Source organism: Deltaproteobacteria bacterium, from assembly GCA_016709225.1.
GTDB lineage: Bacteria > Myxococcota_A > Polyangia > Nannocystales > Nannocystaceae > Xiheibacterium > Xiheibacterium phototrophicum.
Genome location: JADJEE010000002.1, coordinates 115,343 through 173,013, shown reverse-complemented (window position 1 = coordinate 173,013; position 57,671 = coordinate 115,343). Strand labels below are relative to the sequence as shown.

The window sequence follows — 57,671 nt, the reverse complement described above, 5'->3', positions numbered from 1 at the left end:
GACTTCAGCTCGGGGAAGCGCTGCAGGACCTTGCCGACGTACTTGCCGTTGGGGTAGCGCGCCAGGTACTTGCGACCGCGATCGAGCGCCTCGGTAATGCGACCGTTCTCGGTGCTGGCGAGCCACATGCGGAAGAGCGCCAGCTCGGCCGAGGGATGGTTGGGCGCGCGGCGAAGGAAGGTCTGGAAGGCGACCTCGGCGGCCTCGTAGTCGAGCGCATAGTCCATGCGCAGGATGCCGACCAGGAGGTAGCCTTCGACGGCGAGCGGGTCGCTGCCGTACTTGTCGATGAAGGTCGACAGGCACTTGGCGGCGAGGTAGCGGGTGTCGACCGCCTCGTAGAGGCCGCGGCAGGTCTCGAGCGATGCCCGAAGCTCCTTGCGCCGGGTGAGCTCCGCGTCGCGCATGAGGCTCTCGATGAGGTCCTCGCCATCGTCGTCCATCGGACGTCGCTCGGCGGCCGGCGGATTCGCAGCCGCTACCGCCCCGCCGTTGCGCGGTGTGCGGGGCGTCGCGCCGATCGCCACCGGGGCGGTCGCAGGCCGGGCCGGCACGTAGGCCATGGTCCGGAAGCGCGGGTCCTGCGGGAGGCCGGGCACGTTCCACGCCGGCGGGATGCGGCCGTCGGCGAGCGCGAGGGTCTCGCTGCCGTCGCCGTCCTCGTCACCGGGGTCGTTCGACAGCGGCAGTGCGGCCTCGACCTCGGTGAGACCGGGGTCGTCGAAGGTCGAGCGACCCACGTCGTAGCGGAAGCCCGACTCGACCTCGGCCAGCAGGCGGTTGGTCTTCGGGTGCAGCACCTCGACCTGCCCGCGCAGCACCGACACGATGGTGTTGTCGTTGGGCTCGACCTGCACGGTGAAGACGGTGCCGATCACCCGCACGACTGCCGTCGGGGTACGGATCTGCAGCACCGGATCCGACGGGCGTCGGTCGTAGCGCACCGCGGCGATGCCCCGCTCGACCTCGAGCTCGAGCAGGCTGGGCGAGGCGGCGGTCCACTCGATGCGCGAGCTCGGCGTGAAGTTGGCGACGATCTTGCCGACCAAGCCGACCTGCAGCGGATGCTCGGCGTTCACCTCGAAGTGGGTGCCGACCGGGAAGGTGTTGGTGTTCGAGGACTGACCGCCGGGGGTGACGAGATCGGCGAGCCCGCCGACGATGCGGCCATAGCTCTGCGCGGGATGTTCGATGCCGCCACCGGTGGTCGCATCGCTGCCGTCGTCGCCCGAGGCACCGGTCACCAGCGCGACCGGCTCGGGACCTTCGTCCTCGAACTTGGGCAGCGAGAGCACCTCGGGCGCCACGTCGAAGAGGGTCAAGGTCAGCACGGCGGCCGCGGTCGCGAGGCCACCCACGGTCGCGCCCACCGCCCACTTGCGGTACCACGGCTCGCGTCGCTCCGTCTTCATGCGGCGGAGGATCGCGTGGAACTCCTTCTCTTCGCGCAGCCCCGCGGGTGCGGTCGGCACCACGGGGCCTTCGTAAATGGCGTACAGCGCCCGGTGCATGCGCCGGCAATCTCGGCACGCCCGCAGGTGCTCGTCGTAGAGCTCGCGCACCGCCTGGGTCGCCCGATCGCTCAACACGAGCTCGGAGTCCTCGTGGGCCTCCTGACAGCTGTATCGCGGGCGCGGCTGGGGTTCGCGGGGTTGCATGGCGGATTCCTAGGCGACCACGAGGTCGCGCAGCTGCTTGCGTGCGCGGGTGAGGCGGTCGCCGATGGTGCTGATCGGCTTGTCGAGGATCTCGCTGATCTCCTGCAGCGTCAGACCTTCATAGTGATACAGCACGAAGACTTCACGGAGATCGGGTCGCAGCTGCTGCAGGATGCGGTGTGCCTCGTCACGCGCCTCGACGCGGGTGGAGCCGACCTTGGTCGCGCCGCTCGAGTTGAACCAGTTGAGCGCCGACTTCACGCGCTCGCGTCGAAACCGCTGGCGCAGGAGGTTGTGCGTGGTGTTGGCGGTGATGCGGTAGAGCCACGTGCCGAGCGTGGAGTTGCCCTGGAACCGATCGAGCGCGTTGAAGGCCCGAGCGAACACGATCTGCGTGAGGTCGTCGATCTCGCCGTCGTGGCCGAGCAGACGGTAGAAGTGCGCGCGGACCTGGGCCTGGTAGGTCGAGTAGATTTGGCGCAGCGCACGGTGCTCACCGACGCGGGCACGTGCGACGAGCTGGCGCTCCTCCGGGCTGAGGAACGTGCCGGACTCCGACGCAGCTGCGTCCGCAGTCTGCGTATGCGCAATCGCAAGATTCTCGACGTGTTCGAGCATCGAGGATTCGGAGCGGCCCTTTCGCACTGTGGGACAACCCTTTCGGAAACTTTTCCGGGACCTCGTCAGCTTATCGGGGGATGGGGCGCGGGAAAAGCCCCGACCGGCCCCTGGCTCGCCCGCACGAAGGTGCCCAGGCGGCGCGGGTGATCGTGGGATGATGCGCTGGGGGTCCGATCGCGCGCCCCCGCCCGCCGCGATGCCGCGCCCGCCGCCGAATCCCCTGCCACGCCTGGCCTGTCGCGGGTGGCCGAGCGTCTCGGCCTATTGGGCCGAGCCGATCGCACGCGCCGAGCTGGTGGCCAAGTACGAGGGATTGTTGGCGTTGGTCGATGCGGCGGCGGGCGAGCCGGTGGCCGGGGTGGCGCGCGGGCTCGCGGCGCGTTGGCCCGGCGCGCTGCGGGAGGCCCAGCTGGTACCGCGGGCAATCCTCGTGCGGCGAGCATCGGCGAGCGCGGGCGCCCCGTGCCCCCGCGCCGAGCTGGCGGCGGCGGGCGAGGCGGCGGTCGTGCTTTGGGCCGACCTCCACCGCCTGCTCGGCGATCTGCAGGCGATGCGGGGAGCGGGCGATCCCTGGCGCGGGTTCGCGCGGTTGGAGGGCGCCGCCCGTGGGCGCTGGCCGGCCGCGGTCCCCGACGACCCGGCCGCCGCGGGGGCGTGGGCGGAGGTCGGCCTCGACGCTCGCCTGCCGCGGGCGTGGTTGGCGGCGGTCGCCGGACTCACCCCTGCCGAGCTCGACGGCTGGCTGCGGCGATGAGGCCGCGCTTTCGGGCATGCTTGCGTCGACATGGCCACGAGCCTCCAGCGGGTACTCGCCGCGATCGGTCTGGTCGGCGTGGTGCTGGTCGGCGTGTGGCTGTCGAACAAGTTCCCGCGCGAGTCGTCGGCCCGCACCCGCGTCATCCGCAGCGGTGAGCGCGACGTCGCCACCGTGCGCGCGTCGGTGGCGGAGCAACGCACCGAGCTCGAGCAGGGCAAAAGTCAGCGGCTGCAGCACCTCGAATCGCTGGCACAGGCGTGGCAGGTGCCGATGTCGGCGGCGCACATGGCTGCGCCGCTGGTGCACGCGATCGAGCTCGAGGACGCGATCGTGCTGGCGCCGGGCAAGCAGTGGAGCTCCGCGCACCTGCGGGTGACGGCGGTGGTCGAGCGCGTCACGTACCGCCAGCACGGCGTGAGCGTCGCGGCCAACCACACCATCGCGCGCATCGAGAACATCGGCACGCAGCCGGTCGCCTATCTGGTGCGGGCGAGCTCGGCGGAGCGCGGGCGCTGCGAGGTCCATGGCTCGCGCATGCACAACGCCATCGCCCTGCGGCCGCGCGAGGCCGCCGACGTGGTGCTCTGCGCGGGCAGTGGCTCGGTGCGCCTCGAGCATGTCGAGGTGCTGGAGATCGACGAGTTCCAGCAGCGCCTGCTGAGCCAGCTGTCACCGCGCGCGCTCGGGTCCGACGACATGACCGCGCTGGCCCACCAACCGTTCGAGGCGGTCGAGTCGTGTGGCGCCCTCGCGGCGCCGTCGCTGGCCGGGCTCATCCACGACGGCACGGCGACCTGGGCCGACCTGGTCGACTACTACGCGCGGCACGACTGTCACGTGGATGCGTTCGTGCCGGGCTACCATCGCCTGCGCCCGCGCGACGGCTGAACACCGCCCCGAAATCCCCGCGGCTCGCCCCCGTCGCACACGCGCCCGGACGGGGGCAACGGCGCGCCCGTGGGGGCCCCGCGCGGCCTCGCGGGGCGGCGGCGGACCGAACCCCTTGCCCGTCGCGGTCGGCCGCGCCGTGGGGTCGTCGCCCGCGACCTCCAGGGGCCTCCAACCTTGCAGCTTGATATCGCAGGGTTTTCCCACCTACGATGGGGCTTGCCCGGGGCGGTTTGCCTGGGGCCGTCGAGGTCGCAGTCGTGACGAAGTCCGAACTCATCGAGGTGGTCGCGCAGGAAGCCAATCTCACCAAGGGGCGGGCTGAGCTGGTCATCAATACGATCTTCGAGGCGATGGTCGACGCGTTGCGACGCGACGAGGGCATCGAGATCCGCGGGTTCGGCAGCTTCACCGTGCGGCAGTACAAGCCGTACGAAGGCCGCAACCCACGCACCGGCGACACCGTCCACGTGGCGCCGAAGCGTCTGCCATTCTTCAAGGTCGGCAAGGACTTGCGCAAGCGCATCAACGGCGAGCGCCCCGAGGGGGCCCCACCGCCGCGCCGTCGGGAGCCGCCGAAGGCCGCGCAGAGTGCTCAACAGGCCGCGAAGTCCCCGGCGCGACCGGGCCCGGGCGTCTCCGAGGACGTCATCTAGTCAGTGCGTCGACGGCCGGCGCGGGTGCGCGAGCCCGTCGTGATCGTCATCGCCATCGGACGCCGCGCGACGCAGCGCGCCGCTGCGGACATCGATCCGCACCCGCGTGCCCTCGGCGATCGCCATGCAGCCGCGCGCGCCGAGCAACGCCGACAAGCCCAGCTCGCGGGCCATCAAGGCCCCGTGCCCGAGGGCACCGCCGTGCTCGCACACGACCGCGCGGACCTCGAGGCGCGCGAGCACGACCGCGGCCTGGGCGGTCAGCGCGGGCAGGGCAACCACCGCACCGGTCGGCGGCGGCGAGGCCAGCAACGCCGCGAGGTCGGGGCGCGGCGCGAGCGGCCCGGTGAAGTCGGAGCCGAGCGCGAAGCCCCGCAGCCACCGCGTCGGGACCCCCGCCGGCGCGCCGTCGACGATGCGGCTGGGCACGCGCAGCGCCGCCGCGCGTCGCTGCCGTTCGCGGCGCGCGGCGACGCGTTGCGCGACGTCGGGCAGCCCGTGTTGCGCGAGCGCGGCGAGCTCGTCGGGGGCCAGCGCGAAGACGTCGTCGCCGAGCCCGAGCGCAGCACCGGCGGCTCGCCATGCGGATCGAGCCGCGCGCAGTCCGAGCGCGAAGAGGTGGTCGTCCCACTCCGTCAACAGCGTGGCCGCGCCGCGCTCGTCGGTGGGCAGGGGCAGCCCGCGCTCGGGCGCCTCGAGCCCCACGGGTGCCTTCGGTTCGCCGGCCAGCGACGGCGACGCGACGTCCCACGCGACCGGTAGCACGTCGAGTACCGCCTCGCGACCGCGGAGGCAGAACGGATCCGCGGGGTCGATCGCCGGTGCATGCGCGGCGGCGCGCGCGGGGATGAGCTCGCCGGTGTACACGTCGATCATCGCGAGGAAGGCCGCGAGGCCGCGCGCGAAGATCGCGTCGATCGCCGCGGCGGTGGTCGGCACCGGCTCGCGCTCGAGCGCGGCCAGGCGGGCACGCGCGGCCGGTAGCACCTCGTCGCGCAGGCGCGCGAGCACCTGCATCGTCGACGTCACGGGCGCGGCGGTGGCCGCGAGCTCTCGCACGAGCGTGCGAGTGTAGAGCCAGCCGCCCAGCGGTCGCAGGCCGCCGGTGCGCGGGCGCTGGCTCGCGAGCCAGCGCACCAACCACGCGTGGGCGAACGACAGCGGCTGTGGGTTGTGCTCGGCGTCGAGCTGCCAGGTGCCGTCGCCGGGGATCACGTCGCCGTCCTCGGCGACGAGCGCAACGAACGACTCCCAGTCGGGGAAGAGCGGTGCGGTCAGCGGCCGCGCCTGCACCACGAACACGGTGTCGTCGCGATCGATCGCCAGCTCGAGGTCGAGCCCGAAGCCCGCGCCGGGCAGCGCCGTGCTCGCGGCCGCCGCGATCGTCATCGTGGACGCCCGGGCGCGGTGGGGCCACCCGGCCAGCGGCCCCGAGTAGCGCGGGCTCGCGCCGCTAGCGAAGGCGTCGAGTCGGCCGTCGAACTCTTCGAGATAGGCGCGCCCGTGCTCACTGGCCAGCACCGCGCGGGCGCACGCGTCGACCTGCCGCTGCACGATGATTCCGTCGCGCGGGTGGGTGGGCATGCCAGCGCGCGCGCGCGCGGCCGCGATCTGCGAGACCGCCGCGCGGTAGCTCGCGAGGTCGTCCACGTCGCCCACGCTCTCGCCCAGGCCAGCGCCGCTGTGTCGTTCGCCGTCCTCGAGGACGAGCGCCGAGCGCACGATCACCTTGCCCTGCGCCACGAGCTCCGACGCGGCGGCGAGCGGCGCCGCTGCGCCGGCCTCGGCGAGCGCGCACGCAAAGCCCCGCGGCACCGGCAGCGCGGCTGCGGCCGCGCGCGCAAGGCCGTCTGCCTTCGGCGGCAGCTCGGGGTGCTCGCCGTCGTGCAGCCATCGCAGCGACATGGTCGGCGTCGATGGTAGACCATCGATGCCGCATGTCGAGCTGGGTCGACGATCACCTCTCGTGCGCACCGCTGCCGCGGTGGTTGCCCGCGTGGTCGAGCACATCGACGACCAGGACCGTGGTGGTCGGGCGGCCACCGGGGCGACTCGCAGGCCTGCTCGCGGCGCTCGACGGCGCCGGGACGACGCACGTCGGGTTGCTGGTGTGCGCCGCGGCGCTGTCCGATCGCGGCGACGTGCTGGCGACCGAGCTGCGTGCGCGCGCGACCACGGGCGCGTCGCCGGGCGACGTGCAGGTCGTGGACCTCGCGTGGCTGTCGAGCTGGCGCGCACGCGTGGGGCTGTGGGGCTGGCGACGCGAGCCGGTGCGACGTGCGATGGCGCAGCGGCTCGCGCGACTCGCCGACGGCGGACTCGATCGACTGCAGCAGTGGGTCTGCCTCGCGCCCGCGCCGTGCGTGGTCACGCTGGGGCGGCTGCGCGCCGATGCATCCGACCGCTAGGCGCACGCGATCGCGTCGCGCCATCCCCGGCGCAGCTGGGCGAGCGCAGCCGCATCGCCGGCGGGCTCGAAGCGACGCTCGCGTTGCCACGTGCGCTCGAGGGTGGGCAGGTCGGGCCACAGTCCCACGCCGAGGCCGGCGAGCGCGGCCGCGCCGAGGCCGGTGGCCTCGAGCACGCGCGGTCGATCGAGCGCGACGCCGAGTAGATCGCACTGGATCTGCATCAACAGGTCGTTGGCCGCGGCGCCGCCATCCACCCGCAACACGTCGAGGCCGCGTCCGAGGTCGGCCGCCATCGCGGTCGCGAGGTCGGCGATCTGCAGCGCGATGCCCTCGAGGGCCGCACGTGCGATGTGGGCCTTGGTCGAGCCGCGGGTGAGCCCGCGAATGAGGCCACGCGCGTCGGCCCGCCAGTGCGGCGCGCCGAGGCCTGCGTGGCCGGGCACCACCACGACGCCGCCGGAGTCCGGCACGCTGGCGGCGAGCGCCTCGACGTCAGCCGAGCGCGCGATGATGCCGAGCCCGTCGCGGAGCCACTGCACCACCGCACCGGCCATGAACGACGAGCCCTCGAGGCAGTAGGTGGTCGTGTCGCCGAGCTGCCACGCGACCGAGGTCAGCAGGCCGTGCGACGACGGCACCGGCTTGGCGCCGGTGTTGAGCAACATGAACGCACCGGTGCCGTAGGTGCACTTGGCCTGGGCCACGTGGAAGCAGGCCTGCCCGAACAGCGCCGCCTGCTGATCACCGGCGATGCCGTGGATCGGGATGCCGTCGGGCAATCCCGGGACCCCGCGGGTGGTGCCGAAGCTGGCGTTGCACGGGCGCACCTCGGGCAGCAGGTTGCGCGGCACCGCCAGCAGCTCGCACAGCTCGTCGCTCCAGCCGCCGCCGGTCAGTGGCCACAGCAGCGTGCGCGAGGCGTTGCTGGGCTCGGTGGCATGCACCGCGCCGGCGGTCATGCGCCACAGCAGGTAGCTGTCGATGGTGCCCGCAGCCAGCTCGCCCCGGGCCGCCGCGGCGCGGGCCCCCTCGACGTGGTCGAGGGTCCAAGCCAGCTTCGTGGCCGAGAAGTAGGGATCGAGCACCAACCCGGTCAGCTCGCGCAGGCGCGGCTGCAGCCCGCGCTCGCGCAGCGCCGCGCAGTGATCGGCGGTGCGACGGTCCTGCCACACGATGGCGCGGTGTAGCGCGCGGCCGTCGTCGCGGCGCCACACCAGCGAGGTCTCGCGTTGGTTGGTGATGCCGATCGCCGCGATGCGCGAGGTGTCGATGCGGCCACCACCCACCGCGCCGTCGATCGCCGCCAGCACCGAGCCCCACACCTGCTCGGGGTCGTGCTCGACGAGGCCGGGGCTGGGGAAGTGCTGCGGGAACTCGACGGTGTGGCGCGCGATCACCTGCGCGCTGGCGTCGACGACCAGGCACGTGCTGCCAGTGGTGCCTTGGTCGATGGCGAGGACGAGGTCGGTCGTGGGCATGGTGCGCTCCGGCCGTCGCACGCGAGCAACGGCGGCGCGACGACGAGCGCACCGTAGCATCCCCGGCGGGCCGCAGCTGCAGCCCACGACGTGGCGCGGCCCGCTTGCTATGCTCGCGACCGAAGGGCCCGCAGGTTGGTGACGCAGACGAGCGACGCAGCCGCACCGACCCCGGGAGAGCCGCGCGGGTTCGTCCGCGTGCTGGTGGTCGACGACGAGGCCCCGCTGCGGCAGATGCTCGAGCTGCTGTTGCGGCGCGAGCACTACCAGGTCGTCCACGCCGACAGCGGCGAAGCGGCCATCGAGCTGCTGGGGCGCGAGGACGTCGACGTGGTGCTGACCGATGTGCGCATGCCCGGCATGGGCGGCCTCGCGCTGGTCGAGTGGCTCAAGCGCGAGCGCCCGGGGCTGACCGCGATCGTGATGAGCGCCTTCGGGACCATCGAGCTCGCGCTCGAGGCCATGCACGCGGGCGCGTACGACTACATCGCCAAGCCCTTCAAGCAGGACGAGGTCGTGCTCACGCTGCGCAAGGCCGAGGAGCGCGAGCGATTGCGGCGCGAGAACCACGCGCTGCGCCAGCAGCTGCGCGACTCCGGGGCCACCACCGAGTGGCTCGGCGACATGCTGATCCGCAGCGCGGCGATGCAGCAGGTCGCTCGCACCGTCCGCAAGGTCGCGCCGTTCAAGACCGGCGTGCTGGTGCTGGGCGAGTCGGGCGTGGGCAAGGAGCTGGTCAGTCGCGCGATCCATGCCGCGAGCCCGCGTGCGAGCGGGCCGTTCGTGGCGGTCAACTGCGGCGCGATCCCCGAGTCACTGCTCGAGTCGGAGCTGTTCGGCCACGTGCGCGGCGCCTTCACCGACGCGACCGCGGACAAGCGGGGTCTGTTCGAGGAGGCCAAGGGCGGCACGCTCTTCCTCGACGAGATCGGCGAGCTGCCGCTGGCGCTGCAGGTCAAGCTGCTGCGCGCGCTGCAGGAGGAGGAGGTGCGGCGTGTCGGCGACGTCCGCTCGATCAAGATCGACGCCCGGGTGCTCGCCGCGACCTCGCGCGAGCTGCATCAGATGGTCGAGGACGGCAGCTTCCGCCAGGACCTCTACTATCGCCTCGACGTGATGCCGATCGCGGTGCCACCGCTGCGGGAGCGCAGGGACGACATCCCACCGCTGGTCGAGCACTTCATCGCGCGGGTCAACGCGCGCCTGGGCACGAAGGTCCGTGGGCTCAGCGAAGAGGCGCTCGCGCGACTGCTCGCGTATCACTGGCCGGGCAACGTCCGCGAGCTCGAGAACACCATCGAGCACGCGGCGGTCATGTGCGAGGGCGGCATCCTGCAGCTCGGCGACCTGCCCGAGCGCGTGCACAAGACCGCGAGCCCGAGCGCCGGCTTCACGCTCGCGCTGCCCGAGGGTGACCTCTCGGTGAAGCGGGCCCAGCGGGCGCTCGAGCGGGAGTTCATCCTGCGGGCCCTGGCGCAGACCGACGGCAACCGCACCCATGCGGCCAAGCTGCTCGACCTCAGCCACCGGGCGCTGCTCTACAAGATCAAAGAGTTCGGCCTGGGCTGACCGCGTCGGCCTTGCGCGCGGTGCCCGCGGTTTCGGTGCATCCTCTTTGGAAGCGGCCGCGCCGGAGGGTCGCGATCCCCGCGGGCCCGGCTCGGGGGTCGGCGTCGGGTTCGCGAGGGTTTCTTGGGCCAAGGGGCCCGGCCGTGGAATGCTGGCGCGTCCCCCGGCCCGCGTGTGCCTTCGCCCGCGCCGCCCCGCCGCCGCCCCATGCCCGCCTTCGCCAACGATCTCGTGGACTTGCTCCACCTCGGCCGGTTCGACAGGCGGAGTTCGCGCGCTCGGATCACTACAATGACCTATCAATGGCCTATCACTGTCATTCAACTACATATCACTGAAGGGCAACGAACGCGTTGACGGATCAGCGATCGGGACCGATGATGTACGGGCTTCTTCAGGATGGATCCGGAACCAACGCAAGGCGCGAAGGCGGCCCCCTCGGGGCATGCGAGCGCGTCCGTGCCCGAGCACGACGATCCGCCCCGCACGGCGGAGGCGCCCTCGCGCGGCGGCGACGCGCCGACACGCAAGGAGCCCGCACGCAGCGAGGCGGCCGTGGAGCCGGCGGTGCCGACGAAGCGACGCCGTGCCAAGCAGCCGGCGGTGCGCGAGAACGCGGGCCTCGTGCCCAACAACGTCAAGCGCCTGCGTCAGGCCGCCATGATGAGCAAGGCCGAGCTCGCCCGCCGCGCGGGGGTCAGTCCCTTGACCATCGACCGCGTCGAAGCCGGCTGCCCCTGCCGGATGGACACCAAGCGCAAGATCCTCGAAGCCCTCGGCCTGCAGCCCTCTGCGGCCAAGGAAGTCTTCCCGGACGAAGACCTCGGCTGAGCTCGGCCGGGTGCTTCGAGCTTGAACACAATTTCCGCCACGCGCTCGCGCATGGCAGGCTGACGCTGGGATAGGCCTCGTCGTGGCGAAGCAGTGCATCGGTCTGGACATCGGCTCGAGCGCGATCAAGCTCGTGCAGCTCAAGCCGTCGGGGCGGAGCATGAGTCTGCAGAACTTCGGGATCGAGCCCGTTGCGCCCCAGACCATCGTCGACGGCGTGATCCTGAACCACGGCGCCCTGGTCGACGCGATCAAGAGCCTGACCAAGCGCGTGCACCTCAAGGGCAAGCACATCGCGCTCGCGGTCTCGGGCAACGCCGTGATCATCAAGCGGCTGACCATCCCGGCCATGGACGGGCCCGCGCTCGACGAGCAGATGGAGTGGGAGGTTCGCCAGAACATCCCCTTCGCCCGTGAGGACGTGCTCGTCGACTACGAGGTGCTGGTCAAGCAGACCCCCACCGGCCAGATGGAGGTGCTGCTGGTCGCGGCGAAGCGCGAAATCGTCGCGCAGTACCAGCAGGTCGTCCGCGACGCCGGCTTCCAGCCCGTGATCGTCGACGCGGCCGCACTCGCGCTACAGAACGCGATCGAGCTCGGCATCGGCTTCGCGCCCGGCGACACCGTGGCGATCATCAATGTCGGCGCGACCTACTCGACGCTCTCGATCATCTCGAGCGGCCAGCCCTCGTTCAACCGCGACCTGGGCACCGGCGGCAACACCTACACCGAGGCCATCCAACGGCAGCTGGGCGTGAGCCTCGACGGTGCCGAGGCCTACAAGGTCGGCGGTGCGTTCGCGGCCGCAGGCGCAGCCGCCGACGTGGTGCCGCAGGAGGTCCACCGCATCCTCTGGCAGGTGTCCGAGCAGGTCGCCGAGGAATTCCAACGTTCGTTGGATTTCTACATGAACGACGCCATCGACGCCCGCCTGAGCCGCATTTACCTGAGCGGCGGCTCGTGCCTGGTACCGCAGCTGCCCAAGGCGATCCAAGATCGCTCTCGCATCCCGGTGGAGATCATCAACCCATTCGCGCGCGTCGTGGTCGACACGCGGCGCTTCGACGTCGAGTACTTGCGCGTGAACGCCCCGGTTGCGACCGTGGCATTCGGCCTGGCCGCACGCCGTCCGGGGGACTCCGAATGATTCGCATCAACCTCGCGCCGACCAAGCGCAAGCGCAGCTCCGCCGGCACGGTCGTGGCGGCGGCGCCCGGGCGCAACAACACTGCGGTGGCGTCGGGCGGGGGCGGCTCGGGCGCGGCCTCGCTGCTGCTCATGGTCATCGCCTGGGCCGCGCTGGGCGGCGCGGGCTGGTATCTGCTCGGCATCGAAGAAGACGCGACCCTCGCGGTGCGAGGCCAGGCCGCGACGATCGGCAACGAGGTCAACGAGATCAAGGGCGTGATCGACGAGGCCGGCCTCAAGGCTCGCGAAGACGACATCGCGCGCCAGAAGCTGGCGATCGACAAGCTGAAGGCCAAGCAGCGCACGCCGGTCTACGTGATGTACGAGATCGCGAGCATCCTGACCGATGCGCAGCTCGGCGGCTCCGTCACCATCGACCAAGAGAAGTACAAGAAGAACAAGGCCGACGATCCGCAGAGCGAGATCAACGAGCGCTGGGATCCTTCGGGCCTGTGGCTGACCAGCATCGAGGAGAACGGCTCGAAGCTCACCATCTCGGGCGCGGCGCGGGACGCCGCCGATCTCTCCGAGTTCACCCGCCGGCTGCGCGCGAGCGTGTGGTTCGGCGACATCACCCACCCCGACTACGAACGCGTCGACGACCAGCGCAGCTCGACCGACGCCGTGCGGCACCTGACGTGGAAGCTCGACGTCGAAGTGCGGCGCTGGAACTGAAGGACGGCAGTGGAAGGCTTCGGACGCATCCCGATCTGGCAGCGACTGCTGCTGTTCCTGCTGGTGGCCGGCGTGATCGTCGGTGGCTGGTACTTCTTCTTCTACGTCGACGCCGTCGACGGGCGCGCCAACGCTGAGGCAGCGCTGACCGCAGCGCAGACGGAGCTCGCCGAGGTCAAGACCAAGCGCGACAACTTCGACGCCGAGAAGCGCAAGATCGAGGCCGCCGAGGCCGCGCTGGAGGAGCAGCGCGAGGTGCTGCCGCTGACCGCGTCGACCGTCGACAACTTGATGCAGACCTTCCAGCAGCAGTCGCGGCTGGTGGGCATGACGGTGGAGAGCTGGACCAACGAGCCCGAGGAGTTCCAGGACTTCTACGCCCGCATGCCCATCAAGGTGCGCGCGACGGGTACGTGGACGCAGGTCGGCGAGTTCTTCCGCCGGGTGTCTGAGCTCAAGCGCATCGTCAGCGTCGATCGGCTGTCGCTCCAGGCCGGCAAGGACAAGCGCACGCCGGGTTCGAAGGAAGCCGCCGAGCGCGCGCCGCTCGAGATCGAGTTCGAGGCTGCGACCTATCGCTTCCTCACCGATGAAGAGCGCAACGCCGCCGCCGAGAAGGGCGCGGCCAAGAAGGGCAGGCGCAAGAAGTGAGACGGACCGCTGCACCCATCTCCGTGGCGCGTACGTGCGCGCTGGCGCTGCTGCTCACCGCCGCATGCGTCGACGACGGCGGCGCCGAGGTCTCGAAACAGCGCGGCTCACCCGGCCTCAAGGCCGGTGGCGGTGGTTCGGGCGCCAAGGCGGCCCCGGCCAAGGCCAGCGGGGGCGGCAGCGGCACCAAGCTGAGCGGTCCGGCGCCGCGCAAGAGCGCCGAGGGCGACGAAGAGGACGCGCTGCCCAGCGAGCTGCCGGCGCGCCCGCCCATCGCGCTCGACGCGAAGTCGTTCCAGCGCCGCCGCGATCCGTTCTTGAGCTTCGTGGCCAACGAGATCGTCGTGCCCGAGCCGGACCGCCCGCGTGCCGATCGCAAGGTCGAGATGCAGCAGTACGCGTTCGAGGACCTCAAGCTGGTCGCGATCGTGAACGCCGGTCGCAACCTGCGGCCGCGGGCGCTGTTCGTCGCCAGCGACGGCCGCAGTCGCTCGATCATGCAGGGCCAGTACTTCTCGAGCGCCGAACTTTTGCTTGCCGCGGTGAATCGAGACTATGTGGAGGTCGAGGTCGTAGATGATGACCTGGCCAGCAGTCTCAATCTCCAGCGGGGCGAACGCCGCGCCATTTATTTGCGCAACGATTGACAGTGGAGCGACCCTCCGATGATGCGCTTCGGTTCTGCACCCCGTACCGGAGTGCGTCGTGCGACGCCCCTGGGTTTTCTGACCGCGCCGATGGCCTTGTTGCTGGCCCTGCGGCCTGACCTCGCCACCGCCGCCACCCTCGACGCGCCCGGCGGCCTGCCGCTGGCCGAGCTGGCGCAGACCGTCGGCATGCCGCCGCTGGTGCCGCTGTGGGCGGCGCCCGGCAACCGCATCGACGGCCTCACGGTCGACGAGCAGGACGAGGGCACCACCACGCTGCGCCTGCGTGGGAGCGCGAAGCCGACCTTCAGCGTCTATCGCATGCAGGACCCGGATCGGCTGGTGGTCGACATCGCGGCCAGCGAGCGCGGCAAGGTCGTGCCGCACCTGCCGCTCGACAACTGGGCCTGTGGGCGTCTGTCGATCGACGACGTGCAGGAGCAGGACGCCCAGCTGGTGCGGCTGGTGGTCGAGCTCAAGCGCGACGTCAGCTACATCGTGGTGCCCGACGGCGACGAGCTGGTGGTGACCATCACGCCACGACAGGTCCCGCCCGAGGCCTACTTCGCGCGCAAGAGCGCGAGCGCTCGCAGGGCCGAGCTCGAGGCCCAGGCCGCGGCGGTCGAGCGCCTGCGCGCCGATGCCAGCGCGCGATCGAAGGCCGCCGACGGCAAGAGCCGCAAGGCCCAGCAGGAGCTCGCCGACGCCGAGTCGCGGCTGGATGCGGCGCGCGCCGCCGAGGCCCGCGCGAAGGCGGCCGAGGCCGAGGCCCGCAGCGCCAAGCTGCAGGCACGTCGCGGGGTCGATGCCGGCGACGGCAACCGCCGCAAGGCGAGGCGCGCCCTGAAGGATGCCGAGCAGCAGCTCGCCAAGGCCGAGCAGGTGCGTGCCGCCGCCGAGGCCTCGTCGCACAAGGCCGATCGCGCGCTCGCGAAGATGCGTGCCGAGCTCGAGGGCGAGCGCAAGGCGATGCTGGCCGCGCGCCGACGCGCCGAGCAACACGAGGCGGATGCCCATCGCACGCTCGCCGACGCCGAGCAGCAGGCCAGCCACAAGCTCGCCGACGCCGACGCCCAGGCCACCCACAAGCTCGCCGCTGCCGACGCCCAGGCCAAGGCGCTCGCCGGCGCGGCGCAGCGCAAGCTCGCCGACGCCTCGAAGCAGGCGCTCGCCACCGAGAGCGCGGCCCGCCGCAAGCTCGCCGACGCCAAGCGCAGCCACGACGAGGCCGCCAAGGTCGAGGGCGCCGCACGGGCACGACTCGCCGCTGCCGCAGCCGCTGCGAAGGTCGCCGAGCGCGACGCCGAGGCGCTGCGCAGCAAGGCCAGCGCGGCCGACTCGCGTGCGCAGAGCAAGCTCAGCGAGGCCGAGGCCAAGCTTGCCGAGGCCGAGCGCAAGCGGGCCACCGCCAAGCACGAGCTCGCGAGTGCCGAGCAGGCCTCGCAGCAGGCGCAGCAGCGCCTCGACGCGGCCGAGCAGGCTGCCGCCCAGAAGCTCGCGGCGGCCGAGCAGGTCCGTGCGCAGGCCGAGCGTGACGGACTCGCCGCCGCGGCGGCGCGCGCCGAGGCCGATCGCAGCCGCGAGAAGGCCAAGGCCGATCTCGCGTCGGCCGATCGCACCAAGGCCGATGCCGATCGGACCATGGCCGCGGCCGCCAGCGTGAAGGCCGAGGCCGCGCGCACCAAGGCCGAGGCCGACGAGGCCAAGGCCGAGGCCGACCGCGTGCTGGCGTCGGCCAAGGCCGCCGCGAAGGCGCGCCTCGAGGCCGCCGAGCGCATGGCCGACGCGACGCTCGCCGACGCGGAGCGCAAGGCCGCAAAGGCAGCCGCCGCCAAGCTCGAGAGCGCCACGAAGGACGCCGACGCTGTGGTCGCCGCGGCGCGCAAGAAGTCCGACGCGCTCATCGCCGAGCGCATGAAGTCGGCCGAGTCGACCGCCGCCGCCAAGATCGCGGCCGCCGAGCGCAAGGCCCGGGAGCTCGCGGCGCAGCAGCTCGCCGACGCCGAGGCCCAGGCCGAGCGCAAGCTCGCGGCCGCCCGCAAGGAGGCCAAGCGTCGCGCCGAGGACGAGGTCGCCCAGGCCCGCAAGGCGGCGGTCGCGGCCGCCGAGCGTGAGCTCGCCAGCCTGCGTGCGCGGGCCGAGAAGGAGACCGCCGCGCAGGTTGCCGCCGCCCGCGAGAAGGCCGAGCGCGAGGCCTCCGCCGACCTGCTCGCCGCCCGCACCAAGGCCGAGCGCGAGGCCGCGACCCAGCTCGACGGTGCCAAGCAGCGCGCCAGCGAGATCGAGCGCACGGCCGCACGCAAGCTCGCCGCCGCCGACGAGACGCTCGCGCGTCTGACCCGCGAGCGCGAGGGCATCGAGGCCGATCGCGAGGCCGCGCGCAAGGCCAAGGCCGAGGCGCTGGCGCTGCGCGAGCAGGCCGACGCCGCGCTCGTCAAGGCGCGCGCGGCGATGGACGATGCGACCCGCGAGAAGCAGACCGCGATCGACGATCGCAAGCTCGCCGATCGCGAGCTCACGGCCGCCAAGGCCGAGGCCTCGCGCGCACGCAAGCGCGGCGAGCTCACCGAACAGATGTCTCAGCGGGTCGCCGAGGCCGAGCGCGCCCGCGATGCCGCGCGTGCGCGGCAGAAGCAAGCCGAGCAAGACCTCGCCAAGCTCGCAGACGATCGCGAGAAGCTGCAGGCGAAGCTGGTCGCGGAGCGCCGCACCGCCGAGACCATGGCGGCGACGATCACCAAGCGCGAGCAGGAGCTGGCCAAGGCTGCCGACGCGGTCGCGCAGGCCCGCGCGCAGGTCGACGCGCTCGGCAAGCACGTCAGCCCCGAGATGCTGGCGGCCGCGCAGGGCGAGACCCGCAAGGTGCAGGCCACCGCGACGGTGCTGGAGAAGCAGGTCGCGCGCCTGCGCGGCGAATCCGACGAGGCCCGCACGCGTGCGGCCGCGGCCGAGCGCAAGCTCGCGGAGCTCGAGGAGCAGGGCGCCCGTCGCCGCAAGCTCGATGCCGCCCGCGACGAGGCCGAGGCTGCCAAGCGCGAGGCCGCCAGCAGCAAGGCCGAGTTCGCCCGCATGCACGAGCGGCTGGCCGGGGTGCAGAAGGATCTCGCCACCCGCAAGGCCGAGGTCGACCAGCTGGTCGCCCGTCGCGCGGAGCTCGAGAGCCAGGGCGAGGCGCTGCGGAGCAAGAACGCCGCTGCCAGCCAGGAGCTGGCGCAGGCCGAGCAGAAGCTCGCCGCGGTCAACGACGCGCTGGCGGCCGAGCGCGCCAAGCTCGGCGGTGTCGAGGACGAGGTGCGCAAGGCCCAGGCCAAGCTCGATGCGCGCGTCGAGGCGATCGCCGCCCGCGATCGCGCGCCGGCGCCCCCTGCAGCCCCCGCACGCCTGGTCGAGTCGTCCGCGCCGCGTGAGCCCGCGGTCGCGACCGCGACGCCCAAGCGCAGCGAGGCCGCCGGCGCGTCGGCCAAGGTTCGCGACGTCCGCTTCGAGGACGACCGCGACGAGTCGCGGGTGATCATCTCGTTCGAGGGGCCGCTGGCCTACGCGGGCAACTCGCTCACGCCGACCATCCAGGTGCTGCAGCTGCAGCACGCCAAGATCCCCAAGGCGCTCGAGCGCAGCCTCGACGCCACCGCCTACGACGGGCCCATCAAGCTGGTGACCTCGTTCGCGGAGGGCGACGGTGCCAAGGTGGTGGTCTCGACCGGCAAGGCCAGCAAGGCGCGCCTGGAGGAGCAGCCCGGCGCGCTGGTGTGGCACTTCCCGCGGGCGCGACGCGGCAAGGCCACCGAGGCCGTGAGTCTCGCGGGGACCAAGGTCGCCGCCGCGAGTGCGGGGGCCCAGGCCGCCACGCTCGCCACCACCACCACCAGCGCGATCGCACCGAGCGCGCGGCCACCGGTCGCCGCGATGGCGCCGGCCGGCAACAACGGCGCGCCGTCGTTCAGCGACGACGAGGTGATGGACAGCCGACCGACCCGCAGTCGCGGTCGTTGGCGCGGCGAGCGGATCACCATCGAGCTGCAGGACGCGCCCATCAAGGACGTGCTGCTGCTGTTCTCCGACATCGGCCACGTGAACATCATCGCGGGCAAGGGGGTCGAGGGCAGCGTCACGATGAAGCTGAACTCGGTGCCGTGGGACCAGGCGCTCGACATCATCCTGCGCTCGCTGACCTTGGGTTCGACCCGCGACGGCAACGTCATCCGCGTCGCGACCGTGGAGGACCTCGAGAACGAGCGTCGCGCCGCGATCGAGCGCGCCGCCGCCCGCGTGCAGCAGAAGCCGCTCGAGACCAAGCTGGTGCCGGTCTCCTACGCGACCGTCGACGAGATGGTGCCCAAGGTCCAGAGCGTGTTGTCGCCCCGCGGCACCGTCACGCCCGACACCCGCACCAACACGCTCATCATCATGGACGTGGCAGAGAACATCGCGCTGGCCGAGAACCTGGTCGGACAGCTCGATACCCAGACCCCGCAGGTGCTCATCGAGGCCCGCATCGTGGAGGCGCGCACCACCTTCGCGCGCAACCTCGGCGTGCAGTGGGGCTTCGATTTCATCGCCAGCCCCGGCACCGGCAACCCGACCGGGTTGTTGTTCCCGAACTCGGTCGGCGTCGGCGGTGGCGCCACCGGTCGACCGGTCGACTCGCGCGGCCTGATCCTGCCCGGCGCGGCTGCCAACCCCAACTATGCGGTCGATCTGCCGATCCCGGTCGGTACCGGCACCGGTGGTGCGATCGGCTTCTCGTTCGGCAGCATCAGCGGCAACCTCAACACCAACCTGCGGTTGTCCGCGTCCGAGAGCACCGGCGAGATCCGCATCATCAGCGCGCCCAAGATCGTCACGCTCGACAACAGCGAGGCGCAGATCGAGCAAGGTGTGCAGATCCCGATCTCGCAGGTCAGCGCGCAGGGCGTCAACACCCGCTTCGTGCGCGCCACGCTAGGCCTGAAGGTCACGCCGCACGTGACCAACGAGGGCGCAGTCTTGCTCGACGTCGTGGTCGAGAAGAACGAGGCCGACTTCGTCAACACCGGTGCCCGCGGCGACCCGACGATCCTCACCAAGCAGGCGCAGAGCCGCATGCTGATCAACGACAACGACACCGCGGTGATCGGCGGCATCTACACCCGCTCCAAGGCGGTCAACTTCGACAAGATCCCGTGGATCGCGGACGTGCCGATCATCGGGTGGTTCTTCAAGCAGAAGGCCGAGGCCGATCAGCGCTCCGAGGTGCTGATCTTCCTGACCCCGAAGATCGTCAACCGCGCGAGCAGCATCGGCGGGTGATGCCGGCGATGCGACCGGTGTTCCTGGTCGGCATGATGGGCAGCGGCAAGAGCACGGTCGGCGCATCGGTGGCGCGCCGGCTGGGCCGCGAGTTCTGCGATCTCGATCGCCGGATCGAGCTGCTGTTCGGCGCTTCGATCGCGTCGATGTGGCAAGACGGCGAGCCGGGCCTGCGCGCGCGCGAGGCCGCCGCCCTGCGATCGCTGCTGGACGAGCCGGGCTTCGTCGCGCGAGGGGCCGTGGTCGCCTGCGGTGGCGGCACCGTGCTCGACCACGGCTCGCTGGCGGCGATGGCCAGCACCGGCAGCGTGGTGTTCCTGTCGGTGCCGATCGAGCGGCTGGTCGCGCGCCTGCAAGGGCACGACGGCGCGCGCCCGCTGCTGGGCGAAGCGCCGCTGCTGCCCACGCTCGCGGGGCTGTGGCGGGCCCGCGAGCCCAGCTACCGGCGTGCGCAGTTCACCGTCGATGCCGACGCCGCGGTCGATGAGGTTGCCGCGCGGGTGATCGCCGCATTGCCGAGCGATGGGGGCGCACCGTGAGCGACGTCTTCACGCTGCAGGTGCCGGTGCCACCCTCGGGCGCGCGCGGCTACGGTGTGCAGGTCGGCGAGGGCGTGCTGGAGGCGGTGGCGCCGAGCGTGCGCGCGGCCGCGTCGGCGGCGACCCGCGTGGGCGTGCTGTCCGACGAGAACGTGTTCGCGCTGCACGGGGCGCCGTTGCTCGCGCGCCTGCGGGCCGCCGGGCTCGAGCCGGTCGTGCACGTCATCGCCCCTGGCGAAGCCAGCAAGCACATCGAGTCCGTGCTCGCGTGCGTCGACGCGTGGGCGGCCGCGGGGCTGTCGCGGCGCGACGCAGTGGTCGCGTTGGGCGGCGGCGTGGTGACCGATCTCGCCGGTCTGGTCGCGCACCTCTACATGCGTGGTGTGCCGTGGATCGCCGCGCCGAGCTCCTTGCTGGCGCAGGTCGACGCGTCGGTCGGGGGCAAGGTCGCCGTCGATCGGCCGGGCGCGAAGAACCTGCTGGGTGCGTTCCACTTCCCTGCGGCGGTGCTGGTCGATCCGCAGCTGCTCACCACGCTGCCGCGTCGCGAGCTCGCCTGCAGTGCCGCCGAGATGATCAAGCACGCACTGCTGTTCGCGCCCGAGGAACTGCCGCTGCTCGAGGCCGCCGCGCCGGCGCTGCTGGCCGGTGACGCCGTGGCCGCGATGCCGAGGGTGGCGACCTCGATCGCGCTCAAGGCCGCCTGCGTCGCGGGCGATCCCTTCGAGAACGCCCCCGCCGGCCGCGTGCTGCTGAACCTCGGGCACACCGTCGGCCACGCCATCGAGCACGCGTCGGGCTGGGCCGTGGGGCACGGTGAGGCGGTCGCGTTGGGCCTGGTCGCGGCCGCGCGAGTGTCCCACCACCGGGGGCTCGCGACCGCGGAGCTGCAGTCGCGGGTGGTCGAGGCCCTGGCGGCGTTCGAGCTGCCGCACGTCTTGGCGCCGTGGCTGACGCCGACGGCTCGCCCGCTGCTGGCGGCCGCGATCGCGCTCGACAAGAAGCGCGGCACGCAAGCGGTCGGCACGGTCACCTACATCGCGCTGCGCGACATCGGTGCACCCGAGGTGGTTGCGATGTCGATCGACGAGCTGATGGCGGCGCTGTAGGCGGGTCCGGTTCGGGGCGCCATTCTTGCTGCGCTACGCGACCGGGTGCTAGCGTAGTGAGAGCGTCCGCGATCGGCCTGCCGTGGTCGTTGGTGGCGCGCCCCCGTCTGCACGAGAGTCTCCGCCATGGCCAGAACCCCGCTCGTCCTCGCTTCGCTGCTGTCCTGGCTGCCCATGGGCTGCGCCGACAATCAGGAGTCGCTCATCGTCCTGATGGCGCCGGCGTGGGACGAGGACGGCGCGTGCGCGGTCACCGACTCCAACGACGCGCTGCCGCTGGGCCTGCTGGATGCCGCGCTGCCGAGCGCGTACATGATGCCGGCGCTGCTCTTCAACAACACCACGCTGCAGAACGCGACCAAGAAGAACGCGGGCGTGCAGACCAACGAGATGCAGCTGAAGAGCGCCAGCGTGAGCCTGTCGGTGCCGCAGAACAAGGACGCGGCGGCGGCGGTGCGCAAGCAGGAGCCGTCGCTCATGGACTTCGAGGTCTCGTTGCCGACGCAGTCCATCGCACCGCAGCAGACCATCGGCGTGTTGGTCCAGGTGATCCCGCAGCAGACTGCGGCGGCGCTGGCGGGCGAGCTCTTCCTCACCGACGCGCAGAAGGAGTCCCGCGTCACGGTGGTGGCCGACGTGGTCTTCCACGCGACTCGCAGCGGCAACGTCAAGGGGCGGGTGGGGGAGATCGATGCGCGCGAGTTCTCGTTCCCGATCACGTTCTGCTACGACTGTCTGATCGACTGCCACACCTGCGAGAACGCGATGTGCCCTGCGCAGTCCAGCACCTTCGTGGGCGGCGTCTGCGGCAACGCCCAGGACCTCCCGCTGGTACCGGCGGCCTGCGCGAGCGACAACGGCTGAGGCTTGGGCGAACCGGCTCCGGCCCCGCGCGGGACTTGACCGCGGGGCCCTCGGCGCGCGAGCATGACGTTCGGAAGCCCCCGCATGCTCGGTGATCAGCTCAAGACGATCGTGGACAACACGCCTGGCGCTGCCGGTGCGATCCTCATGGGCTTCGATGGCATCGCGGTGATGCAGCACGTTGCCGACGGGGCCCAGGGCGAGGTCGACCTCGAGTCGACGGCCATGGAGTTCTCGTTCCGCTTCATGGAGCTGCGCCGCGCGGCGCAGTCCCTCGACATGGGGGACGTGCAGGACATCACCGTCAAGGGCGATCGCCAGACGCTGGTCTGCCGTGTGCTCTCGGACGAGTACTTCGTCGCGGTGCTGCTGACCGAGTCGGCGTTCCTCGGCAAGGGGCGCTTCCTGCTGCGGGCGTCGGCCCCGGGGCTGCTCGCGGATCTCTGAGGTCCGCCCGCGCAGGGGCCTGCACGCCCGAGAGGGCTCGCGAACCCCGCGAAGGCCCGTTCGCGCGGTGATCCGCAGCGAACGAACCCCCTGGCGCGATCGCCCCTGTCGGCCCCACAATACGCCCGCCATGGCCCCGGCAGACCCGACCGATGCGGCACGCTCACGCGCCGCGGGTACGCAGCGACGCGCGCGCGTGATGGTGGTCCACGGGCCGAATCTCGATCTGCTCGGTGAGCGCGAGCCGGGCATCTACGGCGACACCTCGCTAGCGGAGCTCGATGCGCGCTTGGTCGCGCTGGGCCACGAGCTCGGGGTCGCGGTCGAGTGCGCGCAGAGCAACGCCGAGGGCACGCTCATCGATCTCCTGCATCGCGCCCGTCGCGAGTGCGACGCCGTCGTGATCAACCCGGGCGGCTACACCCACACCAGCGTCGCGCTCCACGATGCCCTGCGCGCGCTGGCGATCCCGGCAGTCGAGGTCCACCTCAGCAACCTCTACGTCCGCGAGCCCATGCGGCAGCGGTCCGTGACTGCCGCCGCCTGTCGCGGCGTGATCATGGGCCTCGGGCTCGATTCCTACCTGCTCGCGCTACGCCACGTCGTCGCGCTCGCGGCCGAGCACGCCGCGCGCGCGCCCGAACCCGCCATCTCCCGCGGCGCTGCTCCTTCGACGACGCACGCCACGACCACGGAGCCTGCATGAACGATCCAGCGGATCCCAAGTTCCCCGACCTCCGATACATCCGCGAACTCGCAAAGGTGTTTCGCCAGTACGAGCTCGACGAGCTCGAGATCGAGAGCGGTGACGCCCGCATCCTGCTGCGCCAGGCCGACTACGCCCAGCCCGGGCAGGTCGCGGTCGCGATGTCGCCAGCGCCCGCGGCGATGCCGGTCGCCGCGCCTGCGCCGGCCGCCGCGCCCGCGGCTGCGCGCCCCGCCGAGGCGGCGGGGGTGTTCATCACTTCGCCGTTCGTCGGCACCTTCTACCGCACGCCGCGGCCGGATCAGCCGGCGTTCGTCGAGGTCGGCAAGAACGTCGCCTCGGGCGCCACGGTCTGCATCATCGAGGCGATGAAGCTGTTCAACGAGATCGAGGCCGACTTCGCCTGCCGCATCGACGAGGTGCTGGTCGAGAACGGCGCACCGGTCGAGTACGGCACCAAGCTGTTCCGGGTGACGAAGCAGTGACCGCGCCGATCCGCAAGGTGCTCATCGCCAACCGTGGCGAGATCGCGTTGCGCGTGATTCGGGCGTGCCGCGAGATGGGCATCCGTACCGTCGCGGTCCACTCGACCGTCGACGAGTCCGATCTCCACGTGCGCTTCGCCGACGAGTCGGTGTGCGTGGGCCCGGGCCCCGCGACCCAGAGCTACCTCAACATCCCCAACCTCATCTCGGCGGCCGAGCTGACCGGCGCCGACGCGGTGCATCCCGGCTACGGCTTCTTGTCGGAGCGCGCCGACTTCGCGCGCGTGTGTGGCAAGTGCGGCCTCAACTTCATCGGCCCACGCGCAGAGCACATGGCGATGATGGGCGACAAGGTCCGCGCGCGGCAGACCATGGCCGAGGCCGGCGTGCCGATCCTGCCCGGTACCGGCGTCATCACCAGCACGCAGGAGGCCATCGACGCGGTGGCCCGCATCGGCGTGCCCGTCATCATCAAGGCCTCGGCCGGTGGTGGCGGTCGCGGCATGAAGATCGTGCGCGATGCGGACAAGCTGGCCGAGACCCTCGCGACCGCCCAGGCCGAGGCCCAGGCCGCGTTCGGCAACGGCGACGTCTACATCGAGCGCTACGTGACGAGCCCGCGTCACATCGAGATCCAGGTGATCGCCGACCAGTTCGGCAACGCGGTCGACCTGCTCGAGCGCGAGTGTTCGATCCAGCGCCGCCACCAGAAGATCATCGAAGAGGCCCCGTCGGCGGCGCTGACCGAAGAGGTCCGCGCCGCGATGCGCAAGGCCGCCGTGGCAGCCGTGAAGGCGATCGGCTACCAGTCCGTCGGCACGCTGGAGTTCCTGCTCGACGGCGACGACAAGTTCTACTTCATGGAGATGAACACCCGCATCCAGGTCGAGCACTGCGTGACCGAGATGATCACGGGCGTCGATCTCGTGCAGGAGCAGATCCGCATCGCCAACGGCGAGCCGCTCGCCCACCTCGACCGCGTGCACCAGGCGCGCGGCCACGCCATCGAGTGCCGCATCAACGCCGAGGACCCGGTCACGTTCGCGCCGCAGCCCGGCGTCATCTCGGCGCTGCACTTCCCCGGCGGCTACGGCGTGCGGGTCGACAGTCACGTCTACCAGGGCTACCGCGTGTCGCCCTACTACGACTCGATGATCGCGAAGATCGTCGCGTGGGGAAAGGACCGCGAGCACGCGCTGCGTCGCATCCGACGCGCGCTCGACGAGACCGTGGTCGAGGGCATCCGCACCAATGTGCCGCTCCACCGGTGGATCCTCGAGCAAGAGGCGTTCACCACGGGGCGCTACGACACGCACTTCCTCGAGAAGAACCTCGACGCCGCGGCCGTCGCGGCGCGGGCCGAGGGCCAGGGTTAGCGCGGGGGCTGGGGAAGGGGCGAGCGGGTCTTGGCGTTCAGCAAGGAAAAGGCGCACGAGCGAGCCGAGAAGTTCGCGGCGAAGGGCCAGCACGACAAGGCTGCGCGCGAGTACCAGACGATCGTCGAGAACGATCCCAAGGACATCCGCGCGTGGCTGATGCTGGCCGATTGCCTGGTGCGTTGCGGCGATCGCAAGGGCGCCATCGAGCGCTACCTGCAGGTCGCTGGCTACTATGCCGCGCAGCAGCAGCAGCAGAAGGCGATGGCGGTGTACCGCCAGGTCGTCAACCTCGATCCCCGGCGCTTCGACATCCACCAGAAGATCGCGCAGATCAACCTCGAGCTGGGACGCGTGCCCGACGCGGTCGCGATCTACGAACAGCTGGCCCAGGCGCAGCTGCAGGCCGGCAACACCGCCGACGCGATTGCGACCTTCGAGCTGGTCGCCAACGCCGAGCCGGCCGCGATCCCCAAGCGTCTGCGCCTGGCCGAGCTGTACTCGCGCGAGCGCAACATCGACAAGGCGGTCGAGCACTTCCGCATCGCCGGTGACCAGCTGCTGGCGACCGGCCGCCGACAGGACTACGTCCGCGTCGCCGAACGGCTCATCTATCACAAGCCCGACGACCCGGACTCGATCCGCAAGCTCGCGCGGGTCTACCTCGAGCTCGGCGATGCGCGGCGCGCGTTGATGAAGCTGAACGCCCTGTTGCACGCCGACGCCAACGATCACGTCGGGCTCGAGCTGCTGGCCGAGACCTTCCTCGCGCTCGAGAAGCCCGACAAGGCCACCAGCGTCGCGCTCGAGCTGGTGCGGCAGTGCAAGGCGCAGGGCGAGTCGGGCGCCAAGGAGGCCGCGCGCGTCGCCCGTCGCGCGCTGCAGTGGGACCCCGACAACCTCGAGCTGCAGGCCGCCGCGAGCGGACACACCGGGCCCGCGGTGCAGCGGCCGCGGACGATTCCACCCGAGCCGCAGCCGCGGATCCCACCGCCGGTGTCGTTCGACGAGGACGACGACGATGTGGTCGAGGCCGACGACGTGCTCGAGCTCGACGAAGACGACGTCATCGCCAGTGACTCGACCTCGGTGCCGCTGCCCAACCGTGCAGCCGCACGCCCGGCCCGCGAGCGCGGTCGCGAGGAGCCGGCGCCGGCGCAGTCGATGACGCACCGCGTGCTCTCCGACGTCGAGCACACCGCGGCCGAGGGCGCCGACGCGGGCGTCGACCTCGACAAGATCCTGTTCGAGGCCCGCGTCTACGTGAAGTACCGCCTCTTCGAGCACGCGATCGAGCACGTCGGCGAGCTGCTCACGCTGCAGCCCGATCACGTCGGTGCGCTGGCGCTGCGGGCCCGCGCGCTGGGTGAGCTCGGCCGCGGTGCCGAGGCGGCGGTGACCCACGTCCGCGTGGCTCGCCTGGTGGTCGATCGCGATCCCAAGCTCGCGCGCGAGCACCTCGGTGCGGCGCTCGACGCCGACGCCAACAGCCCCGCGGCGATGGAGCTGCTGGCCGACCTCGACGCGGCCGCGGCCGCCAGCGAGCGCCCCGGAGGCACGCAGCGCGGCACCGCGACCTTCGCGGCGGTCGGTGACAGCGGCGCCTTCGACGTCGTCGGCGACGACGACTCCGGGCTCGACCTCGCCGCCGGCGATCCCAGCGCGTTGCCCGGCGGCGACGACGACGACTTCGCGATCGATGTCAGCGACGGCGAGCCCGAGGCCCAGCCGACCCAGCCGATCCCGGTCGAGAACCGCTTCGGACTCTCCGACGCGCGTCCGCTGCCGGGCCCCGATCCCGAGCGCGAGGAGCATCGACCGACCGAGGATCTGAGCGAGGCGCTGGCGGGCATGCGGGGCTTCGACGACAGCTCCCGCGGCGCCGACAAGACCCCGCCGTTCGGCTTCGAGCCGCGGCCGCCGGTCGCGTCCGCGAGCACCGCGAACGCGCCGACCCAGGCCTTCGACGCCGAAGCGCACCCCGATGGGAGCACCCAGCGTTTCGCGCCGATGCGGCCGCCCCGGCGCGCGACGCCGGAGCTCGGCGAGCCCACGGTCGACCTCGACGATCCGACCGACGTCGCGTCGGGCGGCGACAGCGATCACATCACCCAGCCGGTCGAGTCGATCGCCACCGCAGCGGCGGCGACGAGTGACAGCCAGGAGACGTCGATGGCGAACCCACCCCGCCTTCCGCCACCGCGTCGACCCTCGACGCCGGCGGCCAAGCCTGCGTGGCCCGACCTCAGCGACGAGGTCGCCGAGGTGCGCTTCTTCCTCGATCAGGGACTCGACGACGACGCCCATGCGGCGCTGGCCGAGCTCGAGCGCAAGCACCCAGGGCATCCCGATGTCGCGACGCTCGCCGGCGAGTTCGCCAAGGACACCGCGGGCCCCTCGCAGAACTCGGGTGCCACGCCGTTGGTCAACGTCTCCCCCGCGCCGGCCCCGACCGTCGCCGCAGCTGCGTCGCCGGCGGCCGCGGTCGCCGACGACGAAGAAGAGGTCTTGCTCGAGGACGAGAACGAGGACGAGGACGCCTACCTCTCGGCGATCTTCGGCGACGGCGGCAAGCCCAAGGGCAGCCGCAAGAAGGCCCGCACGCCCGAGATCCGCGCGACCGGCAGCGACCCCGGCGACGCCGCTTCGGCGTATGACCTCGGCATGGCCTACCGCGACATGGGCCTGGTCGACGACGCCATCACGCAGTTCGAGCTCGCCGCCCGCGACGCCAGCTGGGAGGCGCGGGCGCTGGTGATGTCGGGCACGCTGCGGGTCCATCGCGGCGAGACCGACCGCGCGGTCGCGGACCTGCAGCGCGCGATCCAGGTCGCGAGCAACGAGGACGAGCTGTTCGAGGCCAAGTACGAGCTGGCTGGCGTGTTCGAGAAGGTCGGCGACAACGATGCCGCGCTGCAGGAGCTGCAGGGCATCCCGGCCGGCTATCGCGAGCGTGACGACAAGCTCGTCGCGCTCGGGGGCTGACGATGCCGCCGCGTCGACTCGGGCCCTCGACGCAGGCCGTGCACGGCGGTGAGCCGCGCGTCCGCGACGGTCGCTCGATCACGGCGCCGGTGGTGCTGTCGTCGACCTATCCGTTCGACGACACCGCCGAGCTGTCGTCGTACATGGAAGGCCGGCTCGAGCGCGCGCCGGAGTACGGGCGCTACGGCAACCCTACGGTCGCCGCGGCCGAGGCCAAGCTCGCGGCGCTGGAAGGCGGCGAGGCTGCGGTGTTGCTGGCCTCGGGCATGGCCGCGATCACGACCACCTGCTTCGCGATGCTGCGCCAGGGCGCGCACGCGGTGTTCACCGCCGACGTCTACCGCAAGACCCGCGCGTTCGCGACCGACACGCTGTCGCGCTTCGGTGTCGAGGTCGACGTGGTCGCACCGACCGCGTCGGCGATCGAGGCTGCGCTGCGCCCCACCACCAAGCTGCTCTTCACCGAGCTGCCGACGAACCCCTACCTGCGCGTGGTCGACCTGCCGGCGGTGGTGGCGTGCGCGCGCGCGCATCGGGTGAAGACCATCGTCGACGCCACCTTCGCCACTCCGGTCAACCTGCAGCCGCTCGCGCTCGGGGCCGATCTCGTCATCCACTCCACCACGAAGTACCTGGCGGGGCACAACGACCTGCTGGGCGGGGTCGTGATCGGCAAGCGCGGCATCATCGACGCGATCCGCGAGCAGCTGGGGACGCTGGGCGGCATCGCGGATCCGCTGTCGGCGTTCCTGCTCTTGCGTGGGGTCAAGACGCTCGCGCTGCGGTTGGCGCGACAGAACGCGTCGGCGTTGGCGCTGGCGGAGGCGCTCGAGCGGCATCCGAAGGTCAGGCAGGTCTGGTACCCGCTGCTCGCCAGTCACCCCGATCACGCCGTTGCCGTGCGCGACCTGCAGGGCGGCGGTGCGGTGGTCTCGTTCGAGGTCCACGGCGGCCTGGCGGCTGGCACCGCGCTGGTCGACGCGGTGCGGATCCCCAAGCTCGCGCCGAGCCTCGGCGGGGTCGAGAGCCTCATCGAGCAGCCTGCGCTCATGAGCCACTACGAGCTCGCACCGGAGCAACGCGCCGCGATCGGCATCCGCGAGGGCCTCGTGCGGCTGTCGGTCGGCATCGAGGATCTCGGGGACCTCCACGACGACCTCCTGCAGGCGCTCGATCGCGTCTGACGGGTCCGCGCGCCGACCCGGCTGGGCACCGCGCGAGGACGTACGAGGTCCCTCACGTGTCGAGCGCGGCGCCTCGCGGGGGGCCGCTGGCGGGCGCCGCCGTTTCACGGGCGGGCGTGCGTGCGGGGCATGGCCGTCGCGCGGCGTGCGGCCCCCTGGAGCGCCCGCGGACCAGAGATCGGCACCGCCCTCGCCAAGAGCGTGGTCGCGACCGCCGATGCCTGATAGAAGCCAACTCCGCGCGCGACGGGCAGTCCGATTCGCCCGCGCCGCTTTCAGTCCCACGACTCGCGCCCGGCCAAGCGGCTCGGACGCCATCTGCCCAAAGGTTCGCATCATGCAGTCGTCTGTCGAGCGCATCAGTCCCGTCGAGTGTCGCGTCAAGGTCGAGATCCCCTGGGCCGACATCGCCACCCGTCTGCAGGACAAGCTGCGCGACCTCGGTCGCCGCGCGAGGGTGCCGGGCTTCCGCCCCGGCAAGGTGCCGCAGCCGGTGCTCGAGCGCATGTTCGGCAAGAGCGTGCGACAGGAGCTCGCGCGTGATCTGGTGCAGGAGACCTTCCAGACCGCGGTGACGCAGAACTCGATCGTGCCGCTCACGCAGCCGGTGCTGGAGTCGTCGTCGCTCGAGAGCGGCGCGCCGTTCACCTACGCCGCGCGCTTCGAGGTGCCGCCGGCGATCGAGCCCAAGAACTACACCGGCGTGGCCGTGCGCCGTCGCCCCGCCGTGGTCGACGAGGCCAAGGTCACCGCCGAGCTCGAGCGTCGCCGCGAGCAGCTCACCGAGCTGCGCCCGCTGCCCGAGCCCGCCGAGGGCGAGACGCCGCGCAAGACCACCGCCGCGGGCGACGTGTGGACCGTCGACGTCGAGGGCAACATCGGCGACACCCGCGTGACCCGCAAGGACGTCCGCGTCGACATCGTCGAGGAGGGCGCCGAGCCCAAGAACGAGTTCATCCCCGGGCTGGCCGCTGCGATGGCCAACCTCGAGGTCGGCGACGTCGGGCAGCTGCGCACGGTGCGGTTCGTGCCGACCGCCGAGCGCATGCGCCCCGAGCTGCGGGGCAAGGAAGCGGTGCTCGGGCTCGGCCTGCGCGAGGTCCGGGTCAAGCACGTGCCGGCACTCGACGACGACTTCGCGCGCGACACCGGCGAGGCCGAGTCGCTCGACGAGCTGCGCACCAAGATCAGCGACAAGATTCGGCAGGACGACGCCGACGAGGCCGAGCGCGACGCCCGGCGCCGCCTGGTGGTCTCGCTGCTCGAGACCAACCCGTTCGACGCGGCGCCCTCGATGATCGCCCGCGAGGTCTCGGCGCAGGTCGACGCGACCAAGCGGCAGCTCGCGCAGCAGGGGCTCAAGCTCGCCAACGTCGGCACCACCGAGTCCGATCTCGCGCGCCGCATCCGCCCGCAGGCGCTGTTCAACGTGAAGGCCTACCTGCTGCTCGACGCGATCGGGAAGGCCGAGTCGCTCGACGTCAGCGACGACGAGTTCGAGGCCGAGCTGACCAAGATGGCCGAGGAGAGCGGCCAGAACCTCCCGCGCATGCGCGCGCAGATGGAGAAGAACGGCCAGCTCGTGCTCGTGCGCGCGCAGATGCGCGAGGAGAAGATCCTCGACTTCTTGATGTCGAAGTCCGAGGTCACCGAGGCGCCGGATCCCGAGCCCGAGCCGGGCGAGGGCGACGACGACAGCTCGATCGGCTAGTCGCCGACCTGCCCGATTGGCGCCCGCGCGGGCGTGTGCACGGCGGCACCTGCGGTCGCCGTGCCACGGCTCGGTGCGGGCGTCTGCACGTGTGCAGCCGGGTTTACGCCGCGGGCTCGCGCGGTGCGGCACACATCGGGACGACCGCCGGCACGCGTGCCGGTGGCGCCGCATCGGAACGCATCGCACATCGTTGCGTTCCGCCGCGGCACGCGTGGCCCACAACATGCGCTCCAGCGGCCGGAATTGCCGCCGATGGCAGCACTTGCATCGGGGGGCATGGCCGTACAACATAGCCAAGTGATGCTCGACAACGCGACCCACCCGCTGGCACGACCTCGGGGGCAGCGTGTGATGCAGGTGCGAGAACGAGGAGATTCATGAACGATCGCGACGGCCGCGCCGGCATGCCGGACCTCTACTGGGGAGAGCCACAGGCGAGCATCCCCTTCGTCATCGAGCAGACCCATCGGGGCGAACGCTCGTGGGACATCTACAGCCGGCTGCTGAAGGACCGCATCGTGTTCCTCGGCACCCCCATCAACGATCAGGTGGCGAACGTCATCATCGCCCAGCTGCTGTACCTCGAGTCGGAAGACCCCGAGAAGGACATCCGTCTGTACATCAACTCGCCCGGTGGTGTGGTCACTGCGGGCCTGGCGATCTACGACACGATGCAGCACGTCAAGGCACCGGTCGCGACCTACTGCCTCGGCCAGGCCGCCTCGATGGGCGCCGTGATCCTCGCCGCCGGTGCGCCGAAGAAGCGCTTCGCGCTGCCCAACGCCCGCATCATGATCCACCAGCCCCACGGCGGTGCGCAGGGCCAGGCGACCGACATCGAGATCCAGGCCCGCGAGGTGCTGCGACTCAAGGCCCGCCTCAACGAGATCCTCGCGCAGCACTGCGGGCGCGACATCGAAGAGATCCTGCGGGACACCGACCGCGACAAGTTCATGGATGCCGACACGGCGAAGCGCTACGGCTTGGTCGACGAGGTCGTCACCCGACCGCAGACCCCCGCCTGATGCGGGTGAAGACGAGAGTGGGAAGGAAGACCAGATGAGCTCCTCCAAGCGCGACACCGGTCACGGCAACCTCAGCTGCTCCTTCTGTGGCAAGAGCCAGAAGGAAGTGAAGAAGCTCATCGCTGGCCCTTCGGTCTACATCTGCGACGAGTGCATCTCGCTCTGCAACGACATCCTCGCGGAGGAAGTGCAGAAGGAAGAGCGCCAGCAGGGGCACGGACGCGTGCCCAAGCCGAAGGAGATCCGCGCCATCCTCGACGACTACGTGGTCGGGCAGGAGATGGCGAAGAAGATCATCTCGGTCGCGGTGTACAACCACTACAAGCGCATCAACGCCAAGCGGAAGCCCGACGAGGCCGAGCTGCAGAAGAGCAACATCTTGCTCATCGGGCCCACCGGCTCGGGCAAGACCCTGCTCGCACAGACGCTGGCGCGCATTCTCGATGTGCCGTTCGCGATCGCGGACGCCACCAGCCTCACCGAGGCCGGCTACGTCGGCGAGGACGTCGAGAACATCATCGTGAGCCTGCTGCAGAACGCCGACCACGACGTCGAGCGGGCCCAGCGGGGCATCATCTACATCGACGAGATCGACAAGATCGCCCGCAAGGGTGACAACCCGTCGATCACCCGCGACGTCTCCGGCGAGGGCGTGCAGCAGGCGCTGCTCAAGATCCTCGAGGGTACGGTCGCGTCGGTGCCGCCCAAGGGTGGCCGCAAGCACCCGCAGCAGGACTTCCTGCAGGTCGACACCACCAACATCCTCTTCATCTGTGGCGGCGCGTTCGCGGGCATCGAGGACATCATCGAGCACCGCATCAGCGCCAAGAGCATGGGCTTCGGCGCCACGGTCGAGAAGAAGAAGGAGCTGCGGCAGTGGGACCTGCTGCAGCGCATCCAGAACGAGGACCTCATGAAGTTCGGGCTCATCCCCGAGTTCATCGGTCGCCTGCCGGTCATCGCGCCGCTGCAGGAGCTCGACGAGGACGCGCTGATGCAGATCCTCACCGAGCCCAAGAACGCGCTGGTCAAGCAGTACCGCCGCCTGCTCGAGATGGACGGCGTGGAGCTGACCTTCACCGGCGACTCGCTGCGCGCCGTGGCCCGCAAGGCCAAGACCATGCGCTCCGGTGCCCGCGGTCTGCGGTCGATCCTCGAGCGCGCGATGTTGGATGTGATGTACGACATCCCCAGCGTCGACAACGTCGCCGAGGCCGTCATCAGCGACGAGGTCATCACCGAGGACAAGCGCCCGGTGCTCGTCTATCGCAACGAGGCCAAGAAGGAAGCCAGCTAGCTGACGCGATGGTGGCCGCGGCCACCGATCGTACGCCTTGACCGGCTTCGGCCTCGGCCGCCATCCTGACCAGGGTGGCGGCCGTTTGCATGCGCGGACCGGTGACGCGGACCGCAGTGGTGCTGGTGGGCGGCCTGCTCGCGTCGTGCTACCGCGGCCTCGACGGCGCCGCCGGTGCCGACGAGGGGGCGGGTACCGAGGCCTCGGCCAGCGGTGAGGGCGGCTCGGGCGAGGGCGACACCGGCGTCGCCGCTGGCTGCGAGACCCCCAGCGTACAGACCTCACCGGTACGTCGGCTGACGCGCTGGGAGTACGACAACACCGTCCACGATCTGCTGGGCGATACCACGGCGCCGGGCAAGAACTTCATCCCCGAGTCGCTGCAGCTCGGCTTCACCAACGGTGCCGCGAGCACGCCGATGAGCGCCAGCGTGGTCGAGGACTACGAGGCCGCCGCGCTCGCGCTGGCGACCACCGCCGTCGCCGACCTGCCGACGCTGCTGGGTTGCGATCCGGTGGCCGACGGCGAGGATGCCTGCGCGGCGAGCTTCATCGAGGGCTTCGGTCGACGCGCGCTGCGGCGGCCGCTCCTCGCCGACGAACTCACCGCGTATCAGGGCTTCTACGGCGCGCAGAAGGCCGAGTTCGGCTTCGACAAGGCCATCGAGATGGTCGTCGCGGCGATGCTGCAGTCGCCCTCGTTCCTCTATCGGGTCGAGATCGGCATGCCCGATCCCGACCAGGGCGGTGCGCGACGGCTCGACGGCTACGAGACCGCGACCCGCCTGTCGTACCTGCTGTGGGGCACCACGCCCGACGACGCGCTGCTCGACGCCGCGGCGGCGGGCCAGCTCGACGCCGCCGCCGACGTGCGCGCGATGGCCGAGCAGATGATCGACGACGAGCGCGGGGCCCGGGCGGTGCAGGACTTCCATCTGCAGTGGGCCCGCGTCACGGCCGTGCCGACGCTGCACAAGAACGACGCCGCGTTCACGCCCGCAGTCGCCGACGGCATGCTCACCGAGATGGCGCTGTTCGTCGACGACGTCGTGCGCGCGCGCAACGGTACGCTGGGCGATCTGCTCACGACCCCGGCGACCTTCGTCGACGCCGAGCTGGCCAGCTTCTACGGGCTCCCGGTCCCGGCAGGCGACGGCTTCGTCCGTGTCGAGCTCGACCCGCGTCGCGGCAGCGGCTTGCTCAGCCAGGGCGCGATGATGTCCGCGCTCGCCCACGAGGCCCAGCCCTCGCCGGTGTACCGCGGCAAGTTCGTGCTCGAGCAGCTGCTGTGCTCGCCGCCGCCGCCGCCACCCTGCAACGTCGACACGCAGCTGCCGGCGCCCGATCCGACCAAGACCCAGCGCGAGCAGCTCGAGGAGCTGACCGCCAACCAGCCCTGCTCGGGCTGCCACCGCGTGATCAACCCGCCCGGCTTCGCGTTCGATCACTACGACGCCATCGGTCGCTGGCGCGACGACGATCGCGGGCTGTCGATCGATCCCAGCGGCACCATCGCCACCGGCGACGCGCAGGGCAGCTTCGCCGATCACACCGAGCTGGCGGCGCTGCTGGCCGAGAGCGACACCGTGCGGGAGTGCATGGTGCGGCAGTGGTTCCACTACGCATACGGCCGCGGCGAGGGCGAGCTCGACGCCTGCAGCACCGACGCGCTCGCCGACGCGTTCGCGGCTTCGGACGGCAACGTGCGCACGCTGCTGCTCGAGCTGACGCAGACCCCTGCGTTCCTCTACCGCACCGACCCCGACGCGGAGGCAGGCCCATGACGCTGCGAATGTCGCGACGCACGCTGCTGCGCGGCACCGCCGGCATCGGCCTCACGCTGCCGATGCTCGAGGTGATGCTGCCGCGTCGCCGCGCCAGGGCGGCCGACGGGCTCGCGCCCAAGCGGCTGGTGGTCTGGTACACGAGCACCGGCACCGTGCTCGGCAACTGGCGCCCGGGGGGCAGCGGCGGCACGCAGTGGGTGGCCTCGCCGATCCTCGCGCCGCTCGACACCCCGACGCTGCGGCCGCAGCTGACGATCCTCTCGGGCGTGCGCATGGCCGCCGCCGAGGCGCTGCCCGGCAACGGCCACGTCAAGGGCATGACCTCGGTGCTCACGGCGCGCCCGTTCAAGGACATCGAGTCGACCCAGTTCGGCGACGTGGGTTGGGGCGCGGACGTCAGCTTCGATCAGGAGGTCGCCAAGCACCTCGGCAACGCCGATCAGCTGCGCTCGGTCGAGACCGGCATCATCACGTTCGGTGGTGGCGCGACCGAGTACATCAGCTACGCCGACGGCGGTGGTCAGGCCGGCGTGGTGCCCTCCGAGGCCGACCCGCGCAAGGTCTTCACGCGGCTGTTCGCGAACATCCCCGACTCCGACGCGGCCAAGGCCGAGCTCGAGAAGGTGGTCGCGCAGCGCAAGAGCATCCTCGACCTCGTGCAGGACGACTTCGCCCGTATCAACGGCAAGCTCGGCGCGCAGGACCAGCAACGGCTCGACAAGCACCTCACGCTGGTGCGCGAGCTCGAGGACCGCATCAAGGTCGGGGCCTACTGCGCCAAGCCGCCGGAGCCGACCGTCGACGACGCGCAGATCCACCAGAACCAGATGATCCCGACCCTCGGGCAGCTGCAGATGGATCTGGTCGCCGCGGGCCTCGGCTGCGACGCCACCAGGGTCGCGACGCTGCAGTGGTCGGGCGCGCAGTCGGTGTTCGACTTCCGCGATCTGATCCCGTCGGCGCCGTGGGACGCGCTGGCGTGCCCGCCCGAGGTCGACACCTGCGGCTCGGGCCTCAACACCGCGCAGCACACCATCTCGCATATCTCGGTCGGCACCGCGGGCGGCATCCCGCAGGGGCTCTCGACCGCGCAGCAGACCGCGATGGAGTGCCTGAGTGCGATCAGCACCTTCTACTCGCAGCAGCTGGCGTACTTCGGCGACGCGCTGGCGAACAGCCTCGATGTCGATGGCTCGCCGGTGCTCGACAACACCGTCATCGTGTGCGTGACGGAGGTCGCCGAGGGCCCGACCCATGCCTATACGGACATGCCGTTGCTGTTGCTCGGCACCGCCGGCGGCGCGCTGCGGCCGGGCCACTACGACTTCGGCAACGAGCGCACGATGAACGACCTGTTCGTCACGGTCGGACAGGCGCTCGGCATCGATGGCTTCGACAGCTTCGGCGCGCCGGAGTACGTCAACGGGCCGCTGACGGAGTTGCTGACGTAGCCGCAGTCGCTGTCGGCGGTGGGTTCGCGGGACCCTCGGCGCGGATCGGCAACAGGCCCCACGGGGTGTGGATGCGGAGCTCGCCGTCGCCACCCCGGCGCGCCTCGAGGGTGCCGACCACACGACCCACGCGCTGACCGTCGAGGGTCGACAGCGCGGTGTCGGCGGTGAGCTTCACGGCCGGCGCCGACTCGAGCTCGCCCCAGCGCGGGATCACGCTGCCTTGCCCGCGGCCGCAGCCCCAGCCGGTACCCATGGGCCCGATCTGCTCGACCTGCTTCGCGCGCACCCAGCCGTGCACGCGCACGCCGGGCACGCAGCGCTCGACCAACTCGACCTCGGTCCAGCCCTTGCGCACGCGGACGATCCGGACCTCGTGGGGGGACGCCTCGGTCGGCAGACGGAACATGACCTTGCCGCCGGGGCGCTGCGCGATGGCCAGCGCGCCCTCGATCTGCGCGTCGATTGCCGGGTACTCGAAGGCAACCGAGCTGAACGTCGGCACGAGCTCGCTGGCGGCGACCCACCCGCTGAAGCGGTCGTCGTCGCTGCGCACCTGCACGGCGTCGCCTTCGCGACCCAGCACGCGCACCGGCATGTCGTTGGCGAGCTCGATCGCGCCGTCGTCGGGCGCGGTCCGGAGCGTCGCGTCGGTTCGCAGCGGTGTCTTCGCGGCCAGCTGCGGCGCGAGGTCGGCCTTGTCGAGCCACACGAGCAGGTGCGCGAAGCCACCGCTCGGTCGCATCAGCACGCGCACGCGGGTGTCGGTCTGCTCGACGACCCCGAGCCGCTCGAACGCCGGGTCGCCGATCTGTGCGATCACCGGCGGTCCGTCCTCGGTCCAACGCAGCGCACCGCGACGGCCGACCACGGCGAACATCGTGGTTTCAGGGTTGCCGCCGAGCAGCGTCCACGTGCGATCGTCGACGGCGGCACGTTCCACCACCGCGGGATCGAGCGTGGGCGTGGTCGGTGCCGTGTTCGCGCCGGCTTGCGCTTGCGTGCCCGCGGCGTCGGGCCGTGGCGGTGGCGTCGCGGTCGTCGTCTTCGGATGCGCGCACGCGAGCACCGCGAGCGCGAGGGGCAGGGCGAGGACGACACGCAGTTGCGACGGCACGATGTGTCGCACGATACCGCAGTCGCGCGTGGCCGCGGCTCGCGTCGAGCGGCCGCCGCACCCGTCGCGGTCGCCTCGCCGCGTGCGCTCAGAAGCAGCCCGGCCGCGGACTGGGATCGGTCGGCGCGTCGGTCGGTAGCACCAGCCGCAGGTACGCGTACTCGTCGTCGCAGAACCGCGCCGGGCCCTGGCCGTCGAGCTCGGCGCGCTCGGGGAAGGGGCGGTCGGCGTCCATCAGGCGGTCGGGCGCGTCGCCGGCGTCGTGGAAGTCGGGCCCGTAGGGATCGGCGAGCCCCAGTGAGTGCCCGAGCTCGTGGCTGAGCGTCGAGCCGACCATGCTGCCCAAGACCCAGATCGCGCATGCAATCTGGCCCGGACGATCGCTCGCGGGGCACGACGCACCGCGCTCGAGCGGCGCCGGTGCGTCGGCGAGGTCGGCGGCATCGACCGGATGCCCGCCGACGTCGGGGCGGAACCGGTCGAAGACCGCATCGAACAGCGGCTCGGGTGAGAGCTGCATCGCCAGCGCGCCGGGGTGCTGCGAGTAGCCGAACAACGACTCGATGAACACACCACCGTAGCCGGGGAAGCCGTCGTCCTGTGTCTGCGCGTTGACGCCACCGATGTGGTCGTAGAGCCGTTGGTTCTCGGTGTCCTTGCCGGGCGTGTTGTCGTAGCCGAGCAGGCCCAGGCCGTTGGGATCGGGGCCGCCGACGTCGATCTGCGCGAACAGGGCCCAGTCATCCGGCGGCTGCTCGACGATCGCCACACCGATGCCGGCGTAGTCACGGCGCATGACCTCGAGCACGCGCGCGCGCACCTGGGCATCGACGGCGCGCAGGCCGAATGCACGAAGGCTCTCGACGTAGCTGGGCAGGAACTGCACCCACACCACCTGTCGCACCGGCCGCAGCGCGAACGACAGCGGCGCGGCATCGCCGGCGACCTCGCTGCCCTGCCACGCGATGCGGGGCGTGACGGTGCCGGCGAAGCTGCCGGGCCCGTAGCGGATGTCGAGCTGCTGGCCGAGTGCGTCGTCCTCGTTGATGACGTAGCGAATGGTGTGGCCGTCGACGAACTCGGGCGTCAGCACCTCGTCGAGCTCGATGACGCTGCCGTCGGCGTCGGCGGTGAACGCACCCACGAAGTCGAGCAGGGTCGAGCCGTCGTCGCCCACGAAGCCCGCGCCGGTGATGGTGACGTACTGCCCGAGGCTGGCGTGGTCGGTCGATGCGCCGTAGACGATGGGACGCTGCAGGTCGTAGTCGACGGCCAGCTGGGGGCTGTCGTGCACGACGCCGCCCCGCTGGCGGTTGCGCAGCTGCACCGTGCCCACGAAACGTCCGGGATCGATGCCGGCGATCGTCGGTACGAACGCAAAGCTGCCGTGCTCGCGGTCGAACGGGTCGGCGCCCATCACCGGCACCTCGGTTGCGGCGATCGGCGCACAAGCGTCGCCTTCGGCGGGCGTGAAGCAGCCCTCGAGCACGGCCACGCTCTCCCCCTCGCCGCGCAGCAGCAGGCCGCTCCCGATGATCGTGATCGGCTCATTGGGGAAGATCACGCCGGTCTCGGCGAGGTCGTCGATGCGCGGCGCGAGCTCGGCCCGCAGCGACCACGCGGTCGGCAGCGGCGTCGTGCGGTAGAGCCGACCGTCGACCTCGCTGCGCACCTCGACCTGGACCTCGCCGTCGAAGCTGGCCCCGTCGCCGCCCAGGGTGGCGAACACGTCGTCATCGACCTCGAGCTCGAGGGTCTGGGCGTCGACGTAGCGCAGCGGCAACGTGATGCCCTGGTCGAGCAGCGCGAGGTGCGAGCTGCCCCACGGGCTGTCGACGAACGACTCGCCGGCGATCGCGATCACGGTCCCGGGCAGGATGAGCTCGGGTGCGACGCGGCTCAGCTCGAGTCCGGTCAGCGCCGGGTCGTTCGGGCGACCGGGGCTGGCCTCACTGCAGGCCGCGATCGCGAGCACGGCCGCGCGCAGCGGATGCAGCAGCCGCAGGGCGCGGGCAGTCGGGCGGGCATGGTTCACGGCGCGGGTCCGCAGCATGCCAGCGGTCGTTCCTCACTTGTTGAACTTGTCGACCCGCAGCTCGCCGCGCGTGTCGTAGGCGGCGCCCTTGGCACGGGCCTCGGCCAGCCCGGAGGTTCGCAGCACCCACATGCGCTTGATCGCGACGACCTCGTCGCTCTGGCGCGCGTGGATCTCGACCAGGTTGTTGCCCGGGGTCAGCGGCACGTCGGCGTCGAACTCGAGCCGTCCGTTCGTCGGATCGGCGTTGGCCACGTAGTAGACCTTCTCGACGTCGCCGAACAGGTCGCGTGAGGGGTTGAAGACCGTGATGAAGACGTCGCGCACGGCGTCCTCGTCGCTGGCCACGCCGCTCAGCTTGACGCTCTCGCCATCGGATTGCGTCGGCGACGACGACAGCGCCACCTTGGGCGGCGAGACCCCGAAGACGGTCTCGACCGCGGGGGCCTTGCTGGGGCCCTTGCCGCTGACCTCGACGTCGGCGGCGCGCACGAACGCGAAGCCGTCGTCAGGTAGCTCGACGCGGTACCAGCCGTCGGTCCGCGCGGTCGAGCGGAACTTGCTCGAGGCCTTCGCGCGCGCGATCACGCGGGGCGTGCCGGTCGGGGTCGCGAACAGCTCGACCTCCGAGGCCGCGACCACGCCGTTGGTGGCGTCCGCGAGCTTGGTCGATGGCGCCGTGAGGTCGAAGTGGAGGTTGTCGGTGAGGACCTCGGCCATCTTGTTGTCCGAGACCGAGACCTGCAGCAGCTCGTCGCCGACCTCGGACTCCTTCATGACCTCGACGTCGAGATCGACCGAGCGCACCGCGCCCGGCTCGAGCTTCTGCAGACGCTCGCGCCCGCTGTGCAAGAACACCGAGTCGCCGGCGAGGTTGCGCAGCGTGACCCAGGCGTCGAGCGCCGCGCTCTCACCGGTGTTCTTCACCCACACCCGCACGATCGCGCGCTCGCCGACCTGCAGGGTGCCGTCGCCGTTGCCGCTGATGTTCTTGCCGGCGCTGCTGTCGTCGATGACCGCGTAGCCGAACGCGAACTCCGGCCGCGCCAGTGCCTGCGCACTGACGTCGATCGAGGTCTGCGAACCGGCGGCGAGCTTCGAGCCGTGCTGGTCGAAGAGGTGCAGGTCGATGCGGTCGGTGCGTGAGAGCTCTTGCTCGGCGACCGAGAGCTTGATGGGGTAGCTCTTGCTCTGGCCGGGATCGATCTTGCCGAAGAACAGCTCGCGCTCGTCGAAGTAGCGGTAGTCGCTGTCGCTGATGGCCCGAACCTGCCACGCGGTCGCGTCACCGACGTTGGTGACGGTGACCGTGACGGTGCCCTTCTCGCCGCCCTTGATCACGTTGCCGGGCTTGTCCGACTTGATCTCCACCTTGAGCTTGGGTGTGCCGGTCTGCTTGTCGGGCCCGCGCGCCCAGTCGACGCCGCGCTTGGCGAGGCTCTGCGCGATGCGGGTCTGCTCCTGCGCGGCCTGCTCCCGCACGAAGCCGTCCATGCTCTCGAGCATCGCGTCGCGATTGGCCGAGGGTGCGCGCAGCACCAGGTCGCGGGCCATGCGGATCTCGGAGTCCTCGAGCAGGAGCTCGGTACGCGAGTCGGGCTTCTTGTCGTTGCGGCCGGCGATGGTGCGGTCCTTGTCCTTCGACTTGCCGCCGTCGACCGGGGTGTCGTCCTCCTCGCCGACCGAGCCGCGGTCGAGGAAGTACACCGGGCCGTAGGCGGTGCGTTCCTTGCCGGTCGCGTCGGACACCAGGTGCTGCGACAGCGACTCCTCGCGCAGGAGGTCGAAGCGATCGCGGCCGAAGTAGGCGATGTGCTCGGCGCCGATCCACACGGGAATGGTCTCGACGTCGGGCGCGACGCCGACCGACTGGATCGAGACGTCGCCGGGGGTGAGGTACTGCGCGATGGTCAGCTTGAGCGCGAGCTCCTTGTCGCCGGCCTTGCGCTCGTGCAGCACCTGCACCGAGCCCTTGCCGAAGGTGCGACGCCCGAGCACGACCGCGCGGCCCTGGTTGCGCAGCGCGCCCGCGACGATCTCCGAGGCGCTCGCCGAGCCCTGGTCGGCCAGCACCACCAGCGGCAGGTCGGGGAAATCGTAGCGCCCGTTGGCGTCGCTCTCCTCCCGCGGCGAGGCGACGCCGACCGTCGACACGATGGTGCCGCTCGAGAGGAACGCGTCAGCGACGTCGACCGCGGCGTTGAGGAGGCCGCCGGGGTTGTCGCGCAGGTCGAGGATCACGCCCTCGACACCCGCCTGCTGGAACTCGTCGAGCTTCGCCCGCAGCTCGGCACCGGTGGTCTCGGCGAAGTTGCGGGGAATCGCGACCAGGCCGACCTTGCGGGTGCGCCCGCTGGCGTCGGTCTCGGTGAGCACGTCGCCGATGACGCTGTCGAGCTGGATGCGTGCGCGGGTGATCTTGAGCGGCTTGGGCCGGTCGAGGCCGTCGCGCGTCACGTAGACCGTGACGGTGGTGCCGACCGCACCGCGAAGGCGACCGACCGCGTCGTTGATGTTCATCGTGACGGTCGACTCGCTGTCGATCTGCACGATGCGATCGCCCGGCAGCATGTCGACCTTCGAGGCCGGGTTGCCGTCGATCACACGGATGACGGTGATGGCCCCATCGCGCATGCCGACCTCGATCCCGAGGCCGCCGAAGCTGCCCTTGGTGCTGGCCTTCATGTCGGCGAAGTCGGTCGGGCGCAGCAGGTTGGTGTGCGGATCGAGCGTGGCCAGCACGCCCGCGACGATGGCGTACTCGGCCTCCTGCTGCTCGTCGGCGGACAGCTCGACGTTGCGCGCGACGAAGCGGAAGACCTCACGCACGCGGGGGCCCACGGCCCACAGTGCCTCGACGTCGTCGAGCGCGAATTCCTGCTCGGCGGTGCCGACCTTCACGCGCACGCGGTCGTCACCGACGGGCTCGACCAACACCTCCGCGATGCTGTTCTCGAGCGCATGCAGGCCCGCGCGCGTCATCTTCTTGGGGTCGATGCGATCGGGCTCGACGTAGTACTTGGAGACGTTCCACAGCGTCCAGTCGAGCACCCGCAGCTCGGTCGCGTCGGCGGCCGGTGACAGCCGCGCGTGGTCCTTGGGGTTGTGTCGCTGGGCCTGGGCATGGCCCTCGCCCCACGCGGTCAGACCCATCGCCGTGAGCAGCGAGCCCGCCACCATCACACCGGCGAGACGCGGCGCGAAGCCACCGACCTTGGGAGCGGATCCAGGGGAGCTCATCGTTTTCCATGGTAGCCGGCGCCGACAGGCGCGGCCACCTGGTGGGATCGATGACGGCGCGCCGACGAAGGGGCCCCGCGCAAGGCGCCTGCGGGCTCGCGCGGCACTGTCCGCCCGTGACACGGCCCATGTCACTTTCGGAGCATTGGGGGGTTGTCAGCGATGGCCACCGGCGGCGTACACTCCGGCGGCTTGGCCATGACGAAGCGGCGCAACGAGGGTAAGGCGGCCGACCCGGCTGCACGCGTGACGCCCGAGGGCGGGGCGCTCGAGCGTGCGGCGCCGAGCGGCGCACCCGAGCCCGCGACCGGCGACGACGACGACGACGATGACGAGGCCCCGGCCCAGGCCGAGCTCGCCACCGATGACGATCTCGCGGCCGCCGAGGCGCTGTCCGAGTCGGATCCGGTCACCGACGAGGAGCTGGAACGCATCGCTCGCACGCTCCACGGCGCGGCGGCGCCGGGAACCACCGCGCTGGCGCGCCGTGATCCCCTCGCGGCCTACATGGGCGAGGTGCGCCGCTACCCGCTGCTCACGCGGGAGCGCGAGCACGAGCTGGCGGTGCGCTGGGTCGAGCAGGGCGACACCGACGCCGGGCGGCAGCTGGTCACCTCGAACCTGCGGCTGGTGGTGAAGATCGCCCACGAGTACCGCCGCGCCTACCAGAACCTGCTCGACCTGGTGCAGGAGGGCAACGTCGGCCTGGTCCGTGCGGTGCAGAAATTCGATCCGTACCGCGGCGTCAAGCTCTCGACCTACTCGGGCTGGTGGATCCGCGCGTACATCCTCAAGTACATCCTCAACAACTGGCGGCTGGTGAAGATCGGCACCACCCAGAACCAGCGCAAGCTGTTCTTCAACCTCCGCAAGCAGCGTGAGGCGCTGCTCGCCGCCGGTGTCGATCCCACCCCCGAGCGCATCGCCCAGGAGCTCGACGTGTCGGCCAAGGAGGTCGTCGAGATGGAGCGGCGGCTGGCCGCGCCCGACGTCTCGCTCGACGCGCCGCTGGGGGCCGAGGACGACGGGCGCACGCGGCTCGATCTGATCGAAGACGACTACGCCGATCCAGAGAACCGCGTGGACGCGGCCGAGTTCAAGGACCTCCTGCAGGAGAAGCTCGTGACGTTCGGCGGCGGGCTCGACGGCCGCGAGCTCGAGATCTTCCGCGAGCGCGTGATGTCGGAGGACCCGATCACCCTGCAGGACCTCGGCGATCGCTGGGGCGTCAGCCGCGAGCGTGCGCGGCAGATCGAGAAGCGCATGCTGACGCGGCTGCGTGAGTACCTGCAGGGCGAGCTCGGCGACGCCGTGCAGATCGCCCTCGGCCATGACTGACCGCGCTGCGATGCCCGGCATGCTCGTCATCGTGGGGACCCCGCTGGGCAACCGCGACGACCTCTCGCCGCGGGGGCGCGCTGCGATCCTCGGGGCCGATCTCTTGCTGTGCGAGGACACGCGCTCGCCGGTGCGCCTGCTCGGCGACGGCGTCACGCTGCCGCCGCGGCGCTCGTGCTTCGTCGGCAACGAGCACGAGCGGGTCGGCGAGCTGCTCGTGGCGCTGCGCGACGGCAAGACCGTCGCCTACGTCAGCGAGGCCGGCATGCCGTGTTGGAGCGACCCGGGGCAGCGACTGGTCGCGGCCGCACTCGCGGCTGGCTTCGAGGTCGACGTGGTGCCGGGGCCGACCGCGATGGCGACCGCGGTGGCGTGGTCGGGGCTGCCGGCCGACGAAGTGCGCTACTGCGGGTTCCCTGCCCGCGGGGGCAAAGCCCGCAGCGACTGGCTCGCGTCGCTGGTCGACGAGCGCGCGACCGTGGTGTGCTACGAGGCGGCCAATCGCACGGCGGCGCTGGTCGCCGATCTCGCGCGCACGCTGCCAGACGCCGACACCCGCGCGATCGTGATCGCCCGCGAGCTCACCAAGCTGCACCAGAACGCAATCCGCGGCACGGTCGCGGGCCTCGCGGCCGAGGCGCTGACAGGGCTGCTCGGCGAGGTGACGGTGGTCTTGGCTCCGGCCCGGCCGCGCGAGCACGATCCCGTGCGAGCCGCCGCCGTCGCGACCCTCGAGGCGCTGCTCGACGCCGGCCTCAAGCCGCGCGAGCGGGCGCGCCGGCTCGCGGCGCTGACGGGGCTACCCGCGCGCGAGCTCTACGCGCGGCTGGGGCACGGCGGCGACGCGCCGCCTCACGACGACGATTCCCCGTGAAATCGTGGCGGTCGCGGCCGCGGCGGGTGAACCACGGCGGTCCAAGTCTCACCCCACGTGCAGGGACTGCCTCGCCCGACGGGCGGTCGACCGCCTCGCCATGCCCGCACGCCTTCGCCTCGCCCCGCTCGCGCTCGTCAGCCTCTTCACCGCCGCGTGCGGCGACGCCGAGCAGGGCGACGACGCGGCCGCATGTGTCGGCGCCAAGTGCGACGACGTCGACGGCGAGGGCGACGGCGAGCGCCGCATGTGCGTGGCGGTCCGCGGCAACGGCCAGCTGATCTTCGCCCACTTCGCCGCGCTGGCCCGCATCGTCGAGCACTACGGACCCGTGTGGGGCTCCGCCGGCGGCAGCTCGGCCAGCATCACGCAGTTCCTGCTCGAGAGCGTGCAGATGAACCCCGCGATCGCGCAGTGCGGCGAGCAGCCGTGCACGCCGACGCAGCAGGGGCAGCGCATCGCGCTGCAGCTCAAGTCGCTCACCGGCTACGCCGCGGTGCTCGGCGAGACCCCGGAGGCGGCCGCGATCGGGCAGTTCGCCGGGCTCGCCAAGCGGTTCCAGGAGAGCGGCATCGAGGCACTCGCACAGACCGACCCCGTCGCCGCCGAGCAGGCACTGTCGGATCTGTTGCAGTCGGCCGACCTCGCGGACCTGCTCAACGCCGAGATCCTCGAGACCATCGCGGGCTCGCCCGACCCGGCCTTCCACGTGCGCGACATCGTCGGCGCGGTGAGCCAGCTGGGCTCGTTCTCGGTCGGCTGCACCCCCGAGCAGGCCGCCGCCGGCTGCAACCCCAAGGCGCTGTTCGTGCGGCCCGGGCTGCTCGACTTCGCCGCGGTCGCGCGGAAGATCGGCCGCATCGCGGATTTCTACGCCGGCTACGGCCCCGACGCGGCGCGCATGCAGGCCTGGCTCGACGGCTGCGCCGACGCGGCGGTCGGGCGCGACTGGGCGGCGATCGCCGCGCTGCCCCTGGGCGACACCACTTGCGGCAGCGAGTTCACCGCGATGGTGACGGCCTACCGCGCCGCGGTCGTCGCCGACGCCGGCGTGCCGCGTCGCCTCGGCGAGCCCGTCGGCGCACGGCTGCACGCGCTGGTCTCGACCTCGGTGCTGACCGACGGCGCGGCGGATGCCTTCGCCAAGGCGCGCGCCGACTACGGTGCCGCCCAGACGTATGCACTCGACGTCGACTTCGACGACGTGCGCTTCGGCTACTGGGGCGCGGCCGAAGACCTCGGCAAGGTCGAGTCGAACGCGAAGTACTTCGATGACGTGAAGACCTCGAAGTTCCTCTCGCTGGGCACGACCACGTGGGGCGAGGCGCTGTCGTTCTCGCCGGCGGAGCCTGGGCTCGCGCGCGCGCTCGAGCTCGGCGATGGGCGCGTCTCGGCGGGCGGCTGGTCCGACCTGCACCCCACGCTGGTGCTCGAGAACCTCGGCTGCGACGAGACCGTCTACGTGACGCGTCGCGGCGACGAGTCGACGTTCGCGACCGGCATCGCCGCCGAGCTCGGCATGGACGCGGCGACCGGTGCGGCGCTCTACGATCTCGATGCCGACAGCAGCTACGCGCGCTCGATCGCGGCTGCCGATGCGGTGTGGTGCACCGACTGGAACAACGACAGCGCCACCGATCTCGCGGGCGTGTTCGCCGACGGCTACGGGGCGCCGATGCAGAGCAGCGATCCGTTCTTCACCGACGGTGCCGATCCGTACGCGGGTGTGGCGACCGATCTGGGCCTGCGCGGCTGCTCGCCGGGGGCGTGAACGGGGCCAAGGTTTGCTACCGTCGTGCGCATGCACGGCGGTCCGACGAACTCGCCCCCGCGCGACCACGAGACCCACCTCGGGGTCGAGGGCAACGAGCGCCGCACGACCTTGGTCATCGCGATCACCCTGGTGGTCATGCTGGTCGAGATCGGCGTGGGCTACTGGAGCGGATCACTGGCCCTCACCGCCGATGGTTGGCACATGGCCACCCACGCCGGGGCGCTGGGGCTGTCGGCGGTCGCGTATTGGTTCGCCCGCACCCGCGCACGCTCGCGCGTGTTCACCTTCGGTACCGGCAAGGTCTACGCGCTCGCGGGCTTCACCAGCGCGATCCTGCTGGCCGTCGCCGCGGTGTGGATGGCGGTCGAGGCGGTTTGGCGGCTCGTGGTGCCGCGGGCGGTGCACTTCGAGGATGCGCTGCCGGTGGCGGTGGTGGGGTTGCTGGTGAATCTCGTGAGCATCCGGCTGCTGCACCCCGCGCAGGGGCACGCCCACGATCACGACCATGACCATGGGCATGACCACGACCACGGCCACGACCACAACCTGCGGGCGGTCTATCTCCACGTCGTCGCCGACGCGCTGACCAGCGTGATGGCGATCGCGGCGCTCTTGTGTGGCCGATACCTCGGGTGGGTCTCGCTCGATCCGTTGATGGCGATCGTCGCGGGTGGGCTCATCGTGCGCTGGTCGTGGCAGCTGGGCCGCGATGCCGCCGCGCAGCTCGTCGACGCCAGTGGCGACGCCGAGGCGCTGACGCGGATCCGCGGCGCGCTCGAGTCGCTGGGCGACGTGGTGGTCGAGGATCTCCACCGCTGGCAGCTCGGGCCGCGGCGCTGGGGCTGCGTGGTCGCGGTGGCGAGCGCGAGGCCGCGAACGATTGGGGAGCTGCGCGCGGCCGTCCTCGCGGCGGCGCCGGTGCACCACCTGACGGTCGAGCTGCACGGCCCGCGGGCGCCGGCCGCCGAGGCTTCGCACGAGCACTGACGCGGCGGTACGCGCCGGCACGCCGAGCGCAACCATCGAGCCCCCGAGCACGTCCCTGCGACGCGAGCGGCGGCGATGCAGGACCCATCGGCAGCGCTGCCGATGTCGGCGTCGCCGATGGCTTGGCACGATGCGCATCATGACGAACGCCATGCGACGCACCGCCGGGGCCCTGGCCATCGCACAGCTCTGGGTGGGCCTGGCCTGCCGAGGCGACGACGGCCACGCCGGCGGCGACGGGTCGGGCTCGTCGGGCACGTCGGCCGACACCACGCTCGCATCGGCGTCGGCCAGCTCGGACAGCGGTGGGGTGGGCGACGACGCGACGGTGATCGAGGCGTCGCTGCCGACCGCGCTCGCCTGCGGTGAGTCGGTGACAGCAACGATCCGCGTGCGCAACGACGGCGCGACGACGTGGTCGGCCGACGACGGCTACGCCCTCGGTGCCGTCGACGACACCGATCCGCTGAGCGCCGTCGGCCGCATCCCGTTGCCCGCCGGCGCATCCATCGAGCCGGGGTCGTCGCACACCTTCGAGCTCACCCTCACCGCACCCGCCAGCGCCGGCGCGGTGATGACCGACTGGCGCATGGTCCACGAGCATGTGCAGTGGTTTGGCGAGACCGCGTCTGCGGCCGTGACGATCGCGTGCGACGGCACCGGTGAGCGCGGCGGGCCGGTGGTGCTGGAGGAGCGCTCGTTCGCCGACGATGGCGGGCGCTTCGTCGCGCTCGGGGCCACGATGATGTGGGCGGCGTGGGCCTACCGCAACGATCGCCCGCGGCTCGAGTCCGATCTCGCGTACCTGCAGGCCAATGGCTTCCACTACGTTCGTGCGCTCGGGGTCGTCGGTGATCCGGCCGCGCCCGACTACTGGGACGGACGCGAGATCGAGCTCGCCTGGCCCGACTACGCCGAGGTGGTCGCGGGCCTGTCGGCGCTCGCGTTCGACGAATATGGGCTACGGGTCGAGTGGACCTTCATCGGTGACGGCCAGATCACGGTGCCGAGCGCCGCCGCGCGCGATGCGTTGACCGACGTGTTCGTCGCGCTCGCGCAGGACCGGCCCGACGCGATCATGCACTTCGAGCTGGCCAACGAGGCGTGGCAGAACGGCTTCGCCGGCGACGACGGCCTCGCCGAGCTGCGCGCGCGGACGCTGGCGCTGCGCGATCGCACCGCGGTGGTGGTCGCCGCGTCGGCGCCGTTCTCCGACGGCTGCGACGACGTCGCGGGGGTCTACGGCGGCGACGTTGCCGATCTCGCGACCATCCACGTCGATCGCAACCTCGGCGGTCCCGCCGGGGCCTGGGGTCCGGTGTTGCGGCCGTGGATCATCGACGACTGCGGCGCCCTGCCACCGGCCAGCAACAACGAGCCCATCGGGCCCGGCGCGTCGGTGGCGAGCGAGGACGATCCCGAGCGACTGGTGGCGGCCGCGCTCGCGACGTGGCTGGCGGGCTGGCCGGCGTACGTCTTCCACAGCAACGCTGGCGTGCGCGGCTTCGATCCCATCGCGGGCGCGGTCGGTGGCGATCGCTTCGCCCCGATCGTCGCGACCCTGCCCGGCGACCTCGCCTCGTGGACGCGCCGTCGCCACGACGACGGCGGCGCTGCGCTGCGGATCTACGCCACGGTGGGCGGCACCGACGTGCCCGACGTGACCTGGCCCGAGGCCGGTGGTGAGGCCGGCGTCGCCGGATTGCTGCAGAGCGAGCAGGGGGAGCGCGTGCTGGCGCTGGCGCTGGGCATCGTCGGTGACGCCGCACTCGAGGCCCGCGTACCGTTGTCGCTCGAGATCGTCGACATCCTGACCGCAGAGGTCGTCGAGTCGCGCGAGCTCGCGGCGGGCGAGGGGTTCCGGCTCGCCGGGGCCGGTGCCCGACTCCTGCGCGCGACCCTGCGCTGACGCGGCGACCCAGGTTCAAGGGCGAAGGCCCGCCTCGGCGCGGTACTGCAGGCAGCGTCGGTCGCCGGCCTCGACCCGACGGCACCCGCGAGGGCGCACGTCGTAGATCGAGCAGCGCACATTCGCGCCGATGCGGCCCCGCAGGGCGATGCAGCGGTCGTCGGGGGCGACCAGCTTGAGGTGCACGCGCCCGTCGGCATCGCGCTGCAGCAGCGCGGCACCCCGCGCGCGCCGACGCAGCGGCTCGTCGTCGCCGACCTCGACCCACGCGCGCACGCCCTCGCGCCGGTTCTCGAGCGGGTTGCGGCAGCAGGCGCCGCAGCTGCGGCAGTCGAGCTGCGACGGCGCACCGACGACGTGGAGCGTGCGACCCACCGGCCGCCTCACGCGTGCACCGCAGGCGAGCTGCCGTCCGGCATGGCGGTGCGCTAGAACATCAGCAAGAAGCGCGCGTAGGCGTAGGTGTCGATGACGTCGTCGATCACGAAGCGACGCCCGACATTGTCGACCACGTCGCGGCGCAGCGGATTGACCTCTTTGGTGCCGGGCTCGACGCGATCGTTGTCGGCGCCGCCGTCGGCCTTGCCACGGTTGGTGAAGGTCAGGAAGTGCCGCGTGTCCGTCTGCACCGTGAACCCGGCCATCAGCCGCGCGTGCGGTCCGAGGTGGAGGTTCAGCGCGCCGTTGAAGCCGAAGGTGCCGTAGTCCTGCAGATCGGTGACGCCGTTGTGTCGTGCGCAGGAGCTCCCGCCGGCCTGCAGGTAGCCAGGGTCGCCGGGGTTGTCGGCGGCGAACGCCATCGCGGCGTTGCGATCGCACTGATCGGCCGTCGTGGGATCGTTGGACCCGACCATGGCGGGCGAGTCCGCCAACAGCTCCCAGATCTCGCTGTAGCCGCGACCGCTGTAGTGCAGCACCGCGCTGCCCTCGAGCAGCACCGAGACCTTGAACTGCTTGGCCTTGCGCTCCCACGGCACGATCTCGGTGCCAAAGCTCATGCCCGCGGTGGACTGGGGCTGCTTCTGGGTCTGCGCGCCGAAGCGCGAGAAGTCCTGGAACTGGCTGGCGGCGCCCTTGAACGCCTGTCGCCAGAACGCGGTGAAGTACGGGTCGAGGAAGCGATGGCGCCGCGACAGCGTGGTCCACAGCCCGAGCTCGTGGGTGCGACGACCGACGCGGTGGTTGCCGGCGGGATCGTCTTGATCGATGTTGCGCGTGAAGGTCATCGCGCGACCGACCCCGAAGCGACCCTCGAAGCCAATCACCCAGTTCGGCATGTGGGCGCGCTTCTCTTGGTTCAAGATGCCGTACTTGAGGCCGACCCAGAACTGGTCGATGCCGCGCCGGGTCGGGCCCTTGAAGATCAGCTCGGTGCCGGGGCCCGTGAACTGCGTGAACGGGGCACCGTTGGTGGTGGCATCGAAGCCATCGCGCGGGATGATGCCGTCACGGATGGTGGTGCTGTTGTTCTTGTTGACGCAGGTCGCCGACGGGTTGGGCGGCACGTCGTCGCCGTAGACGCAATCGTCGGCGCGCTGATCGAAGGCGTAGTTGCGGTTGTCGGCGAGGATGACCGGCAGCGACGCGTAGATCGCGAGGTCGTGCCACAGACCGATCTCGATGGTCGGCGTCAGCACGTGTCGTTGCTGGCGGTAGACCAGGTCCTTCACGAGCCGGGTCTGGGTGTCGTTGGGGCCGCCCGTGTTCCACTCGCGCAGGATCGCCGCCCGCTTGTCGTTGAACGTGTAGGCCAGCCCCATGTGGATGTCGAAGCGATTGTTCTCTTCGAACGAGCTGGCGACGCGGGTGACCTCGGCGGCCGTCGCGTCGCTGCCCGCACCGGCTGTCGCCGCGGCGAGCAACAGCGCCGGCAGGATCCGGCGACCGTGTACAGGATGACGCATGATGGGAGCCGACAGCGACGCTACCAGCGCCGCTTGGCCCGCGTCAACGGCCCTGGCCGTCGTCGCTGGGTCGCAAGCCGAGCTCCTTCATCTTCGACTGCAGGCTGCGGCGGCTGATCCCGAGCAAGCGGGCGGAGCGGGTCACGTTGTACTGCGTCTGAAGCAGTGCCTCGCGGATCAGTGCCTCCTCGACCATGCGCGAGCCGGCGCGCACGGCCTCCTTGAGGTCGAACCCCAGGCTCGTCAGCGGCAAGCGCAGCAGCTTCTCGTCGGCACCGGGGGTGCCCGCGGCGCCGTGCGGCCCATCGCCGTGTTCGCCGGTGGACGCCGTCCGCTCGGCAGCGACGCCGCCGTCGCTGCGCGTCACGTCGCCGCCGTGGGTCCGCGGGCCGTCGTCGTCGTGCTCGACGCCGTCGCGCGAGTCGTCGCCGCCGTCGCGATCGGTGTCGAGGAACGCGTCGGGCAGGGCGTCGGGCTCGATCACCGGCCCCGACGCGAACAGCACCATGCGCTCGACCAGGTTCTCGAGCTCGCGGATGTTGCCGTGCCAAGGGTGGCGGGCGAGCGCAGCGAGGGCCTCGTCGGAGAAGCCCTTGACCTGCTTGGCGAGGCGCTCGTTGCAGCGCACGATGAAGTGCTCGATGAGCGCCGGCAGATCGTCGAGGCGGTCGCGCAGCGGCGGCAGGTGGACCGGCACCACGTTGAGCCGGTAGTAGAGGTCCTCGCGGAACTCCTTGGCGCGCACCGCCGCTTCGATCTCGCGGTTGCTGGCGGCGATGATGCGGACGTCGACCCGCAGGGTCTTCACGCCACCGACGCGCTCGAACTCGGACTCCTGGATCGCGCGCAGCAGCTTGACCTGGATCTCGAGCGGGATCTCGGTGACCTCGTCGAGGAACAGTGTGCCGCCGTCGGCGAGCTCGAAGCGACCGGCGCGGCCGCTGACTGCACCGGTGAACGCGCCGCGCTCATGGCCGAACAGCTCGCTCTCGGTGAGGCCCGCGGGGATCGCCGCACAGTTCACGCGGATGAACGGGCCCGCCTTGCGCGGCGAGCCCAGGTGCAGCGCGCGTGCGACCAGCTCCTTGCCGGTGCCGCTCTCGCCGGTGATGAGCACCGTCGAGGGGCTCGCAGCGGCGGTGCGGATGATCTCGCGCACCGCACCGATCGCGGGCGAGCGACCGATCATGCCCAGCGACTCGCTGGCGTCGTCGGGCTCGCGGGTGCGCTCGTCGCCGCTGCGCTCGCGCGGACCGGGCCCGACCGAGGCGCCGGACCGGGCCCGCGTTGCGACCGCGCGCTGCAGCACGGTACGGATCTGATCGCGGTCGAAGGGCTTCTCGAGGTAGTCGAACGCGCCGAGCTTCACGGCCTCGACCGCGGAGTCGACGGTGCCGTGGGCGGTCAACAACACCACGGGTAGCTCGGGATCCTCGCGCACCAACGCGCGCAGCAGGCCGATGCCGTCGAGTCGGGGCATGCGGAGATCGGAGATCACCGCGTCGAAGGTCCCCGACGGCGAGGTCCGCACTCGCGCCAGCGCAGCCTCACCATCGGACTCGGCGTGCACCTCGAAGCCCTCCTGCTGCAGCAGCGCGCCGAGCACCTTGCGGAGGTTGGGCTCGTCGTCGACGAGCAGGATGCGGGGTCGATGGTGGCTCACGTGGGTCGGGCCTCGGGTGGGGAGTGCGGCACGATCGGCGGCGTCGCGGCGCTGGCGTCGCGGGGCGCCGCGTCGGCCGGCCCGAGCTCGGGCTGCACGGGCAACAATACCGTGAAGCGGGCGCCGCCCTCGGGATTGTTGGCGACCTCGATGACGCCGTGGTGATTCTCCACGATGCGCTGCGAGATCGGCAGGCCGAGGCCGGTGCCACCGCTCTTGGTGGTGTGGAACGGCACGAACAGGTTGGTCATGGTGCGCGAGCTCAGGCCCGGGCCGTTGTCGCGGACGTCGATGGCGAGTGCGTCGCCCCGCAGCAGCCCGCGCTGGCGCACCGACAGGGCGATCTCGATCTTCGGGTCGGAGATACCCGCGGTGGCGTCGAGCGCGTTGAGCACGAGGTTGTGCAGCACCTGCCGCAGCGCGTCGCCGTCGGCCCGCACGGTCGGGATCTCACCGTGGGCCCGCAGCTTCACCCGCTTCTGCACGGCGTCGGGCAGCAGGCGTACGGTCGCGTGGACGATGTCGCGGGGGTCGACCGGCGACAGCTCGCCTTTGAAGGGGCGCGAGTAGGTGAGGAACTGGCTGACCACGCGGTTGAGTCGATCGACCTCCTCGACGATGACGTCGAGGAATTCGCGGGCCTGCGGACCGGACTTGTCTTCGATCGACTCCATCACCTGGACCGCACCCTTGATGGCGCCGAGCGGGTTGCGGATCTCGTGGGCGAGACCGGCCGCCATCTCGCCGAGAGCGGCCAGGCGGTCGCGCTCCTTGCGACCCTCGTAGACCGCCGAGTTCGCGATGGTGGTGGCGGCCTGGGCCGCGACGCCCTCGAAGAGCTCGATCTCCTCGCGGGAGAACGGCTCGAGCAGCCGCTCGTCGTCGACGAACAACGCGCCCAGCAGCTCGGGCTCGGTGCGGTCATCGCCGTGGCCGAGCGCACCCACGATCGGCAGCGCGAGGCTGCCCTTGATCGCGCCCATGGTCTCGAGCATCTCGTCGAGCTCGACCTGCGCCTCGGCACGGGCACGTTCGCGCTCGCGCTGCAGCACGTCGCGCAGCTGGGTGCCGTGACGCAGCATGCGCTCGAGCAGCGGTCGACGGGTCGCGAGGTCGAGTCGCGCGAGCGGGACCGGCCCGAGGTGCCGCGACAGCACCAGCGCGCTGCCCTGACGATCGATGAGGTAGAGGCTCGCCTGGGTCACCCGGCCCGACGCCTGCAGCTCCGCCACCACCAGCTTGGCCATCTCGTCGGGGTCGATCACGTTCAGCAGCTTGAGGCGCAGCTGCAGCAGAATGCGGCGCATCACCCGACGATCGCGGTACAGCCACGACTCGAGGCGACTCTCGATCTCGGTGCGCACCGGCTCGAGCAGCACCAGCACCGCGAACGAGGCCACCGCGGCGTTGAACACGAACAGCGAGCGGTTGCTGGCGTCGCGCGCTGGGATCCACAGCAGCAAGAGCGCGTAGAGGCCGGTCACCACCACCACCAACACGCTCAGGCTCGCGATGCGCAGCGCGACCTCGGGCAGATCCAGCAGGCGCTCGCGCACCAGCGTCTGCGCCACGAAGTAGAGGTACACCGCGGTGACGATCGGCCCGACCGCGGGCACCCACGACGAGCCCAGCGCGAGCGCGGCGATGCTGGCGTAGAACACGTAGCGCAGTCGCGGTGCCGCGCTGGTGCCCTCGGCCGCCCGCGCGGCCCGCCACACCCGCGTGATCGCCAGCAGCAGACCGACGATGACGTAGGTGCCGAGCAGCATCGGCACCACCTCCCACTGCGGCAGCTCGCGCAGGCTGGGGAAGAACAGCACCACCGTCTGCGCCAGCACCAGCAGCGTACCGAGCCGGCGCTGGATCTTCTCGTACCTGCGGCCGCCGACCGCCGGTACGAACGACGACAGGCTGCGGCCGGCGGTCCACGGCAGCAGCACGCTGATGGTCTGCGCGAACCACCCGAAGATCGACAGCTGCGAGAACCCGAAGAAGAACCGCGCCAGGTGGAACAGGCCCAGGTTGAAGCAGAACACCGCGAACAACACGAAGTTGTCGCGACGGCGGTCGCGTAGCACCACCGAGGTGCCGATCGCGAACGCCACCGTCGCAGCGAGCAGCGAGCTGAGGCTCTCACTGAGCGAGGTCGCGGGCATGGCGAAGGTCCGCGCCAGTGTAGCCCGCAAACCCCGCGCGCACCGACCCCAGCGGCCCGGCGCCGGCGCCGGGGTCGGGCCTGCCGCTCGCCTTGCCGACGCGGCCGCGCACCCGCCCGCCCCGCGCTGGCCGCCGCGGCCGCCGCTGTGGCATGATGCGGGGGCCATGGCGGGTCCGCAGCTCATCGACAATGACAAGCGCGCGCAGCAGAAGGCCCGCGCGATCGCGTCGGACATCTACCTGTACAACAAGCAGAAGATCGAAGAGGCCCTGCTGGCCGACACGTTCTTCGACGATCCCGACCTCTCCGACCTGATCACCGAGGGGCGCGACCTGTTCCGCGCCGCGGTGACGCCCGACCTGTTCAAGCGCAACTACTACGACCGCGCCATCGTCGACCGCGTGATCAAGCCGATGGCGGCGCTCAAGTCGACGATCTGGTAGTGGGCACATCGCCGTCGGCGTGGTCGGTGTCGCTGCCGGCCGGGGGCGGTTCGCGGCTGGATCGCGCGCTGCTCGACGCGCTCAACGAACGCGGCGCCAACCTCACCCGCTCCGCGCTGCAGCGCGCCTTCGCAGCCGGGCAGGTCACCAGCGAGGGGCGGCCGCTGCGGCCCTCCCAGGCCCTGCGCGCGCCGATCGAGGTGCAGGTCGTGCTGGTCGCCGCGCCGCCGCTGGTCGCGAGGCCCGAGGACCTGCCGCTGCCGGTGGTCTTCGAGGACGACGATCTGCTCGTGGTCGACAAGCCCGCTGGCATGCCGGTGCACGCGGGTCCCGGGCACAGCGACGGCACGCTCGTGAACGCGGTGCTCGGTCACCTCGTGCGCGCGTCCGATGTGGCGCCGCAGCTGCCGGTGATGCCGGGTAACGACGACGCGCGTCCGGGGCTCGTGCATCGGCTCGACAAGGACACCAGCGGGCTCTTGGTGCTGGCCAAGCACGCCGCCGCGCAGGAACACCTCGCGGCGCAGTTCCGCCGCCACGATCTCCACCGTGCCTACCTCGGGCTGGTGTACGGCGTGCCGCGCTGGCAGACGCAGCACCTCGACACCCTGCACGGGCGCGACCCGGCCGATCGTCGCCGCTTCTCGCCCGCGGTCGGGACCCGTCGCGCCATCACCGATGCCGCGGTGGTGGAGCCGCTGCACGGCGCCGCGGTGGTTCGCTTCGAGCTGCACACCGGCCGCACGCACCAGATCCGAATGCATGCCCGCCAGCTCGGCCACCCGATCCTCGGCGATGTGCTCTACGGCCACGTCCCCGCCGATCCGCGGGTGGCCGCGGCGATCGTGGGCCTCGGGCGGCACGCGCTGCATGCCGCCGAGCTCGCGATCGTGCACCCCGATGGTCGACGGCTGTCGTGGCAGAGCGCGCTGCCGGCCGAGCTGGCGGCGGTCGTCGCCGCGCTGCGCGACGGCCCGCCCCGCTGATGGCAGACTAGGCGCGCGCGTGTTCGACGTCGCCGACAACCTCGCCGCGATCCCCGGGCTCGTCCACGGCTTCACCGACCGGCGCGGGGGCGTGAGCGAAGGGCGCTACGCCACGTTCAACATGGCGAGCAAGTGGGGAGACGACGTCGCCGCGGTCGCACGCAATCGCGAGCTGCTGGCCGATCACGCCGGCTTCGATCGCGGCGCGCTGCGGCTGGCGCGACAGGTCCACGGCCTCGCCGTGATCGACGCCGCGACCGCGTCCGAGGGCGTCGAGGCCGATGGCCTGTGGTGTCGCCGGAGCCACGGGCTCGTGTTGGGGGTGCTGACCGCCGACTGCGTGCCGGTGCTGCTGGCCGATCGCGAGGGGCGCGTGGTCGCGGCGGTGCACAGCGGGTGGCGCGGGACCGCGGGGAACATCGTCGGCGTTGCGGTGGCGCAGCTCGTCGCCGCTGGGATCAGCGCCGACGCCCTCGAGGCCGCGATCGGTCCGTGCATCGAGCAGGCCGCGTTCGAGGTCGGCCCCGAGGTGGCGTCGCAGTTCGACGCCGCGTACGTCGACCGCCGCGGCGCGCGACCCCACGTCGACCTGGTTGCGGTGGTGCGCTCGCAGCTGCAGGGCGCCGGCGTGTCCGCGGCCGCGATCGCACGGGTCGGCGGCTGCACCCACGCACAGCCCGATCGCTACTACTCGTATCGGCGCGACGGCGCGGGCATCGGCCAGATGCTCGCGTTCATCGGCTGGCGCGCCGGCGCGTGACTACTTCGCGGGCTCGGCGGGAGCGGCCGCCGGAGCGTCGCTCTTGAACTGGTTCTCGAGCGTGCCGGCCTCGCGCTTGGGCGACATGATGGCCACCACCGACATCGCGGTGATGTAGCCGAACAGTGCGATCACGCCGCCGATCATGAGCAGGTAGCCGAGCCCCGCGATGTTCGCGATCGGCGGCTTCGAGGC

Annotated in this window: 44 protein-coding genes and 2 pseudogenes (2 of these 46 running past the window's edge); 33 read left to right on the top strand and 13 right to left on the bottom strand. The window is 71.5% G+C overall.

Features of this window, described 5'->3' with window-relative positions; genetic code table 11:
• Together IPH07_14910 and IPH07_14905 are read right to left on the bottom strand one after the other, a co-directional pair.
• Positions 1 to 1,658, bottom strand: partial view of a FecR domain-containing protein gene (locus IPH07_14910; GenBank protein MBK6918681.1) — the 5' portion only. Its footprint begins 10 nt before the window's first position; 1,658 of the gene's 1,668 nt are visible here — the first part of the coding sequence; it begins with the start codon at positions 1,656 to 1,658; the stop codon falls past the left edge of the window.
• Between the two features lie 9 nt (positions 1,659 to 1,667).
• On the bottom strand, positions 1,668 to 2,276 hold the full coding sequence (locus IPH07_14905; protein ID MBK6918680.1) for an RNA polymerase sigma factor: 609 nt from the start codon (positions 2,274 to 2,276) through the stop codon (positions 1,668 to 1,670).
• 199 nt (positions 2,277 to 2,475) lie between these two features.
• On the opposite strand from IPH07_14905, the gene IPH07_14900 reads away from it, so the two are divergent.
• From IPH07_14900 to IPH07_14890, 3 genes are all read left to right on the top strand, one after another.
• Entirely contained in the window at positions 2,476 to 3,033 is a 558-nt protein-coding gene (locus IPH07_14900) for a hypothetical protein (protein MBK6918679.1), read from the top strand.
• 30 nt (positions 3,034 to 3,063) lie between these two features.
• The gene (locus IPH07_14895; GenBank protein ID MBK6918678.1) at positions 3,064 to 3,924 is read left to right on the top strand and encodes a hypothetical protein; all 861 of its coding nucleotides are present in this window, start codon (positions 3,064 to 3,066) and stop codon (positions 3,922 to 3,924) included.
• Positions 3,925 to 4,184: 260 nt separating this feature from the next.
• Positions 4,185 to 4,580, top strand: coding sequence for an integration host factor subunit beta (locus IPH07_14890; GenBank protein MBK6918677.1), 396 nt, complete (start codon positions 4,185 to 4,187; stop codon positions 4,578 to 4,580).
• Here the strand turns inward: IPH07_14890 and IPH07_14885 are convergent, their stop codons facing one another.
• Entirely contained in the window at positions 4,581 to 6,485 is a 1,905-nt protein-coding gene (locus IPH07_14885) for a hypothetical protein (protein MBK6918676.1), read from the bottom strand. It lies immediately after the preceding gene.
• A gap of 32 nt (positions 6,486 to 6,517) precedes the next feature.
• On the opposite strand from IPH07_14885, the gene IPH07_14880 reads away from it, so the two are divergent.
• Positions 6,518 to 6,988 carry a hypothetical protein gene (locus IPH07_14880; GenBank protein ID MBK6918675.1) on the top strand — a complete coding sequence of 157 codons (471 nt, stop codon included), beginning with the start codon at positions 6,518 to 6,520 and terminating at the stop codon, positions 6,986 to 6,988.
• Here the strand turns inward: IPH07_14880 and glpK are convergent.
• A complete protein-coding gene (gene glpK, locus IPH07_14875) occupies positions 6,985 to 8,469 on the bottom strand; it encodes a glycerol kinase GlpK (protein MBK6918674.1) in 1,485 nt (494 codons plus the stop codon). The two genes, IPH07_14880 and glpK, sit on opposite strands and share 4 nt — an antisense overlap.
• A 234-nt stretch (positions 8,470 to 8,703) precedes the next feature.
• On the opposite strand from glpK, the gene IPH07_14870 reads away from it, so the two are divergent.
• From IPH07_14870 to IPH07_14770, 21 genes are all read left to right on the top strand, one after another.
• Positions 8,704 to 10,038, top strand: coding sequence for a sigma-54-dependent Fis family transcriptional regulator (locus tag IPH07_14870; GenBank protein MBK6918673.1), 1,335 nt, complete (start codon positions 8,704 to 8,706; stop codon positions 10,036 to 10,038).
• 399 nt (positions 10,039 to 10,437) lie between these two features.
• A complete protein-coding gene (locus tag IPH07_14865; GenBank protein ID MBK6918672.1) occupies positions 10,438 to 10,869 on the top strand; it encodes a helix-turn-helix domain-containing protein in 432 nt (143 codons plus the stop codon).
• 82 nt (positions 10,870 to 10,951) lie between these two features.
• Positions 10,952 to 12,016, top strand: coding sequence for a type IV pilus assembly protein PilM (pilM, locus tag IPH07_14860; GenBank protein ID MBK6918671.1), 1,065 nt, complete (start codon positions 10,952 to 10,954; stop codon positions 12,014 to 12,016).
• Positions 12,013 to 12,732 carry a PilN domain-containing protein gene (locus IPH07_14855; protein MBK6918670.1) on the top strand — a complete coding sequence of 240 codons (720 nt, stop codon included), beginning with the start codon at positions 12,013 to 12,015 and terminating at the stop codon, positions 12,730 to 12,732. Before pilM ends, IPH07_14855 begins: the two co-directional genes overlap by 4 nt.
• A gap of 9 nt (positions 12,733 to 12,741) precedes the next feature.
• Positions 12,742 to 13,383 (top strand): type 4a pilus biogenesis protein PilO, encoded by a 642-nt coding sequence (gene pilO / locus IPH07_14850; protein MBK6918669.1) that lies wholly within the window; start codon positions 12,742 to 12,744, stop codon positions 13,381 to 13,383.
• 23 nt (positions 13,384 to 13,406) lie between these two features.
• Positions 13,407 to 14,030, top strand: coding sequence for a hypothetical protein (locus IPH07_14845; GenBank protein ID MBK6918668.1), 624 nt, complete (start codon positions 13,407 to 13,409; stop codon positions 14,028 to 14,030).
• 90 nt (positions 14,031 to 14,120) lie between these two features.
• Positions 14,121 to 19,319: a type IV pilus secretin PilQ gene (gene pilQ / locus IPH07_14840; protein MBK6918667.1), complete on the top strand. Its 5,199-nt coding sequence runs from the start codon at positions 14,121 to 14,123 to the stop codon at positions 19,317 to 19,319.
• Positions 19,319 to 19,858: a shikimate kinase gene (locus tag IPH07_14835; protein ID MBK6918666.1), complete on the top strand. Its 540-nt coding sequence runs from the start codon at positions 19,319 to 19,321 to the stop codon at positions 19,856 to 19,858. The genes pilQ and IPH07_14835 overlap by 1 nt, the downstream gene beginning before the upstream one ends.
• Positions 19,855 to 20,967 (top strand): 3-dehydroquinate synthase, encoded by a 1,113-nt coding sequence (locus IPH07_14830; GenBank protein MBK6918665.1) that lies wholly within the window; start codon positions 19,855 to 19,857, stop codon positions 20,965 to 20,967. Before IPH07_14835 ends, IPH07_14830 begins: the two co-directional genes overlap by 4 nt.
• 126 nt (positions 20,968 to 21,093) lie before the next feature.
• Positions 21,094 to 21,831, top strand: a complete 738-nt coding sequence (locus tag IPH07_14825; GenBank protein ID MBK6918664.1) for a hypothetical protein — start codon at positions 21,094 to 21,096, stop codon at positions 21,829 to 21,831.
• Positions 21,832 to 21,894: 63 nt separating this feature from the next.
• On the top strand, positions 21,895 to 22,278 hold the full coding sequence (locus IPH07_14820; GenBank protein MBK6918663.1) for a roadblock/LC7 domain-containing protein: 384 nt from the start codon (positions 21,895 to 21,897) through the stop codon (positions 22,276 to 22,278).
• Between the two features lie 130 nt (positions 22,279 to 22,408).
• Positions 22,409 to 22,984 carry a type II 3-dehydroquinate dehydratase gene (aroQ, locus tag IPH07_14815; GenBank protein ID MBK6918662.1) on the top strand — a complete coding sequence of 192 codons (576 nt, stop codon included), beginning with the start codon at positions 22,409 to 22,411 and terminating at the stop codon, positions 22,982 to 22,984.
• On the top strand, positions 22,981 to 23,469 hold the full coding sequence (gene accB, locus IPH07_14810) for an acetyl-CoA carboxylase biotin carboxyl carrier protein (GenBank protein ID MBK6918661.1): 489 nt from the start codon (positions 22,981 to 22,983) through the stop codon (positions 23,467 to 23,469). Before aroQ ends, accB begins: the two co-directional genes overlap by 4 nt.
• Before the next feature lie 8 nt (positions 23,470 to 23,477).
• A complete protein-coding gene (gene accC, locus IPH07_14805; GenBank protein ID MBK6918660.1) occupies positions 23,478 to 24,845 on the top strand; it encodes an acetyl-CoA carboxylase biotin carboxylase subunit in 1,368 nt (455 codons plus the stop codon).
• A gap of 30 nt (positions 24,846 to 24,875) precedes the next feature.
• Complete coding sequence (locus IPH07_14800; GenBank protein ID MBK6918659.1) at positions 24,876 to 27,830, top strand: tetratricopeptide repeat protein; 2,955 nt, start codon at positions 24,876 to 24,878, stop codon at positions 27,828 to 27,830.
• Between the two features lie 2 nt (positions 27,831 to 27,832).
• Positions 27,833 to 29,014 carry an aminotransferase class I/II-fold pyridoxal phosphate-dependent enzyme gene (locus tag IPH07_14795; GenBank protein ID MBK6918658.1) on the top strand — a complete coding sequence of 394 codons (1,182 nt, stop codon included), beginning with the start codon at positions 27,833 to 27,835 and terminating at the stop codon, positions 29,012 to 29,014.
• 337 nt (positions 29,015 to 29,351) lie between these two features.
• Entirely contained in the window at positions 29,352 to 30,725 is a 1,374-nt protein-coding gene (tig, locus tag IPH07_14790) for a trigger factor (GenBank protein MBK6918657.1), read from the top strand.
• Positions 30,726 to 31,132: 407 nt separating this feature from the next.
• Positions 31,133 to 31,753, top strand: a complete 621-nt coding sequence (clpP, locus tag IPH07_14785; GenBank protein ID MBK6918656.1) for an ATP-dependent Clp endopeptidase proteolytic subunit ClpP — start codon at positions 31,133 to 31,135, stop codon at positions 31,751 to 31,753.
• Between the two features lie 34 nt (positions 31,754 to 31,787).
• A complete protein-coding gene (clpX, locus tag IPH07_14780) occupies positions 31,788 to 33,050 on the top strand; it encodes an ATP-dependent Clp protease ATP-binding subunit ClpX (protein ID MBK6918655.1) in 1,263 nt (420 codons plus the stop codon).
• A gap of 101 nt (positions 33,051 to 33,151) precedes the next feature.
• Complete coding sequence (locus tag IPH07_14775) at positions 33,152 to 34,834, top strand: DUF1592 domain-containing protein (protein MBK6918654.1); 1,683 nt, start codon at positions 33,152 to 33,154, stop codon at positions 34,832 to 34,834.
• The gene (locus IPH07_14770) at positions 34,831 to 36,288 is read left to right on the top strand and encodes a DUF1552 domain-containing protein (protein MBK6918653.1); all 1,458 of its coding nucleotides are present in this window, start codon (positions 34,831 to 34,833) and stop codon (positions 36,286 to 36,288) included. Before IPH07_14775 ends, IPH07_14770 begins: the two co-directional genes overlap by 4 nt.
• On the opposite strand, the gene IPH07_14765 is transcribed toward IPH07_14770, so the two are convergent.
• From IPH07_14765 to IPH07_14755, 3 genes are all read right to left on the bottom strand, one after another.
• Positions 36,257 to 37,405 (bottom strand): hypothetical protein, encoded by a 1,149-nt coding sequence (locus IPH07_14765; protein MBK6918652.1) that lies wholly within the window; start codon positions 37,403 to 37,405, stop codon positions 36,257 to 36,259. The two genes, IPH07_14770 and IPH07_14765, sit on opposite strands and share 32 nt — an antisense overlap.
• 88 nt (positions 37,406 to 37,493) lie before the next feature.
• Complete coding sequence (locus IPH07_14760) at positions 37,494 to 39,440, bottom strand: hypothetical protein (protein ID MBK6918651.1); 1,947 nt, start codon at positions 39,438 to 39,440, stop codon at positions 37,494 to 37,496.
• Between the two features lie 33 nt (positions 39,441 to 39,473).
• Positions 39,474 to 42,680: a PDZ domain-containing protein gene (locus IPH07_14755; GenBank protein ID MBK6918650.1), complete on the bottom strand. Its 3,207-nt coding sequence runs from the start codon at positions 42,678 to 42,680 to the stop codon at positions 39,474 to 39,476.
• Between the two features lie 198 nt (positions 42,681 to 42,878).
• On the opposite strand from IPH07_14755, the gene IPH07_14750 reads away from it, so the two are divergent.
• From IPH07_14750 to IPH07_14730, 5 genes are all read left to right on the top strand, one after another.
• A complete protein-coding gene (locus IPH07_14750; protein MBK6918649.1) occupies positions 42,879 to 44,018 on the top strand; it encodes an RNA polymerase factor sigma-32 in 1,140 nt (379 codons plus the stop codon).
• The gene (gene rsmI / locus IPH07_14745) at positions 44,011 to 44,892 is read left to right on the top strand and encodes a 16S rRNA (cytidine(1402)-2'-O)-methyltransferase (GenBank protein MBK6918648.1); all 882 of its coding nucleotides are present in this window, start codon (positions 44,011 to 44,013) and stop codon (positions 44,890 to 44,892) included. Before IPH07_14750 ends, rsmI begins: the two co-directional genes overlap by 8 nt.
• Positions 44,893 to 44,992: 100 nt before the next feature.
• A complete protein-coding gene (locus IPH07_14740; GenBank protein MBK6918647.1) occupies positions 44,993 to 46,663 on the top strand; it encodes a hypothetical protein in 1,671 nt (556 codons plus the stop codon).
• A gap of 30 nt (positions 46,664 to 46,693) precedes the next feature.
• The gene (gene dmeF, locus IPH07_14735) at positions 46,694 to 47,653 is read left to right on the top strand and encodes a CDF family Co(II)/Ni(II) efflux transporter DmeF (GenBank protein ID MBK6918646.1); all 960 of its coding nucleotides are present in this window, start codon (positions 46,694 to 46,696) and stop codon (positions 47,651 to 47,653) included.
• Positions 47,654 to 47,792: 139 nt separating this feature from the next.
• Positions 47,793 to 49,562, top strand: coding sequence for a hypothetical protein (locus tag IPH07_14730; protein MBK6918645.1), 1,770 nt, complete (start codon positions 47,793 to 47,795; stop codon positions 49,560 to 49,562).
• A gap of 15 nt (positions 49,563 to 49,577) precedes the next feature.
• Here the strand turns inward: IPH07_14730 and IPH07_14725 are convergent, their stop codons facing one another.
• The 5 genes and pseudogenes from IPH07_14725 to IPH07_14705 form a co-directional block, all read right to left on the bottom strand.
• Positions 49,578 to 49,937, bottom strand: a complete 360-nt coding sequence (locus IPH07_14725; GenBank protein ID MBK6918644.1) for a YkgJ family cysteine cluster protein — start codon at positions 49,935 to 49,937, stop codon at positions 49,578 to 49,580.
• A gap of 53 nt (positions 49,938 to 49,990) precedes the next feature.
• Positions 49,991 to 51,466, bottom strand: coding sequence for a hypothetical protein (locus tag IPH07_14720; protein ID MBK6918643.1), 1,476 nt, complete (start codon positions 51,464 to 51,466; stop codon positions 49,991 to 49,993).
• A gap of 43 nt (positions 51,467 to 51,509) precedes the next feature.
• A pseudogene (locus tag IPH07_14715) lies at positions 51,510 to 51,731 on the bottom strand (sigma-54-dependent Fis family transcriptional regulator).
• 153 nt (positions 51,732 to 51,884) lie between these two features.
• Positions 51,885 to 53,129 (bottom strand): annotated as a pseudogene (locus IPH07_14710) (sigma-54-dependent Fis family transcriptional regulator).
• Complete coding sequence (locus IPH07_14705) at positions 53,126 to 55,285, bottom strand: GAF domain-containing protein (protein MBK6918642.1); 2,160 nt, start codon at positions 55,283 to 55,285, stop codon at positions 53,126 to 53,128. Before IPH07_14705 ends, IPH07_14710 begins: the two are co-directional and overlap by 4 nt.
• A 166-nt stretch (positions 55,286 to 55,451) precedes the next feature.
• Here IPH07_14705 and IPH07_14700 point away from each other — a divergent pair, with 166 nt between their 5' ends.
• The 3 genes from IPH07_14700 to pgeF are packed head-to-tail and all read left to right on the top strand — an operon-like array spanning position 55,452 to position 57,476.
• A complete protein-coding gene (locus tag IPH07_14700; GenBank protein ID MBK6918641.1) occupies positions 55,452 to 55,730 on the top strand; it encodes a hypothetical protein in 279 nt (92 codons plus the stop codon).
• Positions 55,730 to 56,716, top strand: coding sequence for an RluA family pseudouridine synthase (locus tag IPH07_14695; GenBank protein ID MBK6918640.1), 987 nt, complete (start codon positions 55,730 to 55,732; stop codon positions 56,714 to 56,716). The genes IPH07_14700 and IPH07_14695 overlap by 1 nt, the downstream gene beginning before the upstream one ends.
• Before the next feature lie 19 nt (positions 56,717 to 56,735).
• Positions 56,736 to 57,476 (top strand): peptidoglycan editing factor PgeF, encoded by a 741-nt coding sequence (gene pgeF / locus IPH07_14690; protein ID MBK6918639.1) that lies wholly within the window; start codon positions 56,736 to 56,738, stop codon positions 57,474 to 57,476.
• Here pgeF and IPH07_14685 read toward each other — a convergent pair whose 3' ends face one another.
• Positions 57,477 to 57,671 carry the 3' portion of a hypothetical protein gene (locus IPH07_14685; GenBank protein MBK6918638.1) on the bottom strand. The gene runs 42 nt beyond the window's last position, so only the last 195 of its 237 coding nucleotides appear in the window; the start codon falls outside the window, past its right edge — the gene reads right to left on this strand; its stop codon occupies positions 57,477 to 57,479.

What these genes read in the sequence shown, in the direction of transcription:
- IPH07_14905 (MBK6918680.1), bottom strand. Translation starts at nt 2,276, where the DNA reads ATGCTCGAACACGTCGAGAATCTTGCGATTGCGCATACGCAGACTGCG.
- IPH07_14900 (MBK6918679.1), top strand. Translation starts at nt 2,476, where the DNA reads ATGCCGCGCCCGCCGCCGAATCCCCTGCCACGCCTGGCCTGTCGCGGG.
- IPH07_14895 (MBK6918678.1), top strand. Translation starts at nt 3,064, where the DNA reads ATGGCCACGAGCCTCCAGCGGGTACTCGCCGCGATCGGTCTGGTCGGC.
- IPH07_14885 (MBK6918676.1), bottom strand. Translation starts at nt 6,485, where the DNA reads ATGTCGCTGCGATGGCTGCACGACGGCGAGCACCCCGAGCTGCCGCCG.
- IPH07_14880 (MBK6918675.1), top strand. Translation starts at nt 6,518, where the DNA reads ATGTCGAGCTGGGTCGACGATCACCTCTCGTGCGCACCGCTGCCGCGG.
- glpK (MBK6918674.1), bottom strand. Translation starts at nt 8,469, where the DNA reads ATGCCCACGACCGACCTCGTCCTCGCCATCGACCAAGGCACCACTGGC.
- IPH07_14870 (MBK6918673.1), top strand. Translation starts at nt 8,704, where the DNA reads ATGCTCGAGCTGCTGTTGCGGCGCGAGCACTACCAGGTCGTCCACGCC.
- IPH07_14865 (MBK6918672.1), top strand. Translation starts at nt 10,438, where the DNA reads ATGGATCCGGAACCAACGCAAGGCGCGAAGGCGGCCCCCTCGGGGCAT.
- IPH07_14855 (MBK6918670.1), top strand. Translation starts at nt 12,013, where the DNA reads ATGATTCGCATCAACCTCGCGCCGACCAAGCGCAAGCGCAGCTCCGCC.
- pilQ (MBK6918667.1), top strand. Translation starts at nt 14,121, where the DNA reads ATGGCCTTGTTGCTGGCCCTGCGGCCTGACCTCGCCACCGCCGCCACC.
- IPH07_14835 (MBK6918666.1), top strand. Translation starts at nt 19,319, where the DNA reads ATGCCGGCGATGCGACCGGTGTTCCTGGTCGGCATGATGGGCAGCGGC.
- IPH07_14825 (MBK6918664.1), top strand. Translation starts at nt 21,094, where the DNA reads ATGGCCAGAACCCCGCTCGTCCTCGCTTCGCTGCTGTCCTGGCTGCCC.
- IPH07_14820 (MBK6918663.1), top strand. Translation starts at nt 21,895, where the DNA reads ATGACGTTCGGAAGCCCCCGCATGCTCGGTGATCAGCTCAAGACGATC.
- aroQ (MBK6918662.1), top strand. Translation starts at nt 22,409, where the DNA reads ATGGCCCCGGCAGACCCGACCGATGCGGCACGCTCACGCGCCGCGGGT.
- accB (MBK6918661.1), top strand. Translation starts at nt 22,981, where the DNA reads ATGAACGATCCAGCGGATCCCAAGTTCCCCGACCTCCGATACATCCGC.
- IPH07_14795 (MBK6918658.1), top strand. Translation starts at nt 27,833, where the DNA reads ATGCCGCCGCGTCGACTCGGGCCCTCGACGCAGGCCGTGCACGGCGGT.
- tig (MBK6918657.1), top strand. Translation starts at nt 29,352, where the DNA reads ATGCAGTCGTCTGTCGAGCGCATCAGTCCCGTCGAGTGTCGCGTCAAG.
- clpP (MBK6918656.1), top strand. Translation starts at nt 31,133, where the DNA reads ATGCCGGACCTCTACTGGGGAGAGCCACAGGCGAGCATCCCCTTCGTC.
- clpX (MBK6918655.1), top strand. Translation starts at nt 31,788, where the DNA reads ATGAGCTCCTCCAAGCGCGACACCGGTCACGGCAACCTCAGCTGCTCC.
- IPH07_14770 (MBK6918653.1), top strand. Translation starts at nt 34,831, where the DNA reads ATGACGCTGCGAATGTCGCGACGCACGCTGCTGCGCGGCACCGCCGGC.
- IPH07_14755 (MBK6918650.1), bottom strand. Translation starts at nt 42,680, where the DNA reads ATGAGCTCCCCTGGATCCGCTCCCAAGGTCGGTGGCTTCGCGCCGCGT.
- IPH07_14750 (MBK6918649.1), top strand. Translation starts at nt 42,879, where the DNA reads ATGACGAAGCGGCGCAACGAGGGTAAGGCGGCCGACCCGGCTGCACGC.
- rsmI (MBK6918648.1), top strand. Translation starts at nt 44,011, where the DNA reads ATGACTGACCGCGCTGCGATGCCCGGCATGCTCGTCATCGTGGGGACC.
- IPH07_14740 (MBK6918647.1), top strand. Translation starts at nt 44,993, where the DNA reads ATGCCCGCACGCCTTCGCCTCGCCCCGCTCGCGCTCGTCAGCCTCTTC.
- dmeF (MBK6918646.1), top strand. Translation starts at nt 46,694, where the DNA reads ATGCACGGCGGTCCGACGAACTCGCCCCCGCGCGACCACGAGACCCAC.
- IPH07_14730 (MBK6918645.1), top strand. Translation starts at nt 47,793, where the DNA reads ATGACGAACGCCATGCGACGCACCGCCGGGGCCCTGGCCATCGCACAG.
- IPH07_14720 (MBK6918643.1), bottom strand. Translation starts at nt 51,466, where the DNA reads ATGCGTCATCCTGTACACGGTCGCCGGATCCTGCCGGCGCTGTTGCTC.
- IPH07_14705 (MBK6918642.1), bottom strand. Translation starts at nt 55,285, where the DNA reads ATGCCCGCGACCTCGCTCAGTGAGAGCCTCAGCTCGCTGCTCGCTGCG.
- IPH07_14700 (MBK6918641.1), top strand. Translation starts at nt 55,452, where the DNA reads ATGGCGGGTCCGCAGCTCATCGACAATGACAAGCGCGCGCAGCAGAAG.